A 57,671-nucleotide genomic window follows, 5' to 3' on the forward strand; every position below is an offset into this window, starting at 1 on the left:
CGCACCCGGAGGGAGTCGGGAGGCGCCCGAACGACGTGAGGTGGCCGGGTCCCGTCGGGGGCGCGCCAGCGCACCCGCGGGTCCGTCCCCATCGCTCCGGCGCGGTGGTCAGCGGGCGACCGACAGCGCGATGCCGTCGAGGATGTCGTGCTCGCTCGTCACGACCCGCACGCCCGGCGAGCGCAGCGCGACCCGGCCGAGCACCTCGTGCCACACCAGGGCCCCGGCGCCGATGACGTCGACGCGCCCCGGGTGCATGAACGGCAGCGCGCCCCGCTCCGCCGACGACATGCCGAGCAGCGAGCGGCACGCCTCCCGGTGCCGGTCGAGCGGGACCTGAGCCAGGTGGATCGCGTCGCGGTCGTAGGAGCCGAGCCCGAGCGCATGGGCCGTGACCGTCGTGATGCTGCCCGCGAGGCCCACAACCGCGCCGAGTCCGCGCAGGTCGGCCGTCTGCTCCGCCGCGTCGAGCGCCTCGGCCACGTCGGCCCGGGCCGCGACGACCTCGTCGTCGGTCGGCGGGTCCCCCGCGAGGTGTCGTTCGGTCATCCGGACACAGCCGACGTCGACGGACCGACCGGCCTCGACGTCATGCGTGCCCCGCACGAGCTCGGTGGAGCCCCCGCCGAGGTCGACGACGAGGTACGGGCCCTCGATCCCGAGCCGCCGCAGGTCGCCGGTCGCTCCCGTGAACGACAACCCGGCCTCGACGTCGCCGGCGACGACCTCGGGTGCCACGTCGAGATCACCGAACGCCTCGACCACGCCGGCGACGAACTCGTCGGCGTTGCGGGCGTCGCGCGAGGCCGAGGTGGCGACGAACCGCACGGCCTCCGCGCCGTGCTCGCGGCAGAGGCGTGCGTACTCGCGGGACATCGCGAGCGTGCGCTCCATCGCCTCCGGAGCGATGACGCCGGTGCGGTCGATGCCCTGGCCGAGCCGGACGACCTCCGTCCGGCGGACGACATCGGTGAGGAGCCCGCGGTCGTCGATGTCGGCGACGAGCAGGCGGATGGAGTTCGTGCCGCAGTCGACGGCGCCGACGCGGCGGGTCGGTGCGCTCACGCCTGGCCCGGCGCCGCGAGGGTCTGGGAGCAGGGCGCGGACTCCCACCACGGGTCGAGCATCCCCAGCGCCTCGTCCCCGAGCGGGTTGACCCCGGGCCCGGCGCCGAGCGCGTGGGCCACGAGGACGTGCAGGCACTTGACCCGCGTCGGCATGCCGCCGGCGGACACCCCGGCGATCTCGGGGGTGTCGCCCAGCTCGGCGCGCCGGGTGAGGTAGTCGGCGTGGGCGGCCTCGTAGGCGGCCCGCAGGTCGGGGTCGGTCTCGAGCCGCTCGGTCATCTCGCGCATGACGCCCTGGCTCTCGAGCGTGGAGATCGCGCCCGTCATCCGCGGGCACGTCGCGTAGAAGGACGTCGGGAAGGGGGTGCCGTCGGGCAGCCGGGGTTCGGTGCGCACGACGTCGGGGTCACCACACGGACACCGGTGTGCCACCTCGGCCACTCCGCGGGCCTCACGGCCGAGCTGTCGCGAGACGGCCTCGATGTCGGCGGGTGCCACCGGCGGCAGCGACGACGCCGCCGTCACCGGCGGGCTCCGGGAGCGTCGGCGGTGCGCACCGACTCCCACATCGTGTCGTACCACGGGCGGGTGGGGACGGTCTCGTCGGTTCCGGGCCCGGCCACGGCCGGGGTGTCGCTGGTCTCGGGGTCCGGGTCGAGGACGGTGTAGGAGCGCTCACCCGGGCGGACGAACTTGAGCCGCTCGCGGGCCTGCTGCTCGACGTAGGCGGGGTCCTCCCACCGCTCCCGCTCGGCCCGCAGTGCGGCGACGTCGGCCTCCTGGGCCGCGACCCCCTCGCGCAGGGCCGCGATCTCGGAACGCTGGTGGAACCACGTCGCGACCGACGACGCCAGGAGGACCGAGAGGAAGGCCAGGATCGCCAGGAGGACGAGCCCCCGCCGCACGGCCCGGTGGGTGACGGCGCCGCCGACCCGGCCGGGCCAGCCCGAGCGGGTCCGCCGGACCACCTTGCTCGCCGTCGTCGACGACGCCCCCGCCCGGGCGGCCGCGGACGCCGACGGGCGGCCACGCGAGGAGGACGCGCCCTGCCGGGAGCCGGCCCCGGCGGGCCGGGCGGCGGGGCGCGCGCCGGACCCGCGTCGCGGGGGTCGCGACGCGGGTCCGGTGGAGCGCCCGGCCATCAGATGCCTCGGGTCAGCCCTGGGCCCGGGCGGCGAAGCGCGGGAAGGCGCCCACGCCGGCGTACACGGCGGCGTCGTCGAGCTCCTCCTCGATGCGCAGGAGCTGGTTGTACTTGGCGACGCGCTCGGAGCGCGCGGGGGCGCCGGTCTTGATCTGGCCGCAGTTGGTGGCGACGGCGAGGTCGGCGATGGTGACGTCCTCGGTCTCGCCCGAGCGGTGGCTCATCATGCAGCGGTAGCCGTTGCGGTGCGCGAGGTCGACGGCGTCGAGGGTCTCGGTGAGCGAGCCGATCTGGTTGACCTTGACGAGCAGCGCGTTGGCCGTGCCCGAGCCGATACCGCGGGCGAGGCGCTCGGGGTTGGTCACGAAGAGGTCGTCGCCGACGATCTGGACCGTGGCGCCGAGGCGGTCGGTCATCGCCTTCCACCCGTCCCAGTCCTCCTCGTCGAGGGGGTCCTCGATGGACACGAGCGGGTAGGCCTCGACGAGCTCGGCGTAGTAGTCGACCATCTCGGCGGCGGTCTTGGAGCCGCCCTCGAAGGCGTACGCGCCGTCCTGGTGGAACTCGGTGGCCGCGACGTCGAGCGCGAGCGCGATCTGCTCGCCCGGGGTGTACCCGGCGCGTCCGATGGCCTCGACGATGAGGTCGAGGGCCGCGCGGTTGGACTCGAGGTTCGGCGCGAAGCCGCCCTCGTCGCCGAGGCCCGTGGCCAGGCCCTTCTCCTTGAGGACGGCCTTGAGCTCGTGGTAGATCTCCGCGCCCCAGCGCAGGGCCTCGCGGAAGGTCTCGGCGCCGATCGGCGCGATCATGAACTCCTGGATGTCGACGTTGGAGTCCGCGTGGCTGCCACCGTTGAGGATGTTCATCATCGGCACCGGCAGCACGTGCGCGTTCGGCCCGCCGATGTAGCGGAACAACGGCAGGTCGGCGGAGTCGGCGGCGGCCCGGGCGACGGCCAGGCTCACCCCGAGGATGGCGTTGGCGCCGATCTTCTCCTTGTTGGCGCTGCCGTCGATGGCGAGCATCTCGGCGTCGACGAGCCGCTGCTCGCTGGCCTCGAAGCCGAGCAGCTTGGGTCCGAGGTCGTCGATGACGGCGTCGACGGCTTTCTCGACGCCCTTGCCGAGGTAGCGGCCCTTGTCGCCGTCGCGGCGCTCGACCGCTTCGAACGCGCCGGTGGACGCGCCGCTGGGGACCGCCGCGCGGGCGACGGTGCCGTCGTCGAGGGCGACCTCGACCTCGACGGTGGGGTTTCCGCGCGAGTCGAGGATCTCGCGCGCGCCTACTGCCTCGATGCTGGCCACATCGAACTCCTGGGGGTCGTGGACACGTTTCCTCCCGAGCGTAGCCGGGGTGGCCCACGTCACCCGCGACCGACCCGCTCCCCGGACGCCCCGTCAGCCGGCTGCCCCCCCGACCCGGCGCCGGCCGGGCCCGTCAGAGACCGGCGTACGCGACCGCGATGGCCGTGCCGACCCGGGCGTTGTGCCGCACCAGGGCGAGGTTCGTCTCGAGCGACCGCCCGTCGGAGAGCTCGACGATCCGGCCGAGGAGGTAGGGGGTGATGTCCTTGCCCGTGATGCCCTGGGCGTCGCAGTCGGCCAGGGCGCGGGCGATGACGCCGTCGATGTCGGCGCGGGCCATCTCGTCCTCGGCCGGCACCGGGTTGGCGATGGCGATGCCGCTGCCCAGCCCGAGGTCGACGGAGGCGCGGATGAGCCGCGCGACCTCCTCCGGGGTGTCCAGGCGCATGGGCACCGGCAGCCCGCTGGAGCGCGAGAAGAAGGACGGGAACTCGTCCGTGCCGTAGCCGACGACCGGGACCCCGAGGGTCTCGAGAACCTCGAGGGTGCGGCCGATGTCGAGGATCGACTTCACCCCGGCCGAGATGACGGCGACCTCGGTGCGGGACAGCTCGGTGAGGTCGGCCGAGACGTCCATCGACGTCTCGGCGCCCTGGTGGACACCACCGAGGCCGCCGGTGACGAAGATCCGGATCCCGGCGAGCGCGGCGATGCGCATGGTGCTCGCCACGGTCGTCGCGCCGTGGACCCCGGTGGAGACGACGTGCGGGAGGTCGCGCACGCTGACCTTGCGGATCGCGGTGTCGGCACCGAACATCTCGAGCTGGTCGTCCGCGAGGCCGACCGTGGGGCGTCCGTCGAGGATGGCGATGGTCGCCGGCACCGCCCCGCCGTCGCGCACGATGCCCTCGACCTCGCGCGCCATCGCGACGTTGTGCGGGTAGGGCATGCCGTGGCTGATGATGGTCGACTCGAGCGCGACGACGGGTCGCCCGTCGGCCAGCGCGGCGGCGACCTCGGGGGCGAGGGCGAGCGCGGGGTGCGGCGGTCGGGGGGACGTGGTCATGGGGACAGCTCCTCGGTCAGGGGGGTGGTGGGGGTCAGATGGGCCGCGACGAGGGCGGCGGTGAGGTCGGGGCGCACGGTGTCGGACGAGGCGCAGGTCAGGGCTGCCAGGACCTGGCCGGTGCGGGCCGCCTCCAGGACGTCGGCACCGCCCAGCACGGCATGCACGTAGCCCGCGGTCATGGCATCGCCCGCGCCCGTGACGTCGGCGACGTCGACGTCCGGGGCCGCGATGAGGACCACCCGGGGGTCGGCCCCCTCCACGGCGACGGACAGCAGGCTGCCGCGGGTGCCGCGTCGGACCCAGACCCGCTCGACCCCGCGGGCGTGGAGGAGCCGGGCGGCCCCGGCCACCGCGTCGGCGGTGTCCTCGACGGGCTGCCCGACGAGCGCGGCGAGCTCGTCGACGTTCGGGGTGACGGTGTGGACGCGGACTCCTCCGTCGAGGGCGGGCGACGCCTCGGTGGCCTTGGCGACGCTGACGGGGTCGAGGACGGCCGACACCCCGGCGGTCTCGGCGGCGGCCAGGAGCCAGCGGATGACGTCGGCCGCCAGGTTGCAGTCGATGACGAGCAGCTCGGCGCCGCCGAGGAGGGTCGGGACGACCCCGAGGTCGGCGACGGTCAGCTCGTCGGTGGCCCGCATGTCGGCCACTGCGACGAGCAGGTCGCCGCCGTCGTCGAGCACGGCCGCGTACGTCCCCGTGGGGTGGGGCGAGACGACGAGGTGCCGGGTCTCGACCCCGGCGGCCGCGGTGCGGGACACGACGGTCTCGCCGGCGAGGTCGTCGCCGACCGCCGCCACGAGGACCGTCGGGGACCCGAGCCGGGCGAGGTTCTCGGCGATGTTCCGGCCGACGCCGCCGACCGTGGCCGACGCGATGCCCGGGTTGCTCGTCCCGAGCACGGGCGCGCACCGGGTCCGCAGCTTGGTGTCGAGGACCGCCCCACCGACGACGACGACCGAGTCGACCTCGGGACGCAGGAGGTAGCCGCGGCCGAGGACGACGCCCTTGCGGGTGAGGTTCGACAGGTGCACCGAGATCGCGGCGCGGGTCGACCCCAGGCGCTCGGCGAGGGCCGCGGCGTCGAGCAGCGGGTCGCTGCGCAGCAGGGCGACGATCTCGCGCTCCCGGACGGTCAGGTTCATGCTTGCAACTGTAAGGCATCTTCACACTTGCAAGCAACCGCCCACCCCGGGCTGTCCCGACTTCTCATGCTGGGGTCCGCGCCGACGTGGCAGCGTCGTCGGCCGCCGGCCCACCGGCTCGTGCGCCAGGCGACGGGTGAGGGTGTCCCGCGGGCGACCCTCGCAGCCGCAGCGCCGGCACCAGCGGTCCGCCTCCTCGACCGCGTCGTCGGCGACCCGGCAGGCCAGCACCGCCCGATCCGGTTGGAGTCGCTGGCCGACCACCACCAGACCCAGCTCGTCGAGGCGGCAGAACGTCGTCACATCAGGGGTCGCGAAGGTAGCGTCAGGCACGTCACGGTCTTCCTGACCAGCCTTGAGCCTCTCAGGGAATGTCATACGAACCCCTCAAGCCATCGACCGCGGGCGGCTCGGGAGGAGAACGAAACATGACCGCAGCCGGTAACACGGTCCAAGACCACTACGCCAGCGAGGGCATCGCAGCCCGCATCCTCGCTGCGCTCAGGGCGGCAGGAGGCAGCGAGGCGGGCCCGATCACGCCCGACGCGCTCGCCCCACTCGACCACTTCCACGGCCGGGGGCTGAAGGCGACAAAGGAGACGGTAGCGCTCCTCGAACCCCTCTCCGGCGAGCGCATCCTCGACATCGGCGGCGGGATCGGCGGACCGGCGCGGTGGACCGCGACGCACTTCGGTTGCCACGTGACCTCGCTCGACCTGACGCCGGAGTTCTGCCGCGCGGCGGAGGAGCTGAATGCCGCGACCGGCCTCTCGGATCGCGTGCGCGTGGTGGAGGGCAGCGCGACCGATCTGCCCTTCGAGGACGATGGGTTCGACCGAGCCTATTCCGAGAACGTGGCGATGAACATCGAGGACAAACGGCGCTTCTATGCCGAGGCGTTTCGTGTGCTTCGCCCCGGGGCGGTGTTCGCATTCTCCCACTACGGAGCCGGGCCGAAAGGCGAGCCCGACTACCCGCTGCCCTGGGCGGCAGGGCCGGGCACGAGCTTCTTGTGTTCGCCCGAGGAGACACGGGAGCAAGTTCTCACCGCAGGGTTCGAGATCGTGATCTTTCGGGACAAGACGCAGGAGGTCCTGCCGGACCTGCGGGAGAACCGCCGGCGGTTGGAGGAACACGGGCTGCCGCCGCTGGGGCTGCAGACGCTCATGGGCGAACGGATTGGGGAATCTCAGATCAACGCGGCCCGGAGTGCGGACGAGGGCCGTTTGAGCGTACTCGAGGCCCTCGTCCGCAAGCCGGCCTAGCCAGGTGGGCAGTGTCGGCGCTCCCATCCTCGGGAGGCCTCGACCTCTACCCGGGCACCGACGCGCCCACCCCCCTCCGCGCTCCAGCCGTCCGCCGTCTAGCCCCTCAACCGGGAAGAGCCCGAAAAGGGCGGGTCGGGCGGGCGGGGGCCTGAGACGTCGGCAGAGGTCAGGGGGAGGGGCGAGCGGCGCGGCCGGGGTCGCGGGTGGTGAGGGCGTGGAGGACGGAGCGGACCCGGTCCTGCGCGGCGGCCAGGTCGGCCCGGGCTGCGTCGAGGGCGGTAAGCGTCGCCTGGTCGAGGACGACCCCTCGGCGGCGGGCCCGCGCGAGGACCTTGTTGGCCGCCAGCTCCGGCGGCAGGCTCGGGGGGATCCCGTGCAGGAGGTCGTCGGCGCCCCCGGCGCCATCGGCCTCCTTCTCCTGCGCCTTGATCCGCTCCCACTCCTGCTCGACCTGTGCCGGCGTCGCCGCGTCGCCGTCGGCGAAGACGTGCGGGTGGCGCCGGACGAGCTTGTCGACGAGCAGCCCGGCGACGGTGTCGATGTCGAACCCGTCCTCGGCCTCCTCGGCGACCCGCGCGTGGAAGACGACCTGGAGCAGGACGTCACCAAGCTCCTCGGCCACGGCTCGCAGGTCTCCCCCGGCGATGGCCTCGAGCACCTCGTGCGTCTCCTCGACGAGGTACGGCGCGAGCGAGGTGTGGGTCTGCTCGGCGTCCCACGGGCAGCCGCCGGGCGAGCGCAGCCGGTCCATCGCCGCGACGACGTCGAGCAGCCGGCCACCCTGGACGTCCCACGAGCCGACGACGAGCTCGACGTCGGGCGGCGACTCCAGGCGTGACACCTCCGACGCGATCGCGTCGGACAGGCCGGGGTCGGCGTCCGCCGAGCCCAGCCAGACCACGGCGGCACCGGCCGCCAGGTCGACCAGGGTGCGGGCGAGCGCGGCCGGCGCGAGGTCGCCGATGCACTCGACGGCGAGGCCGGCGTCGGCGAGGGCCTCGACGAGCGGCTCGTCCGCCGCCCGCGCCAGCAGCCGGTCGGCGCCGGTCACGGCCGACCAGGCGGAGGACGACAGCAGCCCCGGCGCGACCCGGGGGGAGGTGACGAGCAGCCCGAGCCGGCCGGCGGTCACTGGTCGGCGCTGAAGGGGGTGACCCACTCCGGCAGGGTGGTGGCGAGGCTGGCCGTCTGCGGGTCGAACTCGCCGTACCGCGGGTTGACGTCGACCTGGAGGTCCGCGAACGTCTGGACCGGGATCTCGACCCCGGACTGCTGCAGGTTCTGGGCCGCGAGCTCGGCGCGCAGCACCTCGATGGTGACGGGCGAGGGGTCCTTGCCGGGGAAGGCGGCCTCGGCCACCGACACCGACAGCGGCGCGCCCTGCTCGGCGGCGAGGTCGAGGATGTACGGCGCCCGGATGAGCCGGGTCAGGACGTCGGATGCCACGAGGTTCGCCTGGGGGTAGGCCTCGTTGATCTCGGACTGGGCCGTGTGGACCTCGGTCTCGGTGATGACGCGTCCGTCGACCGTGGCCGCGCGGTTGGCCTCGATCGAGCCGCAGCCGGCCGTCGCGAGGGCGACTCCGAGGGCGAGCGCCGCGCTGGCGCGGCGAACCGTGAGGGTCACGAGCAGTCCTTTCAGGATCGGGTCGCCCCGGCGGGGGCGGTCGCCGCACGAGCGGCCTCACCGACATTGTCCATGACGACGGTGCGGACGACCTGCGCGGCCCAGTCGAGGATGTCACGGTCCCGCAGCGGCCTGCCACCGACGAGCGCGGTCTTGGGCGCCGGGACGAGCATCGCGCCGGTGGCCGGCTTGAGGATCGACTTCGGGTGGAGCCGGTTGAGCCGCAGCTGCTGGCTCTCACGCAGCTCGACCGGGCCGAAGCGCACGTGCTGGCCCTGCACGCTGATGTCGGCGATCCCGGCGGCCCGGGCGACGGTGCGGAGCCGGGCCACCTCGAGGAGGTTGCGGACCGGCTCGGGAACGGTGCCGTAGCGGTCGACGAGCTCGCCCTCGATCTCGGCGAGCTGCTGCTCGTCGACGACCGCCGCCAGCTTCTTGTACATCTCGAGGCGCAGCCGCTCATGGGGGATGTAGTCGTGCGGCAGGTGCGCGTCGACGGGCAGCTCGATCTTGATCTCGGCGGGCGCCTCCTCGCCGTCGCCCCGGAAGGACGCCACCGCCTCACCGACGAGCCGGACGTACAGGTCGAACCCGACCCCGGCGATGTGGCCGGACTGCTCACCGCCGAGCAGGTTGCCGGCGCCGCGGATCTCGAGGTCCTTCATCGCGACCTGCATCCCGGACCCGAGGTCGGTGTTGCTCGCGATCGTCTGGAGACGGTCGAGGGCGGTCTCGGTGAGGGGCGTCTCGGGCGGGTAGAGGAAGTACGAGTACGCCCGCTCGCGCCCGCGCCCGACGCGGCCCCGCAGCTGGTGCAGCTGCGAGAGGCCGAGCCGGTCGGCCCGCTCGACGATGAGGGTGTTCGCGTTGCTGATGTCGAGGCCCGTCTCGACGATCGTCGTGCACACGAGCACGTCGAAACGCTTCTCCCAGAAGTCGACGACGACCTGCTCCAGCTTGTGCTCGCCCATCTTCCCGTGCGCGGTCGCGACCCGGGCCTCCGGGACGAGCTCGCGCAGCCGGGCGGCCGCCTTCTCGATCGTGGACACCTTGTTGTGGACGAGGAAGACCTGCCCCTCACGCAGCAGCTCGCGCCGGACGGCGGCCGTGACGGTCTTCTCGTCGTAGGCCCCGACGTAGGTGAGGACGGGGTGCCGTTCCTCGGGCGGGGTGGCGAGGGTCGACATCTCGCGGATGCCGGTGACCGCCATCTCGAGGGTGCGCGGGATGGGCGTCGCCGACATCGCGAGGACGTCGACCGAGGTGCGCAGCGCCTTGAGCTGCTCCTTGTGCTCGACGCCGAAGCGCTGCTCCTCGTCGATGACGACGAGCCCGAGGTCCTTGAAGCGGACCTCCTTGGACAGGATCCGGTGGGTGCCGATGACGAGGTCGACGGACCCGTCGGCGAGCCCGGCGAGGACGGCCTTGGCCTCGGTCTCGGTCTGGAACCGCGACAGCGACCGCACCGTGACCGGGAAGCCGGCGTACCGCTCGGCGAAGGTGTTCTGGTGCTGCTGGACGAGCAGCGTCGTCGGGCAGAGCACCGCCACCTGCTTGCCGTCCTGGATCGCCTTGAACGCCGCCCGCACCGCGATCTCGGTCTTGCCGTAGCCGACGTCACCGCAGACGAGCCGGTCCATCGGGACCTCGCGCTCCATGTCGGCCTTGACCTCGTCGATGGTGACCAGCTGGTCGGGGGTCTCGACGTGCGCGAACGCGTCCTCGAGCTCGCGCTGCCACGGGGTGTCGCCGGCGAACGCGTGCCCCTTGCTCGCCATCCGCGCCGAGTACAGCCGGATGAGCTCGGCGGCGATCTGCCGGACGTACCGGCGGGCCCGGCCCTTGGTCTGCTGCCAGTCGGAGCCGCCCATCTTGTTGAGGGTGGGCTGCTCGCCGCCGACGTAGCGGGTCACCTGGTCGAGCTGGTCGGTGGGAACGTACAGCCGGTCGCCCGGCTGGCCGCGCTTGGACGCCGCGTACTCGAGCACGAGGTACTCGCGCGTCGCGCCCTGGACGGTGCGCTGCATCATCTCGACGAAGCGGCCGACACCGTGCTGCTCGTGGACGACGAAGTCACCGGGGCGCAGCTGGAGCGGGTCGACCTGGTTGCGGCGCTTGGACGGCATCCGCCGCATGTCCTTGGTGGACGTGCCCGACCCGCCGGCCGACCCCGTGAGGTCGGTCTCGGTGACGAGGGCGAACCGGGTGCCGGGGACGAGGAACCCGTTGCCGACGGCGCCGGTGGTGACGGTAACGACCCCCGGGACGGCGTCGGCGTCCTCGGGGTCGAGCCGGGCCGCGACCTCGTGCTCGGCCAGGACCTCGGCGACCCGCTTGGCGAGCCCGTGCCCCTCGGTGGCGACCAGGACGGCCCAGTCGTCGGCGACGAGGCGGCGCAGCTCGGCGACGGCGTCCTCGGTGCTGCCGCGGAACGTCGGCGACACGGTGAGTCCGAGGTCGACGGTGTCGTCGTCGCCGTCACCGGTGAACGGGGTGAGGTCGAGCCAGCGGACCCCGAGCTCGCGGGCCTGCTGACGCAGCTCGGCGATGGAGCGGAACGAGGCGGTCCCGAGCACGGCCTCGAGGTCGACGGGCACGGCGTTGCCGCTGGCGGCGTTGGCCCAGCCGGCCTGCAGGAACTCCTCGCTCGTCGAGACGAGGTCGTGCGCCCGGGTGCGGACCCGCTCGGGGTCGCAGGCGACGAGCACCGCGTCGGGCGGGAGCACGTCGAGCAGGGTCTGCATGCCGTCGACGAGGGCCGGGGCGAGCGACTCCATGCCCTCGACCGCGATGCCGTGGGCGAGCTTGTCGAGGATGTCGGCGACCCCGGGCAGCTGGTCGGCGAGGGCGGCCGCGCGCTCGCGGACCGCCGGCGTGAGGAGCAGCTCGCGGCACGGTGGGGCCCAGAGCCCGTGGTCGGCGACCTCGAGGGAGCGCTGGTCGGCCACCTTGAACCAGCGGATCTCCTCGACGGTGTCGCCCCAGAACTCGAGCCGGAGCGGGTGCTCCTCGGTGGGCGGGAAGACGTCGAGGATGCCGCCCCGCACGGCGAACTCGCCCCGCCGCTCGACGAGGTCGACCCGCGCGTAGGCGGCCGCGGCGAGGTCCTCGACGACGCGCTCCAGGGGAGCCTCGTCGCCGGCGGCCAGGGCCACGGGACGCAGGTCGCCGAGGCCCTTGGCGATCGGCTGGAGGACGGCACGCACCGGGGCCACGACCACGGCCAGGGGGCCGTGCGACGCGTCACCGGCGTCGGGGTGGGCCAGCCGGCGCAGCACCGAGAGCCGCTGGCCGACGGTGTCGCTGCGCGGGCTCAGCCGCTCGTGCGGCAGCGTCTCCCAGGACGGGAACAGGCCGACGGCGTCGGGCCCGAGGGAGGCCGCGAGCGCGGACTGCAGGTCCTCGGCCTCACGCCCGGTGGCGGTGACGGCGAGGATCGGGGCGCCCGACGGGCGGGGGGCGAGGGCGGCGACGACGGCGTGCCGGGCACCGGGCGGGCACGACGCCTCGACCTCGGCCGAGGGGACGGCGAGGTCGTCGGTGAGGCGGGCGAGACCGGGGAGCGCGGCGACGCGGGAGCGCAGCGAGGAGAACGTGGGCATGTCGTGCTCAAGGGTAGTCGTCGCGACCGACAGCCCCGACCGGGTGCCGCGGCGTCAGCGCGCGCGGGCCTTGGCCGGACGCGGGCTCACGGGGGCGGGCCTCGAGGCGGGCTTGGCGGCGGGCCGCAGCTCGAGGTCGACGTCCGTCACCGGGGCGGCCTCGGCCGTCGTCGGCGCGACCTGGGCCCGCAGCCCCGGGGCGGACCGCGCGGGCCGCTTGAACACCTTCGGCCAGCGGGACTTGCGGTGGTGCGACTCGTAGCCGTAGGTCTCGTACCCGTAGACCCCGGCCGCGCGGCCCTGCGGGATGCCGTTGAGGACGACGCCGAGCACCCGGGCGTTGACGCCGGCCGCCAGGTGCAGGGCCCGGGCGAGCTGTTCCTTGCGCGTCCGCCCCATGAGGGTGACGACGATGACGCCGTCGACGCGCTGCGCCAGGATGAGGGCGTCGGTGACCGGGAGGGTCGGCGGGGCGTCGACGACGACGACGTGGCTCTTGCTCAGGTGGTCGAGCATCTGGCGCATCCGGTCGGACCCGACGACCTCGCTCGGGTTGTGCGGGATGCGGCCGGCGGGCAGCACGTGGAGGTTCGGGGTGTCGGTCTCGACGATGGCCTCGCGCAGCGGCACGGACCCCGAGAGAACCTGGGTGAGGCCGATGCCGGTCGAGATGTCGAAGAGCTTGGCCACCATCGGGCGGCGGAGGTCGCCGTCGACGAGGACCACCTTCTCGCCCCGCAGCGCGAGGCTGCGGGCGAGGAGGGCGGAGACGGTGGACTTGCCCTCACCGGGCTGGGGGCTCGTCACGACGACGCTGCGCGGTGCGTGGTCGGGGTCGGCGAACACGAGGTTGGTCCGCAGGTGGCGCAGTGCCTCACCCACCGCCCCGCTGAGCAGGCCGGCCGAGTGGAGCCGCTGGCGCAGGTCGCGGGACCGCGGGATGGTGCCGATGAGGCCGTGGTCGGTGAGGCCGGTGACGTCGTCGGGCCGGCGGATGCGCGTGTCGAGGCGCAGCCGGGCGACGACGACGAGGTACGCGAGCACCGCGCCGCCGACAAGACCCATGCCGACCAGCCGGACCACGTCGGGCGAGGACGGGCGGGTGGGGAGGACCGCGGTCGTGACGGGGATGAGGCGCACGACCGTGGCCGCGGTGCCCTCGCCGCCGTTCTCGACGATGGAGGCGACCTCGGCGGTCGCGCCGACGACGGCGTCGGCGATGTCCTTGGCGCTGCGCGGCGACGTCGACGTCGCGAACACCTGGATCCGGGGGCTGTCGGCCTCGGTGGCGTACGAGATGGAGCCGGCGATCGCCGAGGGCGTCGCGTCGAGCCCGAGCTCCTCGATGACCCGGTCCGCGACCATGCCGCTACGGGTCAGGGGGGCGTACGCGGCGGCCTTGGCGCTGGCGACGTTGTTGCCGACCGAGACCTCCGAGACGGAGCGCCCGGCGCCCTCGATCTGCACGTAGGCCTCCGAGGAGGCGGTGTACAGGCGGGGCTGGCTGGCGGCGTACCCGGCGCCGAGCGCGAGCCCCACGAGCACACACACGGCGATCGTGACCCAGAAGCGCCGTGCGATGCGCACCGCGTCGAGCAGGGTCATGGCAGGGCCTCCAGGGGTCAGGGCACGGGACGCCCCACGGTAACCCGCGCCGGGCCGGACGCCATGGCACCACGACCAAGGATGGCCGAACGGTCCCCGACGCCGTCGCCTCCGGCCGCGAGGCGCCCGCTGCGCCCGGTGCGCCCGATGCGCCCGATGCGCCGGAGATCAGCGGGGCGCGTGGACCCGCTGCTGGGCGTCGAGGAGCCCGACGGTGACGAGCTGCTCGACCGCGTCCGCGGCGTCGCCGACGAGGAACGGCAGCTCCTTGCGCTCGGTCGGCGAGAAGTCGCGCAGGACGTAGTCGGCGGCCTCCATCCGGCCGGGCGGGCGGCCGATGCCGACGCGGACCCGGTGGTAGTCCTTGGTGCCGAGCGAGGAGGTGATGGACCGCAGGCCGTTGTGGCCGCCTTCGCCGCCGCCGCGCTTGAGCCGGACGACGCCGGCGTCGATGTCGAGCTCGTCGTGGACGACGACGAGGCGCTCGACGGGAACGGAGAAGAACGACAGCAGGGCCTTGACGGGCCCGCCGGACTCGTTCATGTACGACGACGGCACGGCGATGACGGCCGGGGGGCCGGGGACCCCGCCGGGCCCGGTGCCGATGCGCAGCTGGGCCGCGACGGCCCTGGCCTTGTGCGTCCGCAGCGAGACCCCGGCACGCTCGGCGAGCTCGTCGACGACGATCGCGCCGACGTTGTGGCGGTTGCCCGCGTACCGCGGGCCCGGGTTGCCGAGCCCGACGACGAGCCAGGGGGTGGTGTCGGTCACGGCGTCGATCATGCCAGTTGCCCGGGGACGCCGACGGGGCCCGGTCCGTCGCGGACCGGGCCCCGTCGTGGAGCGTTCGGGCTCAGGACTCGTCGGTGGAGCCGCCCTCGGCGGTCTCGGACGCGGCGCCCTCGGCCGACTCCTCGCCGGACTCCTCCTCGGACTCCTCGCGCTCGATGCCGGCCTCGGCCTCGGCCTCCTCGAGCTCGGCCTCGAGGTCCTCCTGCGACTGCTGCTGGGTGACGTTGACGACCAGGTACTCGGGGTCGGTGAGCAGCGTGGCGCCCTCGGGCAGCGTGACCTCGCCGGCGTGGATCTGGGTGCCGACCTCGGCGCCCTCGACCGAGATGGTGACCCACTCGGGGATGTCGGTGGCCAGCACCTCGAGCTCGAGGCTCGACTGCGACAGCGTGACGACCGTCTCGGGGGCGGCGTCGCCCTCGAGGTGGACGCCGACCTCGACGGTGACCTTCTCGCCCTTGCGGACGACGACGAGGTCGACGTGCTCGATGACCGGCTTGATCGGGTCGCGCTGGACGTCCTTCGCGAGCGCGAGGTGCTCCTTGCCGTCGATGACGAGGGTGAGGAGGGCGTTGGTGTGCTTGAGGGCGAGCATCGCCTCGTGGCCCGGCAGGGTGATGTGCACCGGGTCGGTGCCGTGGCCGTACATGACGGCGGGGATCTTGTCGGCGCGGCGGATCTTGCGCGCGGCGCCCTTGCCGAACTGGGTGCGCTGCTCGGCGGCGAGCTTGGTGACGTCGGACACTGGGGGGCTCCTGGGGTGGGTCTGGAACGGACGGTCGTCGGTCCTCGACGCGGGACGTGGCACCGAACCGGCGCGCGAACGGCCCGCGGACCCGGGGGTCAGCGCGCCGCCAGCGTCGATCACGGAGGTGTCGTGGAGCGGTGTCCACGGCATCGGACACCTGCGTCCGATGCGACGTCCCTCGCCGAGGCAACCCCGCGAGTCTAGGCGACGGGCGACGGTACGTCGAAATCGATGTCGACGTCCCGCTTCGCGCGCCGGGCGTCCTGGCGGTCACCGAGCCGGACGGCGATGATCCCGCCGAGGATGACGACACCGCCGACGAGCTGCCACGGGCCGGGGAGCTCGCCGAGGACGAGCCACGCGATGAGCACCGCGAACAGCACCTCGGTGAGCCCGACGAAGGACGCCAGGGTCGAGCCGAGGTGGCGTGCGCCGAGCACCCCGAGGACGTACGCGACGGCCGCGGCGATGACGATGAGCTCGACCAGTGCGGCCCAGGCGGGGACGTCGTGGCCGGCGACGAGCACCTGGTCGGCCCCGGTGCGCATCGTGATGACGCCGGTGGCGCCGAGGAGCGCGAGGACGGCGCCGCCCGCGGTGAGCCCGAGCGCGGCGAAGGTGATGGGCGGCAGGGCCGTCTCGCGGGCGGCGAGCACGTAGTGCCCGGCCAGCCCGGTCGCGGCCAGGAGGCCCCAGGCGACGCCGACGAGGTCTGGAGTCGTCTGCCCGGTGACGTCGAGCACGAGCACGAGCCCCGCGATGGCCAGGACGACGCCGACCCCGGTGAGCCCGTGCGGCGCCCGCCGGGTGAGGAACCAGATCCACAGGACGACCAGGACGATGCCGAGGTACTCGATGAGGAGGGCGACCCCCACGGTGAGCCGCTCGACGGCCTGGAAGTAGCCGAGCTGGGCGGCGGCGACGGCCAGGCAGCCGTACATGGCGGCGAGCGGCAGCTCCCGGACGAGGCCCCGCAGGTTGGCCCGGGAGGACCACAGCGCCCACGGCAGGAGGATCGCCGCGGCACCGGCGATGCGGATGAGGACGACGGCGCCCGGGGACCAGCCGGCCCCGATGAGGGACTTCGCGAACGGGCCCGAGGTCCCGAACGCGGCGCTGCTGAGGAGCAGGGCCATCAGCCCCACTCCGACATGCCGGCGCATCGCCTCGACCATCACGACCTCCTCCGCTCCGCGTCATGCGCCCGCCGTGCGGCGGCTGCGCATGTAATGAGTGAACTGCTACGTTGGTCCTGACACTACGGGCCATCCCTGTCAGGAGTCAAGATGGTTTTCACCCATGACACAGATGTCGTGCTGCGCCATGCTGCGGCGCTGGTCAACACCGGCCGCGGCCACGGGTCGAGCGGCATCGAGGACCTCCCCGACCTCGACGCCGTCCTCGCCTGGATGGAGGAATGGGGTTGGAGCGGCGGCCGTCCCACCTCGGCGCGGGACGTCGCGCACCTGCACCGGGTTCGTCGGCGGATCGCCCACGTGTGGGGGGCCCCGATCGAGGACCAGGTGGCCGAGGTCAACTCGCTGCTGGCCGAGGGCCGCGCCCTCCCCCGCCTCGTCGAGCACGACGACTTCGGCTGGCACATCCACGCCACCGACGACGACGCGCCCTTCGCCGACCGGGTCGCCGTCGAGCTCGCGATGGCGATGGTCGACGTCATCCGCAGCGGGGAGCAGGAGCGGCTCGCGGTGTGCTCGGCCGACGACTGCGACGACGTGTACGTCGACCTGTCCCGCAACCGGTCCCGCAAGTTCTGCGACGGCACCTGCGGCACCAAGGCGAACGTCGCCGCCTACCGGGCCCGCAAGGCCGGGTCCGCCTGAGCCCGTACCTGGCGTGACCTATCGGTCGATCCAGGGGCACCCGGCTCCGAATCCGGCCCGAACCTGGCGTGACCTATTGGTCGATCCCGGGACGGCTGGCCCGCCCGACCCGTACCTGGCGTGACCTGTCGGTCGGTTCAGGCGCGGCCGGCGAAGAGGCTCGTCACCGAGCCGTCCTCGAAGACCTCCTTGACCGCGGCGCTGATGAGCGGCGCGATCGAGAGCACCGTGAAGCCGTCGAACTCGGTCTCCGGGGGGATCGGCAGGGTGTTCGTCACGATGACCTCGCGCGCGGCGCACGCCGTGAGCCGCTCGACCGCCGGCTCGGACAGGATCGCGTGGGTCGCCGCGATGACGACGTCCTTGGCCCCGTCGGCCATCAGCGCGTCCGCGGCCTTCGTGATGGTGCCCGCCGTGTCGATCATGTCGTCGACGAGGATGCAGACCCGGCCCGCGACCTCACCGACGACGCGGTTGGCGACCATCTCGTTCGGGCGGTTGATGTCGCGGGTCTTGTGGATGAACGCGAGCGGGACGCCGCCGAGCCGCTTCGACCACTGCTCGGCGACCTTGATCCGGCCGGCGTCCGGCGAGACGACCGCGAGGTCCTGGCCGCCGTAGCGCTGCGCGACGTACTCGCTGAGCACCGGGATGGCCATGAGGTGGTCGACCGGGCCGTCGAAGAACCCCTGGATCTGGTCGGTGTGCAGGTCGACGCAGATGAGCCGGTCGGCCCCCGCACTCTTGAACAGGTCCGCCATGAGGCGGGCGCTGATCGGCTCACGCCCCCGGTGCTTCTTGTCCTGGCGCGCGTACCCGTAGAACGGCATGACGACGGTGATCCGCTTGGCGCTGGCCCGCTTCAGCGCGTCCACCATGAGCAGGTGCTCCATGATGTTCTCGTTGATCGGGCTCGTGTGGCTCTGGATGACGAACGCGTCCGAGCCGCGCACCGACTCCTCGAACCGCACGTAGATCTCGCCGTTGGCGAAGTCGTAGGCGCTCGTCGGCACGAGCTCGGTGCCCAGCTGCTTGGCGACCTCCTGCGCGAGCCCGGGGTTGGCGCGCCCGGAGAAGACCATGAGCTGTTTCTTCGGCCGCTTCCGGATGTTGGCCGAGGGGGGTCGGGTGCTGTTGCTCACCGGTCGGTGTCCTTCGCGGGGGTCTCGTCGCTGCGGGTGGGTGCGGCCGCGGCGCGCTCCGCGGCCTCGGCGGTGCTCGTGCCGGCCCGGGCGCGCGCCACCCAGCCGTCGATGTTGCGCTGGCGGCCGCGCGCGACGGCGATCTGGCCGGGCTCGACGTCCTGGGTCAGGGTGCTGCCGGCCGCCACGTACGCCCCGTCAGCCACCGTGACCGGGCTGACGACGACGCTCTGGGACCCGACGAAGCTGTGCGCCCCGATCGTCGAGTGGTGCTTGGCGACACCGTCGTAGTTGGCGAAGATCGTGCCGGCCCCGATGTTGGCGCCCTCGCCGATGGTCACGTCCCCGGCGTAGGTGAGGTGGGGCACCTTGGCCCCGTCGCCGATCTCGGCGTTCTTGGTCTCGACGAACCCGCCGATCTTGCCGCTCGCGCCGAGCCGCGTGCCGGGCCGCAGGTACGAGTACGGGCCCACGGTGGCGCCGGGCCCCACGACCGCGAGGTTCGCGACGGCGCGCTGCACCTCGGCGCGGTCGCCGACCTCGGTGTCGGTGAGGGTGACCTCGGGCCCGATGACGGCCTCGTCGCCGATGCTCGTCGCCCCGAGCAGCTGGGTGCCGGGCAGCACCGTGGCGTCCCGCCCGATCGACACGTCGACGTCGATCCAGGTCGTCGCGGGGTCGACGATCGTCACGCCGGCGCGCATGTGCCGCTCGCACACCCGCCGGTTGAGCTCGGCGCCGAGGGTCGCCAGCTGGACCCGGTCGTTGACCCCCTCGGTCTGCCAGCGGTCCTCGACGACGTGGGCGGTGACGGCCCGGCCGGCCGCCCGGGCGATCTGCACGACGTCGGTGAGGTACTTCTCGCCCTGGGCGTTGTCGGTGCCCACCCGGGCCAGCGCCTCGCGCAGCAGGTCGGCGTCGAAGGCGTAGATGCCGGAGTTGATCTCGGTGAGCGCGCGCTCCTCGTCGGTGGCGTCCTTCTGCTCGACGATCCGCGCGACGTGCCCGTCGGGGTCCCGGACGACGCGCCCGTACCCGGTGGGGTCGTCCAGATGCGCCGTGATGACCGACACGGCGCTGCCCGACGCGGTGTGCGCCTCGGTGAGCGCGACGAGGGTGTCGCCGGTGAGGAGCGGCACGTCGCCGTAGGAGACGAGCACCGTCCCGGAGAGGCCGGGGGGCAGTGCGTCGAGACCGCACTCGACGGCGCGCCCGGTGCCCTTGACGTCGTCCTGATCGGCGATGACGAGCCCGGGGTCGAAGGCCGTGCAGAACTCGACGACCCGCTCGCGCTCGTGCCGGACCACGACCGAGACGTGCTCGGCCTGGGTGGCACGGGCGGCGCGGACGGCATGGCCGAGCAGCGTCGTCCCGCCGATGCGGTGCAGGACCTTGGGTGTCGAGGACTTCATCCGTGTCCCCTCGCCAGCGGCGAGGACGATGACGGCGGCCGGGCGGGGCGCGTTCACGCGTGGTGCTCCAGGGGGGTCGGTGCCACGGGACGGCGTCAGCCTACCGTCGCCGCGGGGGCCACCGGCCCGCGGCCACGACCGTCCTGGCGCGGGCGGGGCCACCGACCAGGTCCAGGGCCCTTGGGCCCTGTCCGAACCGGCCGTGCTGGGGGGACACTCGGGTATGGGCACCTGGGAGTACTTCGCCGTCGCCATCTGGATCGGGACCGGTCTCATCACCGGCCTGTGGATGGCGCGCCGCGGGCACGACTGGCGCTGGACGCCGATCGCCGTCGCGCTCGGGCCGCTGTTCGTCCCGATCGCGCTCGAGCGTGTCGAGCGCCGGCCACGCGTCGTCCGCGCCTCCGGTGACGAGCTCCCGCCGCGGCCCGTCGGGCCGGACGGCCCGCGCGTGCTCGTCGGGATCGACGGGTCCGCCGAGTCCGACGCGGCCGTGCAGACCGCGGTGACCCTGCTCCGGCCCGTCCACGCCCCGCTGGTCCTCGCCGAGGTCGTCTCGTACGACGAGGCGGACCCGCAGACCCCGGCGGCGGTCGAGGCGGCCGAGGCGAACCTGCGGGAGGCGGCGCTGACCCTCGGGGACCTGTCGGTGAACCTCGAGGTGCTCGCCGGGCCCCCCGGGGAGGCCCTGCGCCGGTACGCGACCGAGCACGACATGGACGTCATCGTCGTCGGCCGGCGCGGCCGCGGCCTGTCCGAACGCGTCCTCGGGGGCGTCTCGACCCACCTCCTGCGACACAGCGAGGTCCCGGTCCTGGTGGTCGAGCCCAGCACGTCGCCGACCGCGCCCGCTCCGTCGGCGGGATGACCACCCGGAGGGCCTCGTGACGACCTCCGCCCCGCCGTCCCCGGGCCACCCACCGCACGGCGTCCCGGCCCCCGAGGTGGTCGCCGCGCTGGCGACCGACCGGCTGCTCGGCCTGTCCACCGCAGACGCCGACGAGCGCCTCCTGCAGCACGGGCCCAACACCCTCCCCGAGGACCCGGGCACCGGGCTGCTGCTCCGGGCACTGCGCCAGTTCCACCACCCGCTCATCTACGTGCTGCTCGTCGCCGGCGGGGTCACGGCCGCCTTGGGCGAGTACGTGGACTCCGCCGTGATCTTCGCGGTCGTCCTCCTCAATGCGCTCATCGGCTTCATCCAGGAGCACAAGGCCGAGACGGCCCTGCAGTCGCTGCGCTCGATGGTGCTCCCCGAGGCCCGCGTGGTCCGGGACGGCCGGGCCCGGGTCATCGCCTCGGAGCGCCTGGTGCTGGGCGACCTCGTCCTCCTCGAGGCGGGTGAGCGGGCGCCTGCGGACCTCCGGGTGCTCGAGGGGTCGGAGCTGCGGGTGGACGAGTCGGCGCTCACCGGCGAGTCGCTCCCGGTCCACAAGGAGGACCTGACCCTGCCGGCGGACACGGTCCTCGCCGACCGGCGGAACATGGTCCATGCCGGCACGCTGGTCACGACCGGGACCGGCGCCGGGGCGGTCGTGGCCACCGGCGTGGGAACCGAGCTCGGGGCGATCCACCGCCTCGTCGAGGCCGCCGAGCTGCTGGCGACGCCGCTGACCCGCAAGCTGTCCCGCTTCACCCGCGATCTCACCGTCGTCATCCTCGGGCTGGCGGCGCTGACCTTCGCGGTGGGTCTGCTGCGAGGTCAGGAGACGGCCGAGATCTTCACCGCCGCGGTGGCCCTGGCGGTCGGGGCGATCCCCGAGGGCCTGCCTGCCGCGATCACCATCGTCCTCGCGATCGGTGTCACCCGGATGGCCCGGCGGCGGGCGGTGGTGCGACGCCTGCCGGCGGTCGAGACCCTCGGCAGCACGACGGTCATCTGCTCGGACAAGACGGGGACCCTCACCGAGAACCGGATGGCGGTGCGTTCCCTGTGGGTCCCCGGCACCGGGGACGTCGCGGTCCCCGGCTCGTCCACTCCCCCGTCCGAGCCCCCTCCCCTCGGCGCCGCGCTCCGCTGGTCGCTGCTGGCGGGCGCGGCGTGCAACGACGCCCGGCTGGACCGGCACGACGGCGAGTGGGCTGTGGTCGGCGACCCCACGGAGGCCGCGCTGCTCGTCGTGGCCGCCGAGGCCGGGCTGCCGCAGGACGAGGTCGCGACGGCCTACCCCCGCGTCGCGACGATCGCCTTCGACTCGGCCCGGCAGTTCATGGCCACCCTGCACCGCGCACCGGCGGACGGCACCGGCCACGTAGCGCTCGCCAAGGGCGCCGCCGAGCGGCTCGTGCAGATGTGCGGTGGCCAGCTGACGCCGGACGGCGAACGGGTCCCGCTGGACCACCGGAGCGTGGAGGACGCCCTGGACCGGCTCAGCGGCGCCGGCCTGCGGGTCCTCGCCACGGCGGTGGTCCCGGACGCGTCACCCGCGGAGTTCGCCGACGGGGAGCTCGACGGGCGCTGGGTCCTCACCGGCCTCCAGGGGATGCTCGACCCCCCGCGCCGAGCCGCCGTCGACGCCGTGCGCGCGTGCCGCACCGCGGGCATCTCGGTGAAGATGATCACCGGGGACCACGCGGCCACGGCGAGGGCGATCGCCACCCAGGTGGGGCTCCTCGAGGACCCGCCGGGGCCGGGCGACGTCCTCACCGGCACGGATCTGGCCGCGCTGACCGTCACCGAGTACCCGGATGCAATCAGCCGGGCGGTCGTGCTCGCCCGGGTGTCGCCGGAGCAGAAGCTGCGGCTCGTCGAGGCGCTCCAGGCCCGCGGGCACGTCGTCGCGATGACCGGGGACGGGGTCAACGACGCCCCGGCCCTGCGGCAGGCCGACATCGGCGTGGCGATGGGCCGCTCCGGGACGGAGGTTGCCAAGGACGCCGCCGACATCGTCCTCACCGACGACGACTTCGCGACCATCGAGGCCGCCGTCGAGGAGGGACGCGGCATCTTCGACAACCTCACGAAGTTCATCACCTGGACGCTGCCGACGAACATCGCCGAGGGGCTCGTCATCCTCGTCGCGATCCTTCTGGGGACCGTGCTGCCGATCCAGCCCACGCAGATCCTCTGGATCAACATGACGACCGCGGTGGCCCTGGGCCTGATGCTCGCCTTCGAGCCCAAGGAGGCCGGGGTGATGACCCGGCCGCCGCGCGACCCGGGCCAGGCCATCCTGACCCGCACGCTCCTCTCCCGGGTGCTCCTCCTCTCGGCGATGCTCGTCGGCGGCTCCTGGTGGCTCTTCGAGTGGGAGCTGGCCAACGGCGCGAGCCTGGCGGAGGCCCGCACCGCCGCGGTCAACGTCTTCGTCGCCGTCGAGGCGTTCTACCTGCTCAACTGCCGGTCGCTGACCCAGTCCGTCTGGCGGGTCGGGCTGTGGTCCAACCCCTGGGTCATCGTCGGGATCGGAGTCCAGCTCGTGGCGCAGCTGGCGCTGACGTACGCCCCTGTCATGCACCGGATCTTCGACACCGCGCCCCTGGACGCCGGGACCTGGCTGCGCATCGTCGCCTTCGCTGCGCTGGCGAGCAGCGTCGTCGCCGGCGAGAAGTGGCTGCGGCGACGGGGCGAGGAGCGCGCCCACCTCGCCGCGCACGATCGGTCCGATCGCCTGGGCGGCTAGGCCGCCGTCGAGGGGAGGCAACACGCCGACTACGAGCCGCTGGCATCAGCGTGTCGCCTCCTCTCGACCAGATGGGTCAGAGGGCGAGTGTCGGCTCCCCCGGGGTGCCCGCTTGCTCCGCTGCGCGTGCTCCCCGGGTAGGCGCCGCGGCTCCGCGGCACCTCCTCCGTCGGTGCCACCCGCCGCTCCCCGGATTCCTCCCCGGGGTGCCCGCTTGCTCCGCTGCGCGTGCTCCCCGGGTAGGAATCGAACCTACGTCGCTTGTCCTGATTCAAAGTCAGGCGGGCCCTGCCAGCAGACCAACCGGGGACCGCCGCCGAGGTGGCGGCTGCATCGAGGGTAGTCGAGGGGCCCGGCCGCCACGTGGGGGCACGTACCGGCCCCCTCGCCCGCACGGCTGATGCGGCGAAGCAGGGCACAATGACACGGTGAGCGATGATCCGGGGGCCAAGAAGCCGCGCAGTTCGCGATCCCGCATGACCGGCCGGGAGCGCCGGGAGCAGCTCATCGGCATCGGGCGCAAGCACTTCGCCGACAAGGGGTTCGAGGGCGCGACCATCGAGGAGATCGCGGCCTCGGCCGGGGTGTCCAAGCCCGTCGTCTACGAGCACTTCGGCGGCAAGGAGGGCCTCTACGCCGTCGTCGTCGACCGCGAGATCGAGGCCCTGCTCACGGGCGTGACCTCCGCCCTGGACTCCGGCGGCTCCTCGCGCCAGCTCATCGAGCGGGCGGCGCTGGCCCTGCTCGACTACGTCGAGGGGTCCACCGACGGCTTCCGGATCCTCGTGCGCGACAGCCCGGCCGGGCAGGCCACCGGGTCCTTCGCCAGCCTGATGAGCGACATCGCGAGCCAGGTCGAGCACATCCTCGCGGCGCAGTTCAAGCGGCACAAGCTCGACCCGAAGGCCGCCCCGATGTACGCCCAGATGCTCGTCGGGATGATCGCGCTCACCGGGCAGTGGTGGCTCGACTCGCGCAAGTTCAAGAAGCACGAGGTGGCGGCGCACGTCGTCAACCTGGCCTGGAACGGGCTCACCGGGCTCGAGGCCAAGCCGACCCTGACGCCGGACCCGCCCACCGAGTAGCCCCTCCGCGACGGAGGCCGCGCGACGCGTCCACGCCGTCAGGAGCGCGGCTCACCGGTCTTCTGCGCCACCGCGAACACCCGGCGGAACGGGAACAGCACCCCGGACGAGCCCCGCGGGTAGGCCTCGAGCAGGGCCGCCGCATAGGGCTCGAGGAATGCCGCGCGCTCCTCGTCCTCCTCGAGCAGGTCCAGGACCGGCCGCAGCGCCGTGGCGGTGACCCAGGTGAGCACGGGGTTCTCGTCCTGCGCGTCGGGGTCGAGCTGGTGCAGGTAGGTCGTCTCCCACGCGTCGACGGTGCACCCGAGCCGGTCGAGCAGCCGCAGGTACGTGGCCGGCTCCCCCACCGACGGCATGTCGAGGGCCGCGGTCAGCTCGCCGGCGCGGGGGTGCGCGGCCGCGGTCTCGCGCATCAGGGCGTGGCTCGGGGCGTCGAAGTTCCCCGGCACCTGAAGGGCGAACCACCCGCCGTCGGCGAGCGCGGCGACCCACGGGTCGACGAGGTCGAGGTGGCGTGGGACCCACTGCAGCGTCGAGTTCGTGACGATCACGTCGGGCGCCTGCCCGAGCGACGCGAGGTCCCACTCGTTGAGGTCGCCGAGCACCCACTCGACGCGCTCCTCGGTGTCGAGCCTGCGGGCGGCCTCGATCATCGACTCGGCGGAGTCGACGCCGACCACCCGCGCCTCGGGCCACCGCTGCGCGAGGAGCAGCGTCGACGGTCCGTGCCCGCACCCGATGTCGACGACGAGCCGGGGATCCTCGGCCCGGACCTGTGCGACGAGGTCGACGAACGGCCGCGACCGCTCGTCGGCGAAGCGCCCGTAGGCGCTCGGGTCCCAGCTGGGGCTGCCGCGCATGTGTCCTCCTCGACGAGGTCGCGACCCCCTGCGCCGCAGATGTCTCGACGTCAAGAAACTTGACGGGGAGTAGCATCGCCGGCATGGCCGCTGACGATGTCGACCGTATCGTCTCCGCGTGGCGACGCGAGAGGCCCGATCTCGACGTCTCGCCGCTCGAGGTCCTCTCCCGTGTCTCCCGCCTGGCCCGCCGCCTCGACCGGGCCCGCGGACGCGCCTTCGCCGGGACCGGCCTCGACGGCTGGGAGTTCGACGTCCTCTCGGCGCTGCGCCGGGCCGGGGCGCCCTACGAGCTGAGCCCGGGCGCCCTCGTCTCCGAGACCCTCGTGACGAGCGGGACGATGACGAACCGGGTCGACCGGCTCGCCGCCCGCCGGTTCGTCGAGCGCCACCCCGACCCGGGCGACCGGCGCGGGGTGCTCGTCCGCCTCACGACCGAGGGGATGGCCGCCGTCGACACCGCCCTCGCCGAGCTCATCGCGCACGAGCACGAGCTGCTCGCCGAGCTCGACCCGGACGAGCGGCAGGCGCTGGCCGCGCTGCTCCGCCGCCTGCTGCGCCCCTTCGAGACCGGCCCCGCCTGACTCGACTTTTCATGCTGGCGTCCGCGTGACACCCCGCCGAAACGGCGTGTTACGGGGACGCGAGCATTAAAAGTGGGGAAACAGCGGGGGGTGAGAGGCGGGTCAGCCGGCGACGTCGGCGGCCTCGAGCCACTCCAGCTCCAGGCTCTCGCGCTCGTCGACGACCTCGCGCAGCTCGCGGTTCAGCTCGAGCACCCGCTGATGGTCGGTCGCCGCGTCCGCCATCGCGCCGTGGATGCGTTCCTCGCGCTGGGCCAGCCGAGCCAGCTGCTTCTCGACGCGCGCCATCACCTTGCGGGCCTCGCGCACCTCGCCGGGCGACGGGCCCGCTCCGACCTGAGGGCCGGGTGACGGCGCCGGGGCCGTCGCCTCCCCGGGGACCTCTCGGACCCCACGGCCACCCTCGACGAGCTCACGCCGGCGCCGCAGGTACTCCTCGACCCCGCCGGGCAGCTCCCGCAGCTTCCCGTCGCCGAGCAGCGCCAGCTGGCGATCGCACACCCGCTCGAGCAGGTACCGGTCGTGCGAGACGACGACGAGGGTGCCGGCCCAGCCGTCGAGCAGGTCCTCCAGCGAGGTCAGGGTCTCGATGTCGAAGTCGTTCGTCGGCTCGTCGAGCAGCAGGACGTTCGGCTCGTCCATGAGCAGGCGGGTCAGCTGGAGCCGCCGGCGCTCACCGCCGGACAGGTCGCCCACCCGGGTCTGCTGCCGCGGCCCGGTGAAGCCGAGCCGCTGGGCGAGCTGGGACGCCGACAGCTCCTTGCCGCCGAGACGCACGACCGAGCGCACGTCCTCGACGGCCTCGATGACCCGGCGGCCCGCCCACGCGTCGAGCTCGCGGACCTCCTGGGTGAGGAACGCGATCCGGACCGTGACCCCGACCTTGCGGGTGCCGGCCGCGAGAGCCGCCTCCCCCGCCAGCGCCCGCAGCAGCGTCGACTTGCCGGCACCGTTGACGCCGACGAGCCCGATCCGGTCGCCCGGCCCGAGCCGCCAGGTGAAGCGGTCGAGGAGCACCCGGTCGCCGACCGCCAGGGTCGCGTCGAGCAGGTCGATGACGTCCTTGCCGAGCCGGGTCGACGCGAACCGCATGAGCTCGACGTCGTCGCGCGGGGGCGGCTCGTCGGCGATGAGGGCGTTCGCGGCGTCGATCCGGAACTTCGGCTTGCTCGTCCGCGCCGGCGGGCCCCGCCGCAGCCACGCGAGCTCCTTGCGGAGCAGGTTGTCGCGGCGCTCGGCCACGACCCCGGCCAGGCGCTCACGCTCGGCCTTGGCGAGGATGTACGCCGCGTAGCCGCCCTCGTACTGGTGCACCTCGCCGTTCGTGACCTCCCAGGTCCGGGTCGCGACGGCGTCGAGGAACCACCGGTCGTGGGTGATGACGACGAGCCCGGTGTCGGGGCGGGCGAACGAGCCCCCCAGGTGCTCGGCCAGCCACGCCACGCCCTCGACGTCCATGTGGTTCGTCGGCTCGTCGAGCAGCAGCAGGTCAGGGGCCGCCACGAGCAGGGCCGCCAGGGCCACCCGGCGGCGCTCGCCACCGGAGAGCCGCCCGACCGGGCCGTCGAGGCCGCCGACCACCGGCGCCTCGAGCCCGCCGAGCAGCCCGGTGAGCACGTCTCGGACGCGCGGGTCGGCGGCCCACTCGTGCTCGGCCATGCCGCCGAGCACCGACTCCCGCACGGTCGCCGACGGGACGAGGCTGTCCTCCTGGGTCAGCACGCCGATCCGCAGGCCACCGGTGCGCGCGACGCGTCCGTCGTCGACCTCGTGGCTGCCGGCGAGGACCCGCAGCAGCGTCGTCTTGCCGCCGCCGTTGCGGCCGACGACCCCGATGCGGTCGCCCCCCGCGACCCCGAGCGACACGGCGTCGAGCACCTGGGCGGTGCCGAGGGCGAGGGAGGCGCGCTCGACGGAGATGAGGCTGGCCACTAGTCGACCCGGTGGTGGATGACGTGCGCGCCGTGGACCGGGCCGTTGGCGCGGCGGACGTCGCGCACGACGCCGCTGGCGGTCAGCGCGACGGCGAGGTCGATGCCGGCCTCGTTGTCCTCGACGAGGAAGGCGATGGTGGGGCCGGAGCCCGAGACGATGCCGCCGAGCGCGCCGTACTCCATCCCCGCCGCCAGGGTCTCGCCGAGGTCGGGGCGCAGCGACACGGCCGCGGGCTGGAGGTCGTTGGTCAGCTGTGGGGCGAGCTCGTGCGGGTCGCCGGTTCGCAGGGCGGCCATGAGCGCCGGCGTGCACAGCGGCTCGGGGACGTCGGTGCCCTCGCGCAGCCGGTCGCACTCCGCGTAGACCTCGGGGGTCGACAGGCCGCCCTCGGCGAGCGCGAAGACCCAGTGGTAGGTCCCACGGGCGAGGACGGGGGCCAGCAGCTCGCCGCGTCCGCTGCCCATCGCCGTGCCCCCGGCGACGAGGAACGGGACGTCGCTGCCGAGCTCGGCGGCCACGTCCTCGATCTCCTCACGGTCGAGGCCGAGGTCCCAGAGATGGTCGAGCGCCACGAGGGTGGCGGCGGCGTCGGCGGACCCCCCGGCCATGCCGCCCGCCACCGGGATGCTCTTGCGGATGCTCACGTGGACCGGGTCGCCGGCGTACCGCTCGCCGAGGAGCCGGGCCGCCGCGAGCGCGAGATTGGTTCCGTCCGTGGGCACCCCGTCGGCCAGGGGGCCTGAGACGCTGACGCCCCACTCGTCCGCCGCGGCGACGGTGACGTCGTCGTGCAGGCTGACCGCCTGGTAGACGGTGGCGAGGGCGTGGAAGCCGTCGTCGCGGCGCGGCCCGACGAGCAGCTCGAGGTTGACCTTGGCCGGAACGCGCGCGGTCACGGGGCCGGGCACGACGGGGGCGGCGGTCATGGCTTCACCCTAGTCAGACGGCGGCGGGGTTCCGGACGTGTGGTGCGACGCGCCCGCAGAGGCGACGGGAGAGGCTCAGGCGCGAGCGGCGGCGATGCGGGCGAACGCGGTGACGTCCAGCTGCTCGCCACGCGTGCGCGGGTCCACCCCGGCTGCGACGAGGGCCTCCTCGGCCTCGGCGGGCGAGCCGGCCCAGGTCGCGAGGGCGGCACGCAGGGTCTTGCGACGCTGGGCGAACGCGGCGTCGATGACGCGGAACACCTGCTCGCGCGAGGCGGTCGTGACGGGGGGCTCGCGGCGGGTCAGGGCGACGAGTCCGGAGTCGACGTTCGGCACCGGCCAGAACACGCTGCGCGACACGCTCCCGGCCAGCCGGACGTCGGCGTACCACGCGGCCTTCACGCTGGGGACGCCGTAGGTGCGGGACCCCGGCGGCGCCGCGAGCCGTTCGGCGACCTCGAGCTGGACCATGACGAGCACCGAGGTGATCGTGGGGAACCGCTCGAGCATGCTGAGGACGACCGGGACCGACACGTTGTAGGGCAGGTTCGCCACGAGCGCGGTGGGAGCCGGGCCGGGGACCTCGGTGACGGCGAGGGCGTCGGCGTGGACCACCTCCAGGCGGTCGGCCAGCGTGGCCGCATGCGTCGCGACGGTGGCCGGGAGAGCGGCGGCGAGGGTGGGGTCGACCTCGAGAGCCACGACGCGACGGACCGCGGGCAGCAGAGCGAGGGTGAGGCTGCCCAGTCCCGGACCCACCTCGACGACGACGTCGTCCGGGCCGACACCGGAGACCCGGACGATGCGCCGGACGGTGTTGCCGTCGACGACGAAGTTCTGGCCCCACTGCTTCGTCGGCCGGATGCCGTGCCGGGTCGCGAGGGCGCGGACCTCGGAGGCCCCGAGCAGCGTGGGGTCGGCGGGGTCGGTCACGGCGTCACCCTAGCGAGCCGCTGTAGAGCCCCCGCACCGGCTGACATCTCGGGGTCACCCCGGAATGTCAGCGCAGCAGCGGCTCGCAACCGTTGCGGCGCTGACGAGGTCGGGCGTCACACCCGCCGACGCGGTCCGCCCGCCCCCACAGTGGGGACGGGCGGATCGACGCAAGGACCGGACTCAGGCCGCGTGGGCGCAGCCCCACGGCTGGAGGCCACGCTGGGCGTAGAGCCGGTTGGCGACGGTGATCTGCTCGGCGCGGCTCGCGAGGTCGGCCCGCGGGGCGAAGTCGTCGCCGCCGACGGAGAGCCAGGTGGCGGAGTTGAACTGGAGGCCGCCGTAATACCCGTTGCCGGTGTTGATGCTCCAGTTGCCGCTGGACTCGCACTGGGCGATGCGGTCCCACATCGCCTCGTTCGCCAGGTTGAGGCCGGCGCCCGAGGTGTTGCCGGCGGACGGAGCGGCCGGACGGGCCTTCGTGCCGACCTTGACGACGGCCGCGACGGGCTTGGACACGACCTCGGTCGAGACGACCTTGCTGCCCTTGGCCTTGCCGTCGACGTAACGGACCTCGCGCACGACGCGCTTGGTGCCGTTCTTGCCGGCGGTGACGGTGGTGGACTCACCCTCGAACATCGAGGAGTCCTTCTGCTCGCGCGTGGAGAACGCGATGCGCTCGGTGGAGGTGACCTTCTTGGTCTTGACGCGCTGGAGGACGATCTTCATCCCGTCCTCGACAGGGGTGTTCAGCCCGGGCTTGACCATGTCGACCGCGTTCCGGTTGACGCCCAGCTCACCGAAGACGCCGGCCACCGTGGGGGCCGCGGTCGTGACGGTGCGGCGCTTGCCGGCGACGACGACGGTGACGTCCTTGGGCGTCGTGACCGACAGGGCGAGCCCGCCCCGGCCCAGGGGCTGCGAACGGGAGGCCGTGAGCACGGCGCCCTCGGCGCGCACGCCGACGTCGCGCAGGGCGGCGTCGACCGTCGTGGCGGTCGTCCAGTACTCCTTGCGCTCGCCGTCGACGGTCACGACGAGCTTGCGCCCGTAGCGGACCGAGATCCGGTCACCGTCGGAGATCTGCGAGTCCAGGGAGGGGACGACGACGTCGTTCTCACCCACCGTGATGCCCTGCTTCTCGAGGGCATCCCGCACGGTCGAGCCGAAGACGTGGACGGTGGAGGGCGAGCCGTCGACGGTCAGGGCCACGGCCTTGTCGACATGGGCGACGCCGACCGACCCGAGAGCCACGGCGAGAGCCGCGGCAGCCTGGGCGGCATGACGGACGGTGCGGTTGAACAAAAGGTCTCCAGTGCTGGTTCGTCCCGGGCACCGACGTCGGACATCTGCCCCGAAGGGCCGCGGCCGCGAGTGCCGAGCATACGAGCGCGCCCACCGGCTGCACTGCCGGATCGGGCGCTCATACGAGAAGTCCGAGGCGTCACGGCCCCGGCCATCTGACCTCCACCGTGCAGGACGAACCGGGCAAAGGTCAAGTTTCGGTAACGGCGGTCTCGGCTCCCGGCCGCCCCAGAAGTCACATCAGCCCCACTGGCCCCAGGCTCCGCTCGGAATCGCCTGAGGAATGCGTCACGTCGCGCGGGTCGGATGTCTTCCGTGGGACGAATGTGTCCCCCGGCGTCCCGACATCGACCAATAGGTCACGCCAGGTACGGGGGGTGGCGTACCTGGCGTGACCTATCGGGCGATTCGGGGCCGGGCGGGGATCGTCGTCGTCACCCGGGGGGCGGCGGGGGCGGGCGGCTACCAGGGGCCGTAGAGGCGCTCGGCGTTCTCGCTCAGCGCGTCGCACAGCGTGGCGACGGCCACCCCGAGCACCGACGCCATCGCCCGGACCGTGTGCGGGACGAGCGCCGGGCTGTTGTTCGCGCCGCGCCACGGGTGCGGGGTCAGGTACGGCGCGTCGGTCTCGACGAGGAGCAGCTCGAGCGGGGTCACCGACAGCGCGTCGCGCAGACCCTTGGCGTTCTTGAAGGTCACGGTGCCGCTGAACGACAGGTGGTAGCCCCGGCGGGCGCACTCCCGCGCCATCTGCAGGTCGCCGGAGAAGCAGTGCATGACCGTCCGATCCGGGGCACCCTCGTCGGCCAGCACCCGCAGGACGTCGTCGTGGCTGTCCCGGTCGTGGATCTGCAGGGCCAGGCCGGTGCGCTTGGCGATGTCGATGTGCCGCCGGAAGGACTCCTCCTGGACGGCGTGCCCCTCGGGCCCGGTGCGGTAGTGGTCGAGCCCGGACTCACCCACGACCCGTACCCGCGGGTGCGACGCCAGCTGCTCGACGCGCGCGACGGCGTCGTCGAAGCGCCCTGCAGCGACGAGTCCCGGCACCTCGTTGGGATGGATGGCGACGCCGGCGAGCACCGACGGGTACGCCTCGGCCGCCGCGACGGCGAACTCGTTGCCCGCGGGGTCGCAGCCGATCTGGACGACCCGGTCGACGCCCACCGCCGCCGCAGCCTGCAGCGCCGGGCCGAGGTCGTCGACCGACACCTCGTCGCCGTCGCGGCTGATGTCGAGGTGGGTGTGGTTGTCGACGACCGCGATCGGCAGCGGGTCGGGCGTCTCGGGCTCACCCCGCCTGCTCGGCTGCGACGTCATCGGGTCAGGCCTGCGCCCGGGCGAGCTCGTCGTCGACGACCGACTCGTCGAGCTTGGTGAAGACCGGGGCCGGCTTGCTGATGGGCGTGCCGACGACGACGGCCCGCGACTCCCACCGCGGGGTGGCGGAGTACTCGCCCGTGATGACCGGGTACGACCGCCCCTCGTCCTCGGCGTCGAGGCCCTCGACGGTCTCGAGTCGCGGCATGGGCACGAACTCGCCCTCGCCCCCGAGCACCGCGTGGACACGGTTCGCCGCGTGCGGCAGGAACGGCGCGAGGATGGTGTTGAGGTCGGCCACGCACTGCACGAGCGTGTGCAGCACCGTGGCAAGACGCTGCCGCTCGTGCTCCCCCTTGAGTTTGAACGGCTCGGTGCGGGACACGTACGCGTTCACCTCGCCGACCACGCGCATCGCCTCGGCGATGGCGGCGCGCTGCCGATGACGCTCGAGCAGCCCTCCGACGGAACCGAACCCGGCGAGCACCGCCGCGCGCACCTCCTCGTCGACCGGCTCGAGGGGCCCGGGCGCGGGGACCTCGCCGAAGTTCTTCGCGACCATCGCCGCCGTGCGCGACACGAGGTTGCCCCAGCCGGCGACGAGCTCGGAGTTGTTGCGCTGCACGAACTCCCGCCAGGTGAAGTTGGAGTCCTGGCTCTCGGGGCCGGCGGCGCAGATGAAGTACCGGATGCCGTCGGGCCCGTACCGGTCGAGGACGTCACGGACGAGGATCGTGTATCCGCGCGACGTGGAGAACTGCCGGCCCTCCATCGTCAGGTACTCGCTCGAGACGACCTCGGTCGGCAGGTTGAGCTCGCCGTACCGGCCCGGCTCGCCGCCACGCTCGCCCCGGCCCGCGTACGCGAGCAGCTCGGCCGGCCAGATCTGGGAGTGGAAGGTGATGTTGTCTTTGCCCATGAAGTAGTACGACAGCGCCTCCGGGTCGTTCCACCACTCCCGCCAGCGGTCGGGCTCCCCGAGCCGCCGCGCCCACTCGACCGAGGCCGACAGGTACCCGATGACGGCGTCGAACCACACGTACAGCCGCTTCGTGGGCTGCTCACGCCACCCGTCGATCGGCACCGGGATGCCCCAGTCGAGATCGCGGGTCATCGCCCGCGGGCGGATCTCGTCGAGGATGTTGAGGCTGAACTTGATGACGTTGGGACGCCACGTGCCCGAGTCGGCGCGCTCCTCGAGCCAGGCCCGCAGCGGCCCCGCGAGCGCCGGCAGGTCGAGGAAGAAGTGCTGGGTCTCGACGAAGTCCGGTGTCTCGCCGTTGATCTTGCTCCGCGGGTCGACGAGGTCGGTGGGCTCGAGCTGGTTGCCGCAGCTGTCGCACTGGTCGCCACGGGCCTCGCCGTAGCCGCAGATCGGGCAGGTGCCCTCGATGAAGCGGTCGGGCAGGGTGCGGCCGGTGGACGGCGAGATCGCCCCGCGGGTGGTCTGCTCGACGAGGTAGCCGTTCTCCCAGACGTGGTGGAACAGCTCCTGCGCGACGGCGTAGTGGTTGGCCGTCGTCGTGCGGGTGTAGAGGTCGTAGGAGCACCCGAGGTCGGTGAGCTCGCCGGCGATGACCGCGTGGTTGCGGTCGACGAACTCACGGGCGGTGACGCCCTCCTTGTCGGCCTGCACGAGGATCGGGGTGCCGTGCTCGTCGGAGCCGCTGACCATGAGGACGTCGTGCCCGGCCATCCGCATGTACCGGCTGAAGACGTCGGAGGGCACGCCGAACCCGGCGACGTGGCCGAGGTGGCGCGGACCGTTGGCGTACGGCCAGGCGACGGCGGAGAGGACCTTCATGCCCCGAATCCTAGGTGGCGGCCGGGACCGCCCGCGCCGCCCGGGTCGGGCCGGGGCCGACGCGCGGCCGGCCGACGCGACCTGCGCTCACCGGGTCCACTCGTACGGCGTCGTCGTCGTGACCTGCACGAGCCCGGACCGCTCGAGGATGGGCCGTGAGAGCTCGGTGGAGTCGCTGTGCAGGAGGGTCTTGCCCAGCCGGAGCGCCGAGCGGGCCCGGACGGCGGTCAGCGCCCGGTAGATGCCGCGCCCCCGCCACGCCGGCAGGGTCGCCCCGCCCCACACCCCGGCGACGTCGGTGCCGGGCACCGGCTCCAGGCGGCCCGCGCTGACCATCGCCCCGTCCGCCTCGGCCACCCACAGCTCCACGCCGTCCTCGCCGGAGAGCCGCGACACCAGGTCGTCGGCCCGTCGGGTCGAGACCGGGTCCCCGAACGCCTCGTCGGTCATCGCGCTGACCGCGCGGACGTCGGCCTCGTCGGTGACCCGGCGCAGCGTCACCCCGGCCGGCAGAGGGACCTCGCCGGCCAGCTCCTCGGCCGGTCCCATCATCACCGACTCCGGGTCACCCGGGACGAAACCGTGGTCGAGGAGCGCCTCGTGCAGCCCGGGGGCGATGTCGTGGCCGCGGGTCTTCCACTCGACGTCGACGACCGACGGGTCGGCCGCGAAGTGCCGGAGGGCGGCCGCTACCCACTGCCGGATCGTCGCGGCGTCGGCGCCGTCGAGGTCGCGGTACGACACGAAGCCGCGCCCGCCCGGGAACGTCGCCATCCAGATCGGTCCGAGGCGCGTCACCGTCAGCGCACCGAGGGTCTCGGCGGCGGTGCGCAGCTGGTCGTCGTAGGCGCGCAGCAGCGCAGCGGGGTCGATGTCCACGGCGATATCGTGGCCGCTCGCCGCCGCGGGGGCCACCCGGTTTCCGGCGCAGCACGCGGGCGCAGCCCAGACCCAAGGGAACCTTCAGGGCTACCCTGACGTCGGAACGTCGTCACGTTCCGGGCGCACCGCGAGGTGTGGTCGCCCCAGGTCAGGAGGTCGCTGTGCTGGCTGCCCTCACCGGGATGGGCCTGTCCGCCGCTGCGGGCCTCAACGCCTACATCCCTTTCCTCGCCGTGGCGATCCTCGCGCGGTTCACCGACGTGGTCACCCTGCCCGCCGGCTACGAGTGGATCGAGAGCGGCTGGGCCATCGGCATCGGGGCCGTCCTGCTCCTCACCGAGGTCGTCCTCGACAAGATCCCGGCCGTCGACACCATCAACGACACGATCCAGACCTTCATCCGGCCGAGCATGGGCGGGCTGGTCTTCGCGGCGACGTCGGCCGCCGCGGACATCGACAGCTCCACGTGGATGGCCGAGCGCCCCTGGGTGTCGGTCGTCCTCGGCGTCGTGCTGGCCGGGCTCGTGCACACCGGGAAGATGGCCGCCCGGCCGGTCGTCAACGGGGCGACGGTGGGCGTCGGGGGCCCGGTCGTCTCCACCGTCGAGGACGGCGCCTCGATCGGGCTGTCGCTCGTCGCGCTCCTCGCGCCGCTGTTCGTCATCGTCGCCCTCGGCCTGCTCGCCTGGCTCCTCGTCTGGATGTGGCTCCGGGTCCGAACATGGCGGCGGTCCCGGCGCGACGGGGCCTACGCCCAGGGTTGACCGCCGGGCCCCGACGGACCTGACTCAGCGCCTACTCCTGGCGGATGTCGGCCGCGGCCGGCGCGCTGAACGTCTCGGCCCGCCCCCACCCGCCGAAGGTGAGGTCGAGCGGGTCGGCCCCTGGGACGACGATCCGCAGCAGCTCGGCGCTGCCGTCGGCCGCCACCCAGAGGCGCGGGCCGTCGTCCTCCCCGATGACCCAGGCCGCGACCCCGGCGACCTCGTCGTCGGCCACCGGGGTGCCCGACGCCTCCAGGGCGGCGACCTGCGGGCGCGCGAAGGCCTCACTGAGCAGTCCGCGCAGCGTGTACGGCGCGAGGTCCGCGGCCTCGGCGGGCGTGATGGGCACGTAGGCCCCGACCAGCGCCTCGGCCTTGGCGGCGCTCCCCGTGCGCTCGGTCCAGAACCTCTCGTCACCCGAGAGCCAGGACGCGATGCCGACGGTGAGCACCTCCGCCGTCCGTCCGTCGGGGCCGGTCACGCGGACCCGCTGGTCCCCGCCGCCGGCCGAGCCCTCGAGGTCGAGCTCGACGGCCCGTGCACCGGCCCCCACCAGCCCCTGGACGCGGCCCGAGGCGGCGGCGAGGGCGAAGGTCCGGGTGTCGCGCAACAGCTCGGCGCTGCTCGGGGTCGGGGTCGGCGACTCGGTGGTGGCCCGGGTCGACAGGGTCGGCGGGGACGGGAACTCGACCGGCCCGCTGCACGCCGCGGTGGCCAGGGCCGCAGCGCCGAGGAGGCAGCCGAGCCAGGAGCGTCGCGTCATCCCTTCAGAACCTTCGAGGACGACGGCGCCTTGAACGTCGCCGCGTCGTCCCATGCGTCGAAGGTGAGCTCGGCGGGGTCCTCCTCGGTGGACCGCACGACCTTGAGCAGGCGGTGCGTCCCGGGCTCGACCCAGACCTCGGTGTCGGCCCACGACAGGACCCAGTAGTCCCTGTCGTTCGCGTGCCGCACGCTGACCGATGACCCGAAGGTCTCGACGACGGACAGCGTCTCGCGGGCGAAGGTGTCGGCCAGCAGCCCACCGAGGGTCAGGTCCGAGAAGGCGGTGGCCCGCGCCTCGGGGACCCGCACCTGCGTGCCCACCAGCCGGTCCGCCGTCGACGGCTCGGTCGCGGCGGCCCAGAAGTCCCAGTCGCCCGAGACGTAGTGCTTGCCCTTGACGGTGAGCATCGTCAAGGTGCCCCCGGCGTCCCGCGACACCTTGGCCCGCTGGTTCGACCCGTCGGCGCGTCCCTCGAGGTCGAAGGTCGTCGACTCCTCGCCGTCGGTGACGAAGCCCGTCACGTGCCCTGACTCCGCGGCGAGCGCGGTGGCCCGGACCGTGGTGTACAGGTCCCTGACGCTCGGCAGGTCACTGCCGTCGGCGGCCTGGGACGCACCCCCGAACAGCGCGCCGCACCCGGTGAGGGACAGCGCGGCCGCGACCGCGAGGGCGGCCACCGCCGCACGCGTCGTCCGCATGCGGAGCCTGGTGTCGGACATGGGCGTGGGTCACCCCTCTCGCGGGACGATCGGTTCGGCGGAGCCCGGCACACAGTAGTGCGGCCCATGGCGCCGGGAGGGGCGATTGGCGGGGACCCGCGGCATACAGGGGCCGTTCGGCCCCCTCCCAGCGCCCACTCGGTCGCCGCGCCTACTGTGGCCCCATGCGGCGTCGGCACCTCACCGAGACCTGGCTCGTGCTCGGGGTCTCGCTCGGCTCGTCCGCGGTGTACGCGCTGCTCCGGATCACCGACCGGCTGACCCGGGGCGAGCCGCTCGCGCAGCAGACGTCGGCGATGAACTCCTCGGTCACCCCGGACCGGCCCTGGCTCGACGTCACCTACCAGCTCGTCGGGATCGGGCTGGCCCTCGTCCCCGTGGTGCTGGCGATCCACCTGCTGCGGCGCGACGACCCCGACGAGCCGCACACGATGGGCTTCGACCTGCGCCGGCCGGCGGGCGACCTGTGGCGCGGGGCCGCCCTGGCCGCGGCCGTCGGCATCCCGGGGCTCGCGTTCTACCTCCTCGCGAAGGCCGCCGGGATCAACACGACGGTGGCCGCGGCCAACCTCGTCGGTGCCGCCTGGTTCACCGTCCCCATCCTCGTCCTCGCGGCCGCGCAGAACGCGGTGCTCGAGGAGGCGGTCATGGTGGGCTACCTGTTCCGGCGGTGGGGGGAGGCCGGGTGGGGCACCTGGCGGGTCATCGTCACGTCGGCGGTCATCCGCGGCACCTACCACCTGTACCAGGGCTTCGGCGGGTTCGTCGGCAACCTCGTCATGGGCCTGCTCTTCGGGTGGCTCTACACCCGCACGAAGCGGGTCATGCCGCTCGTCGTCGCGCACACCATCCTCGACGTCGTCGCGTTCGTCGGGTATGCGCTGCTCGAGCCGCACGTCTCCTGGCTCTGAACGGGGCGGACGCACCCGAACGGTCGGTGGCGCACCCCGAGGTTCGGGATGCGCCACCGACGGTTCCCGCAGGCCGCGGGAGGGACGAGACGGGTCAGCCGCGCAGGGCGCCGCGCAGGTCCTTGTTGAGCGTCGAGATGACGTCCTGCGGGATGCCCTTGGGGCAGGCCTGCGAGCACGCGCCGACGTTGGTGCAGCCGCCGAAGCCCTCGTGGTCGTGCTGGTCGACCATCGAGACGACCCGGGCGTCCCGCTCGGGCTGGCCCTGCGGCAGCTCGGAGAGGTGGGTGACCTTCGCGCCCATGAAGAGCATCGCCGAGGCGTTCGGGCAGGCCGCGACACACGCCCCGCAGCCGATGCACTCGGCGGCCATGAACGCCCGGTCGGCGTTCTCCTTCGGCACCGGGGTGGAGTGCGCGTCGGGCGCCGAGCCGGTGTTGACCGAGATGTAGCCGCCGGCCTGGATGATCCGGTCGAACGCGCCGCGGTCGACGACGAGGTCCTTGATGACGGGGAAGGCGTTGGCCCGCCACGGCTCGACCGTGATGACGTCGCCGTCGCTGAAGCTGCGCATGTGCAGCTGGCAGGTCGTCGTCCGCTCGGGGCCGTGGGCGTCGCCGGAGATCATCAGGCCACAGCTGCCGCAGATGCCCTCGCGGCAGTCGCTGTCGAAGGCGAGCGGCTCCTCGCCCTTGGCGTTGAGCTCCTCGTTGAGGACGTCGAGCATCTCGAGGAAGCTCATGTCCTCGCTGATGTCCTTGACCTTGTACGTGACGAGCTCGCCCGGATGGCGAGGTCCGGCCTGTCGCCAGATCTTCAGGGTGAGGTTCACTTGTAGCTCCGCTGCTTGAGTTCGATGGCTTCGTAGACGAGGTCCTCCTTGTGGAGCACCGGACGGCCCGTCTCGCCGAGACCCTCACCACCGCCGAACTCCCAGGCGGCGACGTAGAGGAACTCGTCGTCGTGGCGCAGCGCCTCGCCGTCCTCGGTCTGGGACTCGGCCCGGAAGTGGCCGCCGCACGACTCGCGCCGGTGCAGGGCGTCGATGCACATGAGCTCGCCGAGCTCGAGGAAGTCGGCCACCCGGCCGGCCTTCTCGAGGCTCTGGTTGAGGGTGTCGGCGGCCCCGAGCACCCGCACGTTGCGCCAGAACTCCTCGCGCAGACCGCGGATCAGGTCGATGGCCTTGAGGAGCCCCTCCTCGCTGCGCTCCATGCCGCAGTACTCCCACATGATGGCGCCGAGCTCCTTGTGGAAGGAGTCGACGCTGCGCTCGCCGTTGATCGCGAGCAGCCGGGCGGTGCGCTCCTCGACGGAGGTCTGCGCCTCGACGACGGCCGGGTGGTCGGGCGCGAGCGGCTCGAACGGGCCCTTGGCGAGGTAGTCGCGGATCGTGTTGGGCAGGACGAAGTACCCGTCGGCCAGGCCCTGCATGAGCGCCGACGCCCCGAGCCGGTTGGCCCCGTGGTCGGAGAAGTTGGCCTCACCGGTGACGAACAGCCCGGGGATCGTCGACTGCAGGTCGTAGTCGACCCACAGCCCGCCCATGACGTAGTGCACGGCGGGGTAGATGCGCATCGGGGTCTCGTACGGGTTCTCGCCGGTGATCCGCGCGTACATGTCGAAGAGGTTGCCGTACTTGGACTCGACCGCCGCCTTGCCCAGGCGCGCGATGGCGTCGGCGAAGTCGAGGTAGACCCCGCGCCGGAAGTCGCCGACCATCGGTCCGACCCCGCGGCCCTCGTCGCAGACGTTCTTGGCCTGGCGCGACGCGATGTCGCGGGGGACGAGGTTGCCGAACGAGGGGTAGATCCGCTCCAGGTAGTAGTCGCGGTCCTCCTCGGGGATGTCGCGGGGGTCCTTGTCGCAGTCCTCGCGGTTCTTCGGCACCCAGATGCGCCCGTCGTTGCGCAGCGACTCCGACATCAGGGTCAGCTTGCTCTGGTGCTCGCCGGCCACCGGGATGCACGTGGGGTGGATCTGGGTGTAGCAGGGGTTGGCCATGTAGGCGCCCTTGCGGTGGGCGCGCCAGGACGCGGTGACGTTGGACCCCATGGCGTTCGTCGAGAGGTAGAAGACGTTGCCGTAGCCGCCGGAGGCGAGGACGACGGCGTCCGCCGCGTGGGTCTCGATCTCGCCGGTGACGAGGTCGCGGGCGACGATGCCGCGGGCCCGGCCGTCGGCGACGACGAGCTCGAGCATCTCGTGGCGGGTGTACTGCTGCACCGTGCCGGCCGCGACCTGGCGCTCGAGCGCCTGGTAGGCGCCGATGAGCAGCTGCTGCCCGGTCTGGCCGCGTGCGTAGAAGGTGCGCGAGACCTGGACGCCGCCGAACGAGCGGTTGTCGAGGAGGCCGCCGTACTCGCGTGCGAAGGGGACGCCCTGTGCGACGCACTGGTCGATGATGTTGGCGCTGACCTCGGCGAGGCGGTAGACGTTGCTCTCGCGCGACCGGTAGTCGCCGCCCTTGACGGTGTCGTAGAAGAGGCGGAAGACGGAGTCGCCGTCCTCCTTGTAGTTCTTCGCCGCGTTGATCCCGCCCTGGGCGGCGATCGAGTGCGCCCGCCGCGGGGAGTCCTGGAAGCAGAAGACCTTGACGTTGTACCCGGCCTCGCCCAGCGTGGCGGCCGCCGAGCCGCCGGCCAGGCCGGTGCCGACGATGATGACGTCGAGCTTGCGGCGGTTGGCGGGGTTGACCAGGGCCGCCTCGAACTTGCGGGTGGTCCACATGTCCTGGACCGGGCCGGCGGGGGCCTTGGTGTCGGCGACCGGGTCGCCGTCGGTGTAGAGGCCGTGGGTGATGCCGGCGTTCACGGTGGTGTCTGTCATCGGTTCAGTGCCTCACTTGATCAGGCCGAAGAGGATCGCGAAGGGCGGGACGAGGAAGCCGCCGACGATGACGACCGCGACGGCGTGGCCGAGCAGCTTGGCCCGGCGGTACGCCTGCGCGCTCCCGGTGAGGCCGAGGGTCTGGGAGGCGCTGAACACCCCGTGCGAGAGGTGGAAGGCGAGAGCGACCATCGCCAGGACGTAGATGAGTGTGTTCCACGGCACCTGGAAGCTCGCCACGACGAGCTCGTAGGGGTTCTGCTGGACGTCCGGGCCCTGCTTGTCCGCGTTGACCGAGAACTTCACGATCGTGAACTGCAGCAGGTGCCAGACGACGAAGAGCAGGAGGAACGTCCCGCCCCAGCGCATCCAGGCCGTGCGAGCAGCGGTCTTGACCGCCGCGTACTTGGTCCGGCGTGCGCTGCCGGCCCGCGCCCACAGCGAGTACGCCGCGTACGCGTGCCCCACGAGGCTCAGCAGCAGGACGACCCTGACGATCCAGAGCAGCCCGGCGTACGGGAGGAACGGCTCACCGACGGTGCGCAGGTTCTCGGCGTAGTCGTTGAACGCCTCCTCCCCCGCGAGCGCCTTGAGGTTGCCGAACATGTGCAGCAGGAGGTAGCCGACGAACACGAGACCGGTCCCCGCCATGAGGATCTTGAGACCGATCGTGGTCCGTCGGGCCGTCGCAGGGCGCGAGGAAGTCGTTGTGGCCACGGACATGCACCCTAGTCCCCGCCCCCGACGCGGACGAGGGGTGTCGAAGCCCGAAGGGGTGTGAGATGCGCCCGGTTACCGGCGCGTAGGACGACGAGGCCGGCCCGCCCCCGGGGTGGGGGACGGGCCGGCCGGTACCGGTCAGCCGCGGGTCAGCGGTCGACGGCCTCGTCGTGCTCGTCGTGCAGGCCGCCCTGGCTGCCGCCGACGGCGGCCGGGGACGTGCTGGGCTTGGCCGGAGGGAAGTTGCCCTTGCCGGCGACGCCGTTGACGTCGGAGGTGTTCATCCCGTACTGGAGCACCGCGAACGCGATCGCGTCGGAGTTGACGTCCAGCGCGGTGTCGTTGTTGTTCGCGTAGGTGTCGCACGCCAGGTGGTAGCAGGGGTCGTACTGCTGCCCGGCGGTGCCACCCCAGAGGGCGGCCTCCTCGGCGGTCTTGATGCCCTCGGCGCCGGTGAACAGGCCGCCCGAGGGGACCCCCGCCGCGATGAACGGGCCGTAGTCGGAGCGCCCGCTGAAGTCGGTGCCCTTGAAGGGCACGCCACGCTGGCTGTAGAAGGCCTCGAAGGTCTTCTCGATCCGCGCCGACCCTTCCGGCCCGGCACCCGCGCCGACCTCGTCGGAGTCGTCACCGTCGTAGACGAAGAAGACGTGGTTCGGGGAGCCGACCATGTCGAAGTTGAGGTAGAGCGCGATCTCGTCGACCTCGGCCTCGTTCAGGCCCTGGACGTACCGGGTCGAGCCGACGAGGCCGGACTCCTCGGCGCCCCACCAGGCGAACCGCACCGTGTTCGTCGGCTTGACCTTGGCCAGCTGGACGGCGACCTCGAGGATCGCGGCGCTGCCGGAGCCGTTGTCGTTGATGCCCGGACCCGCGTTGACCGAGTCGAGGTGCGCCCCGGCCATGACGACGTTGTCGTCGTTCGTGCCCGGGAGCTCGGCGAGGACGTTGTACGACGTCGCCGCACCGCGGAAGGTGTCGGTCTTGACGCGCAGGACGAGCCCGGAGGTCCCGGCCAGCTGCTGACCGAGGGCCTGGGTGACCGACACGACCGGGAGGTCGAGCGTGAACGTCTCGCTGAGGGTGCCGTTGAGGGTCCCGGGCACGTTGTTGTAGATGACGACCGCCGAGGCGCCCGCCGCGGCGGCGTTCGACGCCTTGAGCGCGAAGGCGCACGCCCCACGGCTGATGAGCGCGACGTGGCCGGCCGGGAAGCCGGCGAAGTCGGCCGCCTCGCAGCCGGGGGTGGGGTCGGCGGGCGGCGCCGGGAGCGGGGTGACGGCGGCCGTCACGTCGCCACTGCCCGAGTAGGTCATCGTCGACACGGTGAGCGGCCCGGCCGGGGCGGGCGCCACCTGCTCGAGCACGGTCGCGGAGCGCGTGATGAACGTGTTGAACGTGAACGGCTCGACGGTGGGGCTGTAGCCCGCCTTCTTCAGGGTGTCCACGACGTAGTCGACGGAGGCGTCGTACCCGGCGCTCCCCGAGACCCGGGTCCCGTTGTTCTCGTCGGCGATCGTCTGGAGGGCCGCCTGGTGGGCGCGCACTCCCTCGAGGGTGACGCACTCGGCGAGCTTGGCGTGGGTGTTGTTGGTCCGCGTCGAGCAGGCGGCGGGGCCTGCCAGTGCGGACGGACTCATGGCGACCGTCAGGGCGCCGACTGCGACGGCGGCGGCGACGCGCAGAGGGGTTCGGGACATCGAGTGCTCCAGAAGGGTTGGGGGACTCCCCCGGTCGGGGGTGGGCCGACGCTATGCGGCGCACGATCCTCCTGAGAACCCGGGAAAGGTAAGGAAAGGGTCAGTGATCGGTAAAGACGCCTGCTCCGGGGTGGCGAGTCAGCGACGTCCGGGGTCGACGGCCGCGTCGTAGAGGGCCTTCTTCGACAGGCCCGTCCGTTCCGCCACCTCGGCACAGACGGTCTTCAGCCGCTCCCCCGCGCCGGTGCGCTCGAGCACCTCGGGCAGCGCGTCCTCGAGGGTGCCCGCCGGCCCCGAACTGCCCGCGACGACGACGGTGATCTCGCCACGGGCATGCTCCTCGGCCCAGTCGGCGAGGTCCGTGAGGCCGCCCCGGCGCACCTCCTCGTAGGTCTTGGTCAGCTCCCGGCACACCGCGGCCGGCCGGTCGGCGCCGAAGGCGTCCGCGGCGGACCGCAACATCCGGGCGAGCCGGTGCGGCGCCTCGAAGAAGACCATGGTCCGCCGCTCGTCGGCGAGGCCGGCGAGGGCGCGCTCGCGCTCGCCGGCCTTGCGCGGCAGGAAGCCCTCGAAGCAGAAGCGGTCGACCGGGAGCCCCGAGACGGCGAGGGCGGTGAGGACGGCCGACGGCCCGGGGACCGCGGTGACCCGCACGTCGGCGGCGACGGCGGCGGCCACGAGGCGGTACCCCGGGTCCGAGACCGACGGCATCCCCGCGTCCGTGACGACGAGGACGCGGGCCCCCGCACGCAGCTCCTCGACGAGGTCGGCGGACCGGCTCGACTCGTTGTGCTCGTGGAAGGACACGACCCGGCCTGCCGGGGTGGTGCCGAGGTCGGCGCAGAGGCGTCGCAGCCGGCGCGTGTCCTCGGCGGCGACGATGTCGGCGCTCGCGAGCTCCTCGGCGAGCCGGGGTGCGGCGTCCCGGGGGTCGCCGATCGGGGTCGCCGCCAGCACGAGGAGGCCGCTCATGGGCCGATCCTCGCACGGCGCCCGGTCCGGGTCGGGTGGCCCACCTACGATGTGCCGGTGACCCGGACGGACGAGCTGCGCGACCGGCTGCTCGGGTACCGGCCCACGGACCGGCTCTGGGGGTGGCTGGGTCCGGGGCTCGTCGCCGTCGTCGGCGGTCTGCTCCGCTTCTGGAACCTCGACCGCCCGCACTCCCTCGTCTTCGACGAGACGTACTACGTCAAGCAGGGCTTCTCGATGACCCGGTACGGCGTCGAGATGCGGGTGCTCGACTCGCTGAAGAAGCCCGACGTCGCGTTCGTCGGGGGGAACCCCGACGTCTTCTCCAGCACGAACGGCGACTTCGTCGTCCATCCTCCGGTGGGCAAGTGGGTCATCGGGTTCGGGGAATGGCTGCTCGGCGCCGACTCCGGGTGGGGGTGGCGGTTCTCCGTCGCGCTCGTCGGGACCCTGTCGATCCTCATCGTGGGGCGGGTCGCGCGGCGGATGTTCGGCTCGACCGCGCTGGGCACCGTCGCGGCGTTCCTCCTCGCGTTCGAGGGGTCGCACTTCGTGATGTCGCGCACCGGCATCCTCGACATCATCGTCATGTTCTTCGCGCTCTGCGCGTTCGCGGCGCTGCTCGTGGACCGGGACCACAGCCGGGCGGTCCTGGCCGAGAAGGTGGGTGCTCTCGGGCGCGGTGAGTGGCCCGGGGGCGGTGGGCCCTGGCTCGGGTGGCGACCGTGGCGCTGGGTCGCGGGGGCCTCGCTCGGCCTGTGCATGGGCACGAAGTGGTCGGGGCTGTTCTTCCTCGCGGCGTTCGGCCTCCTCACCGTGTGGTGGGACATGGGCGCCCGGAGGGCCGCCGGGGTGCGGCGCTGGGCCCGGGGCTCGCTGCTGCAGGACGGCCCGTTCGCAGCGGTCCAGCTGGTCGCGACCTCCGCCGTCGTCTACACGCTGTCGTGGAGCGGCTGGTTCCTCACCGACATCGGGTACCACCGGCGGTGGCACGAGTTCAACCCGGGCGAGGGCGTCCAGTGGCTGCCGCCCGTGCTGCGCAACTGGCTCAAGTACCACCAGGACGCGTACAACTTCAACACCACGCTCGCCGAGCCCCATCCGTACCAGTCGAACCCGTGGTCCTGGCTGGTCCAGACGCGCCCCACGTCGTTCTTCTACGAGAGCCCGGAGCAGGGGGTCGACGGCTGCACCGTCGCCCAGTGCTCGGCGGCCATCAACCCGATCGGCAACGTCGCGGTCTGGTGGGTCGGCATCCTCGCCCTCCTCGTCGTCCTGTGGTGGTGGCTCGTCCGTCGGGACTGGCGGGCCGGCGCCATCGCGGCCGGGGTCGTCGGCGGGTACCTGCCCTGGTTCGCCTACCAGCACCGCACCATCTACACCTTCTACGCCGTCGCGTTCGAGCCGTGGGTCGTCCTCGCGATCACCTTCCTTCTCGGGCTGTGGGTGGGGAGGCGCGCCACCGACCCGGCGCGCTGGCGGTTCCGGGTGCTCGTCGTCGGGGGGTACCTGGCGCTCGTCCTGGCGCTGTTCGCGTTCTTCCACCCCGTGTACGTCGCCGACACCATCCCGTACGACCACTGGCGCTGGCGGATGTGGTTCCCCAGCTGGATCTGACGGCCGCGGCGGTGCCGGACCCTGTCGGAGGCTCCGCGTAGGTTTCGGAGCATGTTCCTCCTCGGCGACGAGCAGCGGCTCGTCATCAGCGCCAGCGACCTGCGCACCGCGTCGGTGTGCGAGTACGCCGTCGTCGCCGAGCTCGACGCGCTGCGCGGGTTACGCCCCGCCGTCGCCCCCGAGCGCGACCCGATGCTCCAGCGGGTGGCCGCGCTCGGCGACGAGCACGAGCAGGCCGAGCTCCGGCGGCTCTCTCGCGACCATCCCGGGCGGGTCCGCACCCTCCCGTCGCCGCGCTACACCCCCGCAGGCCTCGCGGAGGCGATGGCCGCGTCGCTCGCCGCCCTGTCCGGCGACGCCGAGGTCCTCAGCCAGGCCACCCTGTTCGACGGGGGCTTCGTCGGCCGCGCCGACTTCCTCGAGCGCACCGCCGACGGGTGGCTCGTCAGCGACACCAAGCTCGCCCGCCACGCCAACGTCCCCGCGCTGCTGCAGGTCGGGGCGTATGCCGCGATGCTCGAGGACGCCGGGGTGCCGGTGGCCCCGACGGCGCGGCTCGTCCTCGGCGGCGGTGAGGTCCGCGACCTCCCCCTGCCCGAGATCCTGCCGGTCTACCGGGCCCGCCGCGCCCGGCTCGAGGCGCTGCTCGGCCAGCACCTGGCGGCGGGCGGGCCGGGGGCCTGGGGCGACGAGCGATGGCTCGCCTGCGGCACCTGTCCCGAGTGCACGGTCGAGGTCGAGACGGCCCGCGACCTCCTCCTCGTCGCCGGGATGCGCCGCCCCACCCGCCGCCGCCTGCTCGACGCCGGGGTCCGGACCATCGACGACCTCGCGGTGCGCACCGAGCCCGTCCCCGACGTCCGCGGCGCGATGCTCGGCCGGCTGCGCGAGCAGGCCCGCCTCCAGCTCGAGCAGGAGGCCGACCCCGCCGGCGGGGTGCGGCACGAGGTCGTCGACCCCGACGCGCTGCGGCGCCTGCCGGCGCCGAGCCCGGGCGACCTCTTCTTCGACTTCGAGGGCGACCCGCTGTGGCAGGAGCGGGGGTCGAGCATCTGGGGGCTCGAGTACCTGTTCGGGATGGTCGAGGTCGACACCGGCACCCCGGAGTTCCGCACCTTCTGGGCCCACGACCGCGCCGCCGAGAAGCAGGCCCTCGTCGACTTCGTCGACCATCTCGCGCAGCGGCGCCGGCGCTGGCCCGACCTGCACGTCTACCACTACGCGCCGTACGAGCCGGCGGCCCTGCTCCGGCTCGCGGCGCGGCACGGCGTGTACGAGGACGAGGTCGACCAGCTCCTGCGCGACGGCGTGTTCGTCGACCTCTACGCCGTCGTCCGGGCGGGCATCCGGGTGTCGCAGCGGTCCTACTCGATCAAGAAGCTCGAGCCGCTCTACATGGCCGAGCGCGAGGGCGACGTGCAGGCCGGCGCCGACAGCATCGTGGTCTACCACCAGTTCACGGCCGCATGCCTCGAAGGGCGGGCGGGCGAGGCGTCCGCGCTGCTGCGCGAGATCGCCGACTACAACCGCGACGACTGCGTCTCCACCCTGCTCCTGCGCGACTGGCTCCTCGCCCGTCGCGACGAGCACGGCTCCGGTGCGGCCGGGCCGTCCGGGGCGGGCGGGGCCACCCCCGCAGCGTCCGACGAGCCTCCGGCTGTCAGCCCGCAGCGGGCCGCGGCGCAGGCGCTCGAGGCCGCCGTCCGCGCCCTCGTCGAGGGCGTCGCCCCCGCCGACCGCACCGACGAGGACCACGCGGTCGCGCTCGTCGGCTCCGCGGTGCTCTTCCACGCCCGCGAGGACAAGCCCAAGTGGCAGGAGCACTTCGAGCGGCTCCGGCTGCCGGTCGACGACTGGCGCGTCGCCGACGGCGTCTTCCTCGTCGAGCGGGCCGAGGTCGTCCAGCCGTGGCACAAGCCCCCCGGCGCGCGGAAGGCCCGGCGCCACCTCCGCCTGTGCGGCGAGCCGATGCGCAACGCCGCGATCCCGGTGGGCGCCAAGGTCGCCGCCGTCTACCGGGTCCCCGCACCCGACGGGGTCGAGCCCGAGCGGCTCCACGCGAACGCGAAGAGCCCGTCGGGGGTCACCGTCCTCGACACCGAGGAGCGAGTGGGGCGCACCGGCCGGCTGGAGCAGACCCTGCTCGTCGAGGAGCTCCAGCCCGGCGCGGCGGGCCACGACGCGGCGCCCACCGCCCTCGTGCCGAACGACAACGTCAGCGCGGCCCCCATCGACCGTGCCCTCGCCGAGGTCGCCGAGGCGGTCCGGGCGTCCGGGTCGGTCCCGGTCGGTGCCGGCACCGATGTGCTCCTGCGCCGGCCCCCGCGGATGCGGGCGGGCGGCCCGCTCCCCGAGGTCGGGGCGGGGCCGGACGGCTACATCGACGCGATCACCACGGCCCTCACCGGCATGGACGACTCCTACGTCGCCGTCCAGGGGCCGCCCGGGACGGGCAAGACCCACGTCGGGGCCCACGTCGTCGCGCGGCTCGTGGCGCTCGGCTGGGGCATCGGGGTCACGGCGCAGAGCCACGCGGCCGTCGAGAACGTCCTCACGAAGATCGTCGCCGCCACCGACGTCCGGCCCGAGCAGGTCGGCAAGGTCGCCAAGGACACCCCCGACCCACGGTGGACGGCGCTCACCCGGCCGGGCGATCTCGCCACGTTCGCCGCGGAACACCGTGCCGCCGGGCGCGGGTACGTCATCGGGGGCACCGCCTGGGACCTCACCACGCCGGAGCGGGTCGACCGGGGGCAGCTCGACCTGCTCGTCGTCGACGAGGCCGGGCAGTTCTCGCTGGCCAAGACCCTCGCGGTGTCGGTGGCCGCGCGCCGCCTGCTCCTCCTCGGCGACCCGCAGCAGCTGCCCCAGGTCACCACCGGCACGCACGCCGAGCCGGTCGACACCGCCGCCCTCGCCTGGCTGACCCGGGAGGCCGCCGTCATGCCCCCCGAGCTCGGCTACTTCCTGGCGACGACGTGGCGGCTGCACCCGGCACTCACCGGACCGGTGTCCGCGCTCGCCTACGCCGGGCGGCTCCGCGCCGAAGAGGCGGTGACGTCGGCGCGCACCCTCCACGGCGTGCCGCCGGGGCTGCACGTGCGCCTCGTCGACCACCGCGACAACTCGACGCACTCCGTCGAGGAGGCCGAGGCGGCGCGTGACCTCGTCCGCGACCTGCTCGGCCGGGCGTGGCACGACGGCTCGGCCCGCGACGAGGCGGGGCGGCCCGTCGGCCCCCGTCCCCTCACCGACGCCGACGTCGTCGTCATCACCCCCTACAACCACCAGGTGGGCTCGATCCGCCGGGTCCTCGACGACGCGGGCCTCGACGGCGTGCGGGTCGGCACCGTCGACAAGTTCCAGGGGCAGGAGGCGCCGGTGGCCGTCCTGTCGATGGCCGCGTCGTCGCACTCGGACGTGTCCCGCGGGATGGGGTTCCTGCTCGACCGGCACCGTCTCAACGTCGCCATCTCACGGGGCCAGCACTCGGCGTTCCTCGTCCGGTCGCGGGTGCTCACCGACTTCTCACCGCGCACCCCCGACGAGCTGCTGGCCCTCGGCGCCTTCCTCCGCCTGTGCGCCGCGGCCGTCACGACCACCGACACCCCGAGCGGCGCCACGGACCGCCCCTGAGCCGCCGCTGCGTCGTCCGTTCGGCCATTTCGCCGACGAACCAGCGGACGTCGGCGTGTCGGCGACGACATCATCTCGGTCACCACCCCTGCTCGTCGGAGGTTCCTGTGACCATCAGCCGTATCGGGGCGGCGCTCACGAGCGCCGTCGTCGTCGTCCTCGGCGGAGGGGTGGCTGCCGTGGCCTCGACCGCTCCGGTCTCCGTCGTCGTCAGCGACGACGAGCCCACGTCCGCCCCGTCCGACGACTCCGGAGCCGAGGAGCCCGATGGCCCTACCTCACCCGACGAGGGGGAGGACGGCGGGACGGAGACCGACGACGGCCAGGACGGCTCGTCGGAGAACGGGGAGACCGACGACGGGCAGGACGCCGGGCACCACCCGGGAGTCGGTCCGGACGCCTCAGGACCCGCCCGGCACGGGCTGTGCACCGCGTGGGAGCACGTCAAGGACGTGCCCGGCAAGGCCGCGAACTCGACGGCGTTCCGCAACCTCCAGGAGGTCGGCTGCGACGATGCCACCTCCGCGACGGACGCCGACGCGGCGGACGAGGAGCAGGAGTCGTCCACGGCGAAGCGGTCGAAGGCCGAGAAGGACGCCGCAAAGGCCGCCCGGAAGCAGGCCAAGGCGGCCGCCAAGGCAGCGGCTGCCGCCGAGCGGTCGAGCGCGAAGTCCGACCGCACCACCGCGAGGTCCGATCGGAAGTCGGCCGAGAAGTCCGCTCGCAAGGCGCTCAAGCGCTCCGGCCGCGCGAACGGCCGCAGCCACCGCTGAACCGGGTCGCAGGACCCCACGAACGTCCCGCCGGAGGATGCGACCGGCCGGGACGCGTCCCGGTCGGACAGTGAGCCGTCCGACCGGGACGTCAGACCTCGCAGCACGACGGGCCGGCGGCCCTCATCGCCGCCGGCCCGCCGTCCGGCCACCCCGGGGCGCGGGCGATCGACGGAAGCGGGAGGATGTCCGGATGCGCAACCCCCTCGACAGCCGCTACGTGGACCTCGTCCGCCTCCTCCGCCGCTACGGCCGATCCGATCTCGTCTCCGGTGCGCAGCTCGACGAGTTCGCCGTCGACGAGCCGGGCGCCGAGGCCGACAAGCCGGTCACCGGGGAGACCGTGACCGCGGAGCGGTTCGCGAGCGACCTCGAACGGATGGGGCCCACCTTCATCAAGCTGGGGCAGCTCCTGTCGACCCGCTTCGACCTCCTGCCCGCCGCGTACACGGCGGCGCTGGCGAGGCTCCAGGACACCGTCGACCCCGTCCCGTTCGCCGCGGTGCGGGAGGTCGTCGAGAGCGAGCTGGGGGCGCCGATCACCGAGCGGTTCAGCGACTTCGCCGTCGACCCGCTGGCCTCGGCCTCGATCGGGCAGGTCCATGCCGCAACGTTGCGCAACGGCCACGAGGTCGTCGTCAAGGTGCAGCGGCCGGGCGTCCGCGAGACCGTCCGCGACGACATGGAGGTGCTGACCCGGCTGGCGTCGATCGCGGACAACCGGACCGAGGTCGGTCGACGGTTCGGGTTCGGGCAGCTCCTGGCGCAGTTCCGTCGCTCGGTCGCCGGGGAGCTGGACTACCGGCGCGAAGCCAAGAACCTCGTCACCTTCGGCGAGCTGACCGCCGAGTACGACCGCCTCGTCGTGCCCCAGCCGGTGATGGAGTACACGACGAGCAGGCTGCTGACGATGGACCGCATCGAGGGCCGCAAGATCACCGACGTCGGGCGTCTCGGGCTCACCGACGTCGACGCCCGGCCCATCGTCGAGGAGCTCTTCCGCGCCTACCTGCGGATGATCCTCGACCACGGTGTCCTGCACGCCGACCCGCACCCCGGCAACCTCCTGCTCACCGACGACGGGCGGCTGGCGCTGCTGGACCTCGGGATGACGGCGTCGGTGCCGCCTCGCCTCCAGGGTGAGGTGGTCAAGCTGCTCCTCGCGATCAGCGACGGCGACGGCGAGGAGGCCGCGGCCATCCTCGCGGCGATGGGGCACCCGATCGAGGGCTATGACGCCGCAGCGTTCCGAGACGACGTCACGCACCTGGTCTCCGAGGCGGTGGCCAGCGGCGCGGACCTGCAGGTCGGCACGGTGCTGGTCGACCTGAGCCGCCTCTCCGGCGTCCACGGGCTCCGCCCGCCGTCGGAGATGTCGATGATCGGCAAGGCGATGCTCAACCTCGACCAGGCGACGTCCCACCTCGACCCGACGTTCGCGCCCGCCCAGTGCATCCGCGACAACGTGAGCGAGATCTTCGCGTCGGGTCTCAAGACCTCCCCCGGGGGTCTGCTGTCGGCGGCGATCGAGGCCAAGGACTTCACCGCGCACCTGCCGCAGCGGGCCAACCGGATCCTCGACGCGATGGCGGCCGGCGAGTTCCGGCTGCGGGTCGACGCCCTCGACGAGCAGCGGCTCCACCTGGTCCTCCAGCGGGTCGCCAACCGGCTCACCCTCGGCCTCATCATCGCGGCCACGCTCATCGGGGCCGCGTTCATGATGCGGGTGCCCTCGTCGTGGACCCTGCTCGGCTACCCCGGGATCGCCATCGTCTTCTTCCTGCTGGCGGCGCTCGCGGGGGTGGCCCTCGCCGTCTGGATCATCGCCACGGACCGCCGGGTCGCGCAGACCGACCGGCACCAGAGGGGCGCACAGCGGTAAGGCCGCGCTGCGTTCGGGAGTCGTGCTCCCAACTCCTGACGGCAGCTGTCTGTGCACGTACGAGACCCCCCGCAACCCTCGCTCAGGGCGTATCTTCGACCAACCTGTCAGAGAGCGGACGAACGTGTCAGAAGTGTCAGTCAAGGGTCTTACGAGCGCGCTTCTCGGCGGGCGGTACCGACTCCTCCACGAGATCGGGCGCGGCTCGGTCGGGACCGTCCATCGGGCACGGGACGAGTTCCTCGAGCGCGACGTCGCCGTCAAGCTGATCGAGCCGCCCATGGTGGGTCCGGAGGACCTGCGTCGCGACGAAGACGAGGTCAAGCTTCTCGCACGGCTGAACCACCACGGCTTGGTCACCCTGTTCGATGCGGGCTCCGACCTGTCCCACCCCGGCCGGCCGCGCATCTTCCTCGTGATGGAGCTGATCGACGGACCCGACCTTCGGGATCGACTGGCCCAGGGATCCATGCCGCCGGTGGACGTCGCCCAGATCGGCTACGACGTGGCGACGGCGCTCAGCTACGTCCACGACAACGGGGTCATCCATCGTGACGTCAAGCCCGCGAACATCATGATGTTCGACTACGGCGCCGACGCCACCAGGGTGCGAGCCAAGCTCACCGACTTCGGCATCGCCGTCCTGACCGAGGCCCCGCTCAGCGGTGGCAGCGGGTCCTTCATGGGAACGGCCGCCTACGTCAGCCCGGAACAGGCCAAGGAAGAGCCGCTCGGACCCCCCAGCGACATCTACTCCCTCGGCCTGGTGCTGCTCGAATGCCTCACCGGCGTCAGGTCCTTCCCCGGCGACCCGTTGACCAGTGCCCTGGCTCGGCTGCTGAACCGTCCGGAGATTCCCAAGGACCTCGACCCGCAATGGGTGTGGCTGCTCACGGCGATGACGGCAACGGACCCGACAGCCCGGCCCTCCGCTGGAGAGGCGGCCATCGCCCTCGGTGAGATCGTCGTCGCGGAGAAGGGCCGACTGGCAGAGGATCAGCCGTTCTCCCACGCTGATGAAGCGGCGAGGCTGACGGCCGTTCACCGCTACCAGATCTTGGACACGCCGCACGACGGTGCGTTCGACCGGATCACGGCCCTGGCCGCCCGCCTGTTCTCGGTGCCGATAGCGATCGTCAGCGTGGTCGACGATGACCGCATCTGGTTCAAGTCACACCACGGTGTGGACATCGACCAGGTCGACAGGGAGCCGGGCCTGTGTGCCTCGGCCATCCTCCAGAACGAGCCCTGGGTCATCGAGGACGCGCGCCTCGACTCGCGGGCGCTGTCGAATCCCTTGGTGGCGGGGGAACTGGGGCTGCAGTTCTACGCGGGCATCCCGCTCCGTACCCATGACGGCTACAACCTCGGCACGTTGTGCATCATCGACCGCCACCCACGCACCATGACTGACAGCGACATCACGACGCTCGAAGACCTGGCCGCCATCGTCATGCATGACCTCGAACAGCGAATGCAGAGCCGACAGACCGCCTAGTCGGCGACACATCGGCCGCGTTCCCGGCCGCGAGGCGCCGGGGGGGCACGCCAGGGCGTCGGTGGTGAAGGACAACGAGCGAAACCCCGCCCGGGCCGGCACGAGTGTGCCGGTCGGACGGGGTTCGTCTCGGGTGGAGCTGAGGGGATTCGAACCCCTGACCTTCTCATTGCGAACGAGACGCGCTACCAACTGCGCCACAGCCCCGAGTGCGGGTGAAACGATAACACCGTCGAGGCAGCGCCTCGAAACCGAGTCGGCCGGGTGTCCGGAGGCTCCGCACCGCTGCGGACGGTGCCGCCGTCCCCACCGCCTAGAGTCAGCCCATGCGACTCCCGTTCCCGCGACGCACGCGCTCCGAGGCCGACGCGCGCTTCGCCGCCTCGGTCGTGCCCCTGGCCGAGGACGACCCGCGCCGACCCGCGGAATGGTCGGTCCCGGTCGGCGTCCGGACCGCGAGCGAGTGGGCCTGGCGGGGCATCGTCATCGCCGCCGCTCTCGTCGGTGTCCTGTACCTCACGAGCCTGCTGTCCCAGGTCGTCATCCCGATCGTCGTCGCGATGCTGCTCTCGGCGCTGCTCCACCCGGTGTTCGACCGGCTGGCGCGCGTCATGCCGAAGGGCGCCGCCGCCGGGATCACCGTCATCGGGACGATCGCGGTCGTCACGGGGCTGCTGTCCTTCGTCGGGTCGCAGCTCACGAGCCAGCTCGGTGACATCACGACGAAGGTCACCGACGGCATCGAGCAGATCCGCCAGTGGGTCCAGGACACCTTCGGCATCAGCGACACCCAGCTCACCGACTACATCGACCGCGCCAGGGAGTCCCTGAGCTCCGGGAACGTCACCGACACCCTGGCCGCCGCGGGGCTCACCGCCGGCCACCTCGTCGCCGGGTTCTTCCTCGCCCTGTTCACCCTGTTCTTCTTCCTCTACGACGGCCCCGCGATCTGGGCGTGGGTGGTGCGGATGTTCCCCCGCGGCGCCCGCGCCAGGACTCACTCGTCCGGCCTGATCGCCTGGGGCCAGCTCGCGGCCTTCACCCGCGCGACGATCCTGGTCGCGGCCGCCGACGCCACGGGCATCGGCCTCGGCGCCGCCATCCTCGGGGTGCCGTTCGCCTCCGGCATCGCGCTGCTCGTGTTCTTCGGCGCCTTCATCCCGATCGTCGGTGCGGCCGTGTCCGGCGGGGTCGCGGTGCTCCTCGCCCTCGTCGCGCTCGGCCCCGTCAAGGCGCTCATCATGCTGGCGGTGGTGATCGGCGTCCAGCAGCTCGAGAGCCACCTGCTCCAGCCGCTGCTCATCGGCCGGGCCATGCGGCTGCACCCGTTGGCCGTGATCCTCGCCATCGCCGCAGGGCTCATCCTCGCGGGGATCATCGGCGGTCTCATCGCGGTGCCGACGGTCGCGGTGCTCAACGCCGTCGGGCACCATCTGCTCGACGGGGCCGAGGGCCACACCGACCTGGCGAGCGAGGACGCAGAGGTCTCCGACGTCATCGGAACCGAGCAGGCGGCCGAGGCGCGGGCGGAGGCCGCCGAGGACACCCCCGACGCGCCGCTGGTCCCCGAGGTGCCGACGCAGGACCACCCCGACTCCTGAGCCCAGCGGCCGAGCGTCCCGTCGCCCGACCAGACAAGAAGGCATCGTCCCGGAATCGCTCCGGATCCCGGAGGTATCCCTCCGACAACGGAGGACCCTCGGTCCGGATCCGGAGGGATACCTCCGGTCAGCGGGGCGTTTCTGGATCTGACCTTTCACCTGGCCGCTCCCCGCGCCGGACGGCTGGGAGATCAGTCCGGCGGCCGGTAGCCGGCGGTGTGGCCTGCGGCCAACGGGAGGTCAGGCGCCGGCGACGCGGCGCTCGTCGACCTCGTCCTCGCGCAGGCGCAACGCTGCGTGCCCCGGGGCCGGGGTGGGCGTGACGTCGGCCGGGGCGACCTCGGGCCGCTCCGCCTTGGCCTTCATCGTGTAGGTCGGCCGGGGCACGGGCACGGGGTCCCAGGTGAGGGGGATGTCGTCCTCGTCGACGAGGTGCACGTACTCGATCACCGGCTCGGGCTCCGGCTCCGGCTCCACGGCGACCGGCTCCACAGCGACCGGCTCCGAGGCGACCGGCTCCACGGCGTCCCGCTGCACAGCCGCATCGGCCCGGGAAGCCGCCTCGGCGACCTCACCGCGGTCCGCGTCGACGTCGGCGGCCGACCCGTCGCTAGACGACGACGCCATCACCTCGACCGGTGCGACGAGCTCGCCGTCGGCACGCGAGCGGCCGGCGGTGGCGCTCCCCGCGCCGGCACCGCGGCGACCGGGTGCAGCCGAGCCGGGCACCGCCGCAGCACGGCGGCGAGCCTCCTGCACCGCACGGCGCCGCCGGGCGGCGCGGGCGGCACGCTCGGCGCGCACCCCGGCCCGCACCCACGCGAGGGCGAGGACGAGCCCGCCGACCGCGACCAGCGGCGCCCACGGCGGAACCAGCGACAGCCCGGCGAGGCCGGCGGTGGCGAGCGACCCGAGGACCGCGAGGACGAAGACGGAGGCGCGGACCCGGCGCGAGGGCCGGACCGCGGCCGGAGCGGCAGCCGGCCGGGCCGCGGGCCGCGCCGTCTCCGGGACGGGTCGGCCGGCGGGTCGGGGGGACATCGGCGAGGGCATCTCGGCGGGCACGGCGCGCTTGACGACGACCTGCGGGCGGACCGGCCGGGCGGGGTGGACGGACCACGAACGAGGCGCCGGGTCGGAGAGGTCGGTGCGCGGAATCGGGCTGCGCCGCTCCAGGACTCGCATCGCCGCGCTGAACTGCTCGACGGAGCGCGCGGTGGCCAGGTGGTCGCGGCGGCGGATCCAGTACTGGACGAAGTAGGCAGCCCACACCCCGAGGAGGACGATGAAGATCAGACTCGACGGGGACTGCACGGCTACGACGGTAGGCGCGGAGCCTCTCCCGCGCCCGCACCCGACTCGGTGTGTCGCGCAAGTGACTCATGTGACGACTGTGTCGAACGGGTCAGACGGGTCAACCGCTCGAGCATCGTCTCGGACCCGAGGTCCTCGGTCGTGATCGCGAACGACAGGTGCGTCCGCCACGCGCCGTCGATGTGCAGGTAGTGGGGCCGGTGTCCTTCGGCCCGGAACCCGAGCTTGCGCACCACCGCGAGGCTCGCCGTGTTCTGGGGCCTGATGTTGATCTCCATGCGGTGCAGGCCGACCCGCGTGAACAGGTGGTCGGCAACCAGCGCGACGGCCGTCGGCACGATCATCTGACCGGCCACGGCGCGGCTCACCCAGTACCCGACGTGACAGGACCGGAAGGAGCCGAAGACCACGGTGCCCACGTTGACCTGACCGACGAGTCGGCCGGCCGACTCGATGGCGAGCGGCAGGGCCCTGCCGGCCGCGCCGTCGTCGTCGTACTGCCGGACGAGGTCCTCGAACGAGCGGGGCGGCGTGGACGGGTCGGGCGCCGTGGCGTCCCACGGCTCGAGCCACTCGGCGTTGGCCCGGCGGACCGCCTGGAACACCGGGCCGTCGGCGTACATGAGCGGCCGGAGCGCGACCTCGGCCCCGGTGGGGGTTCGGCCGTACAGGTACACGGGCCACACCCACTCCGGCGGCGGAGCCGGGTGCGGGTCGCGGCGGGGGCCGGCACCGACGAGTCGCCGCCACATCAGTGGTCGCCCCCGCGGACCTGCTCGAGGGCGTGCGGCAGGACGTCGGCGAGGACCTGCAGCGCGTCCCGCACCCCACCGGAGGAGCCCGGCAGGTTGACGACGAGAGTCCGGCCCGCGAGGCCGGCGAGGCCGCGCGACAACATCGCGGTCGGGACGCCCGCGGCCACCCCGGCCGCCCGGATCGCCTCGGCGATA

Annotated in this window: 47 protein-coding genes, 2 tRNA genes and 1 pseudogene (1 of these 50 running past the window's edge); 14 read left to right on the forward strand and 36 right to left on the reverse strand. The window is 73.1% G+C overall.

All coding sequences use genetic code 11. The annotated features are described in order from the left end of the window. Nucleotides 1-108: 108 nt before the first annotated feature. From Q0963_RS10905 to Q0963_RS10935, 7 genes and pseudogenes are all read right to left on the reverse strand, one after another. On the reverse strand, nt 109-1,065 hold the full coding sequence (locus tag Q0963_RS10905; RefSeq protein WP_299445618.1) for a Ppx/GppA phosphatase family protein: 957 nt from the start codon (nt 1,063-1,065) through the stop codon (nt 109-111). Then, entirely contained in the window at nt 1,062-1,592 is a 531-nt protein-coding gene (locus tag Q0963_RS10910) for a DUF501 domain-containing protein (protein WP_299445620.1), read from the reverse strand. Before Q0963_RS10910 ends, Q0963_RS10905 begins: the two co-directional genes overlap by 4 nt. Continuing rightward, a complete protein-coding gene (locus Q0963_RS10915) occupies nt 1,589-2,209 on the reverse strand; it encodes a septum formation initiator family protein (RefSeq protein WP_299445622.1) in 621 nt (206 codons plus the stop codon). The genes Q0963_RS10910 and Q0963_RS10915 overlap by 4 nt, the downstream gene beginning before the upstream one ends. A 13-nt stretch (nt 2,210-2,222) precedes the next feature. Next, nucleotides 2,223-3,515 (reverse strand): phosphopyruvate hydratase, encoded by a 1,293-nt coding sequence (gene eno, locus Q0963_RS10920; RefSeq protein WP_299445624.1) that lies wholly within the window; start codon nt 3,513-3,515, stop codon nt 2,223-2,225. A gap of 133 nt (nt 3,516-3,648) precedes the next feature. Then, entirely contained in the window at nt 3,649-4,581 is a 933-nt protein-coding gene (locus Q0963_RS10925) for a pseudouridine-5'-phosphate glycosidase (RefSeq protein ID WP_299445626.1), read from the reverse strand. Beyond that, nucleotides 4,578-5,729, reverse strand: a complete 1,152-nt coding sequence (locus Q0963_RS10930; RefSeq protein ID WP_299445627.1) for a carbohydrate kinase — start codon at nt 5,727-5,729, stop codon at nt 4,578-4,580. The genes Q0963_RS10925 and Q0963_RS10930 overlap by 4 nt, the downstream gene beginning before the upstream one ends. A gap of 90 nt (nt 5,730-5,819) precedes the next feature. After that, a pseudogene (locus Q0963_RS10935) lies at nt 5,820-6,062 on the reverse strand (ISL3 family transposase); the annotation flags it as partial. A gap of 95 nt (nt 6,063-6,157) precedes the next feature. On the opposite strand from Q0963_RS10935, the gene Q0963_RS10940 reads away from it, so the two are divergent. Further along, nucleotides 6,158-6,994, forward strand: a complete 837-nt coding sequence (locus tag Q0963_RS10940) for a class I SAM-dependent methyltransferase (RefSeq protein WP_299445628.1) — start codon at nt 6,158-6,160, stop codon at nt 6,992-6,994. A gap of 169 nt (nt 6,995-7,163) precedes the next feature. On the opposite strand, the gene Q0963_RS10945 is transcribed toward Q0963_RS10940, so the two are convergent. The 7 genes from Q0963_RS10945 to Q0963_RS10975 all read right to left on the reverse strand — a co-directional run bounded on the left by Q0963_RS10945 (nt 7,164) and on the right by Q0963_RS10975 (nt 16,545). Then, complete coding sequence (locus Q0963_RS10945) at nt 7,164-8,156, reverse strand: MazG family protein (RefSeq protein ID WP_299445629.1); 993 nt, start codon at nt 8,154-8,156, stop codon at nt 7,164-7,166. Then, nucleotides 8,126-8,623 (reverse strand): hypothetical protein, encoded by a 498-nt coding sequence (locus tag Q0963_RS10950; protein WP_299445630.1) that lies wholly within the window; start codon nt 8,621-8,623, stop codon nt 8,126-8,128. Before Q0963_RS10950 ends, Q0963_RS10945 begins: the two co-directional genes overlap by 31 nt. Nucleotides 8,624-8,634: 11 nt before the next feature. Then, nucleotides 8,635-12,225 carry a transcription-repair coupling factor gene (mfd, locus tag Q0963_RS10955; RefSeq protein ID WP_299445631.1) on the reverse strand — a complete coding sequence of 1,197 codons (3,591 nt, stop codon included), beginning with the start codon at nt 12,223-12,225 and terminating at the stop codon, nt 8,635-8,637. A 54-nt stretch (nt 12,226-12,279) separates the two neighbouring features. Next, nucleotides 12,280-13,830, reverse strand: a complete 1,551-nt coding sequence (locus tag Q0963_RS10960; RefSeq protein ID WP_299445632.1) for a polysaccharide biosynthesis tyrosine autokinase — start codon at nt 13,828-13,830, stop codon at nt 12,280-12,282. A 168-nt stretch (nt 13,831-13,998) separates the two neighbouring features. Beyond that, nucleotides 13,999-14,613, reverse strand: coding sequence for an aminoacyl-tRNA hydrolase (pth, locus tag Q0963_RS10965; RefSeq protein ID WP_299445633.1), 615 nt, complete (start codon nt 14,611-14,613; stop codon nt 13,999-14,001). Between the two features lie 70 nt (nt 14,614-14,683). Continuing rightward, a complete protein-coding gene (locus Q0963_RS10970; RefSeq protein WP_299445634.1) occupies nt 14,684-15,367 on the reverse strand; it encodes a 50S ribosomal protein L25/general stress protein Ctc in 684 nt (227 codons plus the stop codon). Between the two features lie 203 nt (nt 15,368-15,570). Beyond that, entirely contained in the window at nt 15,571-16,545 is a 975-nt protein-coding gene (locus Q0963_RS10975) for a DMT family transporter (RefSeq protein ID WP_299445635.1), read from the reverse strand. 111 nt (nt 16,546-16,656) lie between these two features. Here Q0963_RS10975 and Q0963_RS10980 point away from each other — a divergent pair, with 111 nt between their 5' ends. Further along, nucleotides 16,657-17,211: a CGNR zinc finger domain-containing protein gene (locus tag Q0963_RS10980; protein WP_299445636.1), complete on the forward strand. Its 555-nt coding sequence runs from the start codon at nt 16,657-16,659 to the stop codon at nt 17,209-17,211. A 137-nt stretch (nt 17,212-17,348) separates the two neighbouring features. On the opposite strand, the gene Q0963_RS10985 is transcribed toward Q0963_RS10980, so the two are convergent. Then, nucleotides 17,349-18,353: a ribose-phosphate diphosphokinase gene (locus tag Q0963_RS10985; protein WP_299445637.1), complete on the reverse strand. Its 1,005-nt coding sequence runs from the start codon at nt 18,351-18,353 to the stop codon at nt 17,349-17,351. Next, complete coding sequence (glmU, locus tag Q0963_RS10990; RefSeq protein WP_299445638.1) at nt 18,350-19,822, reverse strand: bifunctional UDP-N-acetylglucosamine diphosphorylase/glucosamine-1-phosphate N-acetyltransferase GlmU; 1,473 nt, start codon at nt 19,820-19,822, stop codon at nt 18,350-18,352. The genes Q0963_RS10985 and glmU overlap by 4 nt, the downstream gene beginning before the upstream one ends. A 166-nt stretch (nt 19,823-19,988) precedes the next feature. Between glmU and Q0963_RS10995 the strand changes: the two genes are divergently transcribed. Next, the gene (locus tag Q0963_RS10995; RefSeq protein ID WP_299445639.1) at nt 19,989-20,633 is read left to right on the forward strand and encodes a universal stress protein; all 645 of its coding nucleotides are present in this window, start codon (nt 19,989-19,991) and stop codon (nt 20,631-20,633) included. Between the two features lie 16 nt (nt 20,634-20,649). After that, nucleotides 20,650-23,388 (forward strand): HAD-IC family P-type ATPase, encoded by a 2,739-nt coding sequence (locus tag Q0963_RS11000; RefSeq protein ID WP_299445640.1) that lies wholly within the window; start codon nt 20,650-20,652, stop codon nt 23,386-23,388. 231 nt (nt 23,389-23,619) lie between these two features. On the opposite strand, the gene Q0963_RS11005 is transcribed toward Q0963_RS11000, so the two are convergent. Further along, nucleotides 23,620-23,698: transfer RNA gene (locus Q0963_RS11005), tRNA-Gln, on the reverse strand. A gap of 166 nt (nt 23,699-23,864) precedes the next feature. Here Q0963_RS11005 and Q0963_RS11010 point away from each other — a divergent pair. Next, entirely contained in the window at nt 23,865-24,473 is a 609-nt protein-coding gene (locus tag Q0963_RS11010; protein ID WP_299445988.1) for a TetR/AcrR family transcriptional regulator, read from the forward strand. A gap of 38 nt (nt 24,474-24,511) precedes the next feature. Here the strand turns inward: Q0963_RS11010 and Q0963_RS11015 are convergent, their stop codons facing one another. Further along, nucleotides 24,512-25,333, reverse strand: a complete 822-nt coding sequence (locus tag Q0963_RS11015; RefSeq protein WP_299445641.1) for a methyltransferase domain-containing protein — start codon at nt 25,331-25,333, stop codon at nt 24,512-24,514. 83 nt (nt 25,334-25,416) lie between these two features. On the opposite strand from Q0963_RS11015, the gene Q0963_RS11020 reads away from it, so the two are divergent. Further along, nucleotides 25,417-25,917 (forward strand): MarR family winged helix-turn-helix transcriptional regulator, encoded by a 501-nt coding sequence (locus Q0963_RS11020; RefSeq protein ID WP_299445642.1) that lies wholly within the window; start codon nt 25,417-25,419, stop codon nt 25,915-25,917. Nucleotides 25,918-26,019: 102 nt separating this feature from the next. On the opposite strand, the gene Q0963_RS11025 is transcribed toward Q0963_RS11020, so the two are convergent. From Q0963_RS11025 to Q0963_RS11055, 7 genes are all read right to left on the reverse strand, one after another. Beyond that, entirely contained in the window at nt 26,020-27,849 is a 1,830-nt protein-coding gene (locus Q0963_RS11025) for an ABC-F family ATP-binding cassette domain-containing protein (protein ID WP_299445643.1), read from the reverse strand. Then, on the reverse strand, nt 27,849-28,778 hold the full coding sequence (locus tag Q0963_RS11030) for a 4-(cytidine 5'-diphospho)-2-C-methyl-D-erythritol kinase (protein ID WP_299445644.1): 930 nt from the start codon (nt 28,776-28,778) through the stop codon (nt 27,849-27,851). The genes Q0963_RS11025 and Q0963_RS11030 overlap by 1 nt, the downstream gene beginning before the upstream one ends. Before the next feature lie 75 nt (nt 28,779-28,853). After that, a complete protein-coding gene (gene rsmA, locus Q0963_RS11035; RefSeq protein WP_299445645.1) occupies nt 28,854-29,711 on the reverse strand; it encodes a 16S rRNA (adenine(1518)-N(6)/adenine(1519)-N(6))-dimethyltransferase RsmA in 858 nt (285 codons plus the stop codon). A gap of 183 nt (nt 29,712-29,894) precedes the next feature. After that, on the reverse strand, nt 29,895-30,965 hold the full coding sequence (locus Q0963_RS11040) for a resuscitation-promoting factor (protein WP_299445646.1): 1,071 nt from the start codon (nt 30,963-30,965) through the stop codon (nt 29,895-29,897). Nucleotides 30,966-31,478: 513 nt separating this feature from the next. Continuing rightward, a complete protein-coding gene (locus tag Q0963_RS11045) occupies nt 31,479-32,333 on the reverse strand; it encodes a TatD family hydrolase (protein ID WP_299445647.1) in 855 nt (284 codons plus the stop codon). Between the two features lie 4 nt (nt 32,334-32,337). Next, nucleotides 32,338-34,137 (reverse strand): methionine--tRNA ligase, encoded by a 1,800-nt coding sequence (metG, locus tag Q0963_RS11050; RefSeq protein ID WP_299445648.1) that lies wholly within the window; start codon nt 34,135-34,137, stop codon nt 32,338-32,340. Nucleotides 34,138-34,224: 87 nt separating this feature from the next. Then, the gene (locus Q0963_RS11055; protein ID WP_299445649.1) at nt 34,225-35,016 is read right to left on the reverse strand and encodes a GNAT family N-acetyltransferase; all 792 of its coding nucleotides are present in this window, start codon (nt 35,014-35,016) and stop codon (nt 34,225-34,227) included. Nucleotides 35,017-35,180: 164 nt separating this feature from the next. On the opposite strand from Q0963_RS11055, the gene Q0963_RS11060 reads away from it, so the two are divergent. Continuing rightward, entirely contained in the window at nt 35,181-35,783 is a 603-nt protein-coding gene (locus tag Q0963_RS11060; protein ID WP_299445650.1) for a DUF4126 domain-containing protein, read from the forward strand. Between the two features lie 31 nt (nt 35,784-35,814). Here Q0963_RS11060 and Q0963_RS11065 read toward each other — a convergent pair whose 3' ends face one another. Beyond that, a complete protein-coding gene (locus tag Q0963_RS11065) occupies nt 35,815-36,546 on the reverse strand; it encodes a hypothetical protein (protein ID WP_299445651.1) in 732 nt (243 codons plus the stop codon). Continuing rightward, nucleotides 36,543-37,247, reverse strand: a complete 705-nt coding sequence (locus tag Q0963_RS11070) for a hypothetical protein (protein ID WP_299445652.1) — start codon at nt 37,245-37,247, stop codon at nt 36,543-36,545. Before Q0963_RS11070 ends, Q0963_RS11065 begins: the two co-directional genes overlap by 4 nt. Before the next feature lie 185 nt (nt 37,248-37,432). Here Q0963_RS11070 and Q0963_RS11075 point away from each other — a divergent pair, with 185 nt between their 5' ends. Further along, nucleotides 37,433-38,179 (forward strand): CPBP family intramembrane glutamic endopeptidase, encoded by a 747-nt coding sequence (locus tag Q0963_RS11075; protein WP_299445653.1) that lies wholly within the window; start codon nt 37,433-37,435, stop codon nt 38,177-38,179. A gap of 94 nt (nt 38,180-38,273) precedes the next feature. Here the strand turns inward: Q0963_RS11075 and Q0963_RS11080 are convergent, their stop codons facing one another. The 5 genes from Q0963_RS11080 to rsmI form a co-directional block, all read right to left on the reverse strand. After that, on the reverse strand, nt 38,274-39,011 hold the full coding sequence (locus tag Q0963_RS11080; RefSeq protein WP_299445654.1) for a succinate dehydrogenase/fumarate reductase iron-sulfur subunit: 738 nt from the start codon (nt 39,009-39,011) through the stop codon (nt 38,274-38,276). Next, nucleotides 39,008-41,008 (reverse strand): fumarate reductase/succinate dehydrogenase flavoprotein subunit, encoded by a 2,001-nt coding sequence (locus Q0963_RS11085; RefSeq protein ID WP_299445655.1) that lies wholly within the window; start codon nt 41,006-41,008, stop codon nt 39,008-39,010. Before Q0963_RS11085 ends, Q0963_RS11080 begins: the two co-directional genes overlap by 4 nt. Nucleotides 41,009-41,020: 12 nt before the next feature. Beyond that, entirely contained in the window at nt 41,021-41,731 is a 711-nt protein-coding gene (locus Q0963_RS11090) for a succinate dehydrogenase cytochrome b subunit (protein ID WP_299445656.1), read from the reverse strand. Nucleotides 41,732-41,877: 146 nt separating this feature from the next. After that, a complete protein-coding gene (locus Q0963_RS11095; RefSeq protein WP_299445657.1) occupies nt 41,878-43,428 on the reverse strand; it encodes a M28 family metallopeptidase in 1,551 nt (516 codons plus the stop codon). 138 nt (nt 43,429-43,566) lie between these two features. Further along, complete coding sequence (rsmI, locus tag Q0963_RS11100) at nt 43,567-44,400, reverse strand: 16S rRNA (cytidine(1402)-2'-O)-methyltransferase (RefSeq protein WP_299445658.1); 834 nt, start codon at nt 44,398-44,400, stop codon at nt 43,567-43,569. A 57-nt stretch (nt 44,401-44,457) separates the two neighbouring features. Here rsmI and Q0963_RS11105 point away from each other — a divergent pair, with 57 nt between their 5' ends. From Q0963_RS11105 to Q0963_RS11125, 5 genes are all read left to right on the forward strand, one after another. After that, nucleotides 44,458-46,017 carry a dolichyl-phosphate-mannose--protein mannosyltransferase gene (locus Q0963_RS11105; RefSeq protein ID WP_299445659.1) on the forward strand — a complete coding sequence of 520 codons (1,560 nt, stop codon included), beginning with the start codon at nt 44,458-44,460 and terminating at the stop codon, nt 46,015-46,017. Nucleotides 46,018-46,068: 51 nt separating this feature from the next. Further along, complete coding sequence (locus tag Q0963_RS11110; RefSeq protein WP_299445660.1) at nt 46,069-49,653, forward strand: bifunctional RecB family nuclease/DEAD/DEAH box helicase; 3,585 nt, start codon at nt 46,069-46,071, stop codon at nt 49,651-49,653. A 107-nt stretch (nt 49,654-49,760) separates the two neighbouring features. Continuing rightward, nucleotides 49,761-50,426, forward strand: coding sequence for a hypothetical protein (locus Q0963_RS11115; protein ID WP_299445661.1), 666 nt, complete (start codon nt 49,761-49,763; stop codon nt 50,424-50,426). A gap of 193 nt (nt 50,427-50,619) precedes the next feature. Further along, nucleotides 50,620-52,308, forward strand: a complete 1,689-nt coding sequence (locus Q0963_RS11120) for an AarF/ABC1/UbiB kinase family protein (protein WP_299445663.1) — start codon at nt 50,620-50,622, stop codon at nt 52,306-52,308. A 124-nt stretch (nt 52,309-52,432) separates the two neighbouring features. Then, the gene (locus tag Q0963_RS11125) at nt 52,433-53,806 is read left to right on the forward strand and encodes a GAF domain-containing serine/threonine-protein kinase (RefSeq protein ID WP_299445664.1); all 1,374 of its coding nucleotides are present in this window, start codon (nt 52,433-52,435) and stop codon (nt 53,804-53,806) included. Nucleotides 53,807-53,940: 134 nt separating this feature from the next. On the opposite strand, the gene Q0963_RS11130 is transcribed toward Q0963_RS11125, so the two are convergent. Then, nucleotides 53,941-54,013, reverse strand: a tRNA-Ala gene (locus Q0963_RS11130). A gap of 119 nt (nt 54,014-54,132) precedes the next feature. Here Q0963_RS11130 and Q0963_RS11135 point away from each other — a divergent pair. Then, a complete protein-coding gene (locus Q0963_RS11135) occupies nt 54,133-55,407 on the forward strand; it encodes an AI-2E family transporter (RefSeq protein WP_299445665.1) in 1,275 nt (424 codons plus the stop codon). 240 nt (nt 55,408-55,647) lie between these two features. Here Q0963_RS11135 and Q0963_RS11140 read toward each other — a convergent pair whose 3' ends face one another. The 3 genes in view from Q0963_RS11140 to Q0963_RS11150 are tightly spaced (at most 2 nt apart) and all read right to left on the reverse strand, a layout consistent with a single transcriptional unit that may run on beyond the window. After that, on the reverse strand, nt 55,648-56,721 hold the full coding sequence (locus tag Q0963_RS11140; protein ID WP_299445666.1) for a hypothetical protein: 1,074 nt from the start codon (nt 56,719-56,721) through the stop codon (nt 55,648-55,650). Between the two features lie 2 nt (nt 56,722-56,723). Then, nucleotides 56,724-57,473 carry a GNAT family N-acetyltransferase gene (locus Q0963_RS11145; protein ID WP_299445667.1) on the reverse strand — a complete coding sequence of 250 codons (750 nt, stop codon included), beginning with the start codon at nt 57,471-57,473 and terminating at the stop codon, nt 56,724-56,726. Then, nucleotides 57,473-57,671 carry the 3' portion of a molybdenum cofactor biosynthesis protein B gene (locus tag Q0963_RS11150; RefSeq protein WP_299445668.1) on the reverse strand. 299 nt of this gene lie beyond the right edge of the window, so 199 of the gene's 498 nt are visible here — the last part of the coding sequence; its start codon lies off the right edge, out of view; its stop codon occupies nt 57,473-57,475. Before Q0963_RS11150 ends, Q0963_RS11145 begins: the two co-directional genes overlap by 1 nt.

This window comes from uncultured Phycicoccus sp. (assembly GCF_947495705.1).
GTDB lineage: Bacteria > Actinomycetota > Actinomycetes > Actinomycetales > Dermatophilaceae > Phycicoccus.

What these genes read in the sequence shown, in the direction of transcription:
- Q0963_RS10915 (WP_299445622.1), bottom strand. Translation starts at nt 2,209, where the DNA reads ATGGCCGGGCGCTCCACCGGACCCGCGTCGCGACCCCCGCGACGCGGG.
- Q0963_RS10925 (WP_299445626.1), bottom strand. Translation starts at nt 4,581, where the DNA reads ATGACCACGTCCCCCCGACCGCCGCACCCCGCGCTCGCCCTCGCCCCC.
- Q0963_RS10930 (WP_299445627.1), bottom strand. Translation starts at nt 5,729, where the DNA reads ATGAACCTGACCGTCCGGGAGCGCGAGATCGTCGCCCTGCTGCGCAGC.
- Q0963_RS10940 (WP_299445628.1), top strand. Translation starts at nt 6,158, where the DNA reads ATGACCGCAGCCGGTAACACGGTCCAAGACCACTACGCCAGCGAGGGC.
- mfd (WP_299445631.1), bottom strand. Translation starts at nt 12,225, where the DNA reads ATGCCCACGTTCTCCTCGCTGCGCTCCCGCGTCGCCGCGCTCCCCGGT.
- Q0963_RS10960 (WP_299445632.1), bottom strand. Translation starts at nt 13,830, where the DNA reads ATGACCCTGCTCGACGCGGTGCGCATCGCACGGCGCTTCTGGGTCACG.
- pth (WP_299445633.1), bottom strand. Translation starts at nt 14,613, where the DNA reads ATGATCGACGCCGTGACCGACACCACCCCCTGGCTCGTCGTCGGGCTC.
- Q0963_RS10975 (WP_299445635.1), bottom strand. Translation starts at nt 16,545, where the DNA reads ATGGTCGAGGCGATGCGCCGGCATGTCGGAGTGGGGCTGATGGCCCTG.
- Q0963_RS10980 (WP_299445636.1), top strand. Translation starts at nt 16,657, where the DNA reads ATGGTTTTCACCCATGACACAGATGTCGTGCTGCGCCATGCTGCGGCG.
- Q0963_RS10995 (WP_299445639.1), top strand. Translation starts at nt 19,989, where the DNA reads ATGGGCACCTGGGAGTACTTCGCCGTCGCCATCTGGATCGGGACCGGT.
- Q0963_RS11010 (WP_299445988.1), top strand. Translation starts at nt 23,865, where the DNA reads ATGACCGGCCGGGAGCGCCGGGAGCAGCTCATCGGCATCGGGCGCAAG.
- Q0963_RS11015 (WP_299445641.1), bottom strand. Translation starts at nt 25,333, where the DNA reads ATGCGCGGCAGCCCCAGCTGGGACCCGAGCGCCTACGGGCGCTTCGCC.
- Q0963_RS11020 (WP_299445642.1), top strand. Translation starts at nt 25,417, where the DNA reads ATGGCCGCTGACGATGTCGACCGTATCGTCTCCGCGTGGCGACGCGAG.
- Q0963_RS11030 (WP_299445644.1), bottom strand. Translation starts at nt 28,778, where the DNA reads ATGACCGCCGCCCCCGTCGTGCCCGGCCCCGTGACCGCGCGCGTTCCG.
- Q0963_RS11045 (WP_299445647.1), bottom strand. Translation starts at nt 32,333, where the DNA reads ATGACGTCGCAGCCGAGCAGGCGGGGTGAGCCCGAGACGCCCGACCCG.
- metG (WP_299445648.1), bottom strand. Translation starts at nt 34,137, where the DNA reads ATGAAGGTCCTCTCCGCCGTCGCCTGGCCGTACGCCAACGGTCCGCGC.
- Q0963_RS11065 (WP_299445651.1), bottom strand. Translation starts at nt 36,546, where the DNA reads ATGACGCGACGCTCCTGGCTCGGCTGCCTCCTCGGCGCTGCGGCCCTG.
- Q0963_RS11070 (WP_299445652.1), bottom strand. Translation starts at nt 37,247, where the DNA reads ATGCGGACGACGCGTGCGGCGGTGGCCGCCCTCGCGGTCGCGGCCGCG.
- Q0963_RS11075 (WP_299445653.1), top strand. Translation starts at nt 37,433, where the DNA reads ATGCGGCGTCGGCACCTCACCGAGACCTGGCTCGTGCTCGGGGTCTCG.
- Q0963_RS11085 (WP_299445655.1), bottom strand. Translation starts at nt 41,008, where the DNA reads ATGACAGACACCACCGTGAACGCCGGCATCACCCACGGCCTCTACACC.
- Q0963_RS11090 (WP_299445656.1), bottom strand. Translation starts at nt 41,731, where the DNA reads ATGTCCGTGGCCACAACGACTTCCTCGCGCCCTGCGACGGCCCGACGG.
- Q0963_RS11095 (WP_299445657.1), bottom strand. Translation starts at nt 43,428, where the DNA reads ATGTCCCGAACCCCTCTGCGCGTCGCCGCCGCCGTCGCAGTCGGCGCC.
- rsmI (WP_299445658.1), bottom strand. Translation starts at nt 44,400, where the DNA reads ATGAGCGGCCTCCTCGTGCTGGCGGCGACCCCGATCGGCGACCCCCGG.
- Q0963_RS11110 (WP_299445660.1), top strand. Translation starts at nt 46,069, where the DNA reads ATGTTCCTCCTCGGCGACGAGCAGCGGCTCGTCATCAGCGCCAGCGAC.
- Q0963_RS11120 (WP_299445663.1), top strand. Translation starts at nt 50,620, where the DNA reads ATGCGCAACCCCCTCGACAGCCGCTACGTGGACCTCGTCCGCCTCCTC.
- Q0963_RS11135 (WP_299445665.1), top strand. Translation starts at nt 54,133, where the DNA reads ATGCGACTCCCGTTCCCGCGACGCACGCGCTCCGAGGCCGACGCGCGC.
- Q0963_RS11145 (WP_299445667.1), bottom strand. Translation starts at nt 57,473, where the DNA reads ATGTGGCGGCGACTCGTCGGTGCCGGCCCCCGCCGCGACCCGCACCCG.